Origin of the sequence: Salinisphaera orenii subsp. halophila YIM 95161 (assembly GCF_003732545.1) — a bacterium.
In the GTDB taxonomy this organism is placed as follows: Bacteria; Pseudomonadota; Gammaproteobacteria; order Nevskiales; family Salinisphaeraceae; genus Salinisphaera; species Salinisphaera orenii_A.
In genome coordinates, this window is sequence record NZ_AYKF01000064.1 from 1 (window position 1) to 55,918 (window position 55,918).

The 55,918-nt window shown below is 66.0% G+C and carries 54 protein-coding genes and 1 pseudogene (1 of these 55 cut by a window edge); 24 read left to right on the forward strand and 31 right to left on the reverse strand.

Going from position 1 to position 55,918, the window contains the following annotated elements:
- The 9 genes from SAHL_RS18500 to trpE form a co-directional block, all read right to left on the reverse strand.
- Positions 1–85 (reverse strand): adenylyltransferase/cytidyltransferase family protein (locus tag SAHL_RS18500; protein ID WP_148045481.1); only part of this gene is annotated, 85 nt, incomplete at its 3' end.
- A gap of 36 nt (positions 86–121) precedes the next feature.
- Entirely contained in the window at positions 122–1,414 is a 1,293-nt protein-coding gene (locus tag SAHL_RS04180; RefSeq protein WP_123590195.1) for a glutamate-5-semialdehyde dehydrogenase, read from the reverse strand.
- Positions 1,411–2,457, reverse strand: coding sequence for a DNA polymerase III subunit delta (gene holA, locus SAHL_RS04185; protein ID WP_123590148.1), 1,047 nt, complete (start codon positions 2,455–2,457; stop codon positions 1,411–1,413). Before holA ends, SAHL_RS04180 begins: the two co-directional genes overlap by 4 nt.
- A gap of 8 nt (positions 2,458–2,465) precedes the next feature.
- Positions 2,466–3,254: an adenosylmethionine decarboxylase gene (gene speD, locus SAHL_RS04190; RefSeq protein WP_416235842.1), complete on the reverse strand. Its 789-nt coding sequence runs from the start codon at positions 3,252–3,254 to the stop codon at positions 2,466–2,468.
- 46 nt (positions 3,255–3,300) lie between these two features.
- Positions 3,301–3,717, reverse strand: coding sequence for an OsmC family protein (locus SAHL_RS04195; protein ID WP_123590149.1), 417 nt, complete (start codon positions 3,715–3,717; stop codon positions 3,301–3,303).
- A 194-nt stretch (positions 3,718–3,911) separates the two neighbouring features.
- Positions 3,912–4,703 (reverse strand): indole-3-glycerol phosphate synthase TrpC, encoded by a 792-nt coding sequence (gene trpC, locus SAHL_RS04200; RefSeq protein WP_123590150.1) that lies wholly within the window; start codon positions 4,701–4,703, stop codon positions 3,912–3,914.
- A 2-nt stretch (positions 4,704–4,705) separates the two neighbouring features.
- Complete coding sequence (gene trpD, locus SAHL_RS04205) at positions 4,706–5,758, reverse strand: anthranilate phosphoribosyltransferase (protein ID WP_123590151.1); 1,053 nt, start codon at positions 5,756–5,758, stop codon at positions 4,706–4,708.
- A complete protein-coding gene (locus SAHL_RS04210; RefSeq protein WP_123590152.1) occupies positions 5,755–6,366 on the reverse strand; it encodes an anthranilate synthase component II in 612 nt (203 codons plus the stop codon). Before SAHL_RS04210 ends, trpD begins: the two co-directional genes overlap by 4 nt.
- A complete protein-coding gene (gene trpE, locus SAHL_RS04215) occupies positions 6,363–7,901 on the reverse strand; it encodes an anthranilate synthase component I (RefSeq protein WP_123590153.1) in 1,539 nt (512 codons plus the stop codon). The genes SAHL_RS04210 and trpE overlap by 4 nt, the downstream gene beginning before the upstream one ends.
- Here trpE and SAHL_RS17475 point away from each other — a divergent pair.
- The gene (locus SAHL_RS17475) at positions 7,900–8,100 is read left to right on the forward strand and encodes a hypothetical protein (RefSeq protein WP_148045479.1); all 201 of its coding nucleotides are present in this window, start codon (positions 7,900–7,902) and stop codon (positions 8,098–8,100) included. The genes trpE and SAHL_RS17475 overlap by 2 nt on opposite strands.
- 73 nt (positions 8,101–8,173) lie before the next feature.
- On the opposite strand, the gene SAHL_RS04220 is transcribed toward SAHL_RS17475, so the two are convergent.
- On the reverse strand, positions 8,174–8,752 hold the full coding sequence (locus SAHL_RS04220; protein ID WP_221177827.1) for a helix-turn-helix domain-containing protein: 579 nt from the start codon (positions 8,750–8,752) through the stop codon (positions 8,174–8,176).
- A 62-nt stretch (positions 8,753–8,814) separates the two neighbouring features.
- On the opposite strand from SAHL_RS04220, the gene SAHL_RS04225 reads away from it, so the two are divergent.
- Both SAHL_RS04225 and SAHL_RS04230 read left to right on the forward strand, forming a co-directional pair.
- On the forward strand, positions 8,815–9,489 hold the full coding sequence (locus tag SAHL_RS04225; RefSeq protein ID WP_123590154.1) for an AzlC family ABC transporter permease: 675 nt from the start codon (positions 8,815–8,817) through the stop codon (positions 9,487–9,489).
- Complete coding sequence (locus SAHL_RS04230; RefSeq protein ID WP_123590155.1) at positions 9,489–9,800, forward strand: AzlD domain-containing protein; 312 nt, start codon at positions 9,489–9,491, stop codon at positions 9,798–9,800. The genes SAHL_RS04225 and SAHL_RS04230 overlap by 1 nt, the downstream gene beginning before the upstream one ends.
- Before the next feature lie 24 nt (positions 9,801–9,824).
- Here the strand turns inward: SAHL_RS04230 and rpe are convergent, their stop codons facing one another.
- Positions 9,825–10,511: a ribulose-phosphate 3-epimerase gene (gene rpe, locus SAHL_RS04235; protein ID WP_123590156.1), complete on the reverse strand. Its 687-nt coding sequence runs from the start codon at positions 10,509–10,511 to the stop codon at positions 9,825–9,827.
- A 74-nt stretch (positions 10,512–10,585) separates the two neighbouring features.
- Between rpe and SAHL_RS04240 the strand changes: the two genes are divergently transcribed.
- The 3 genes from SAHL_RS04240 to SAHL_RS04250 are packed head-to-tail and all read left to right on the forward strand — an operon-like array spanning position 10,586 to position 12,675.
- Complete coding sequence (locus SAHL_RS04240; RefSeq protein WP_123590157.1) at positions 10,586–11,041, forward strand: CopD family protein; 456 nt, start codon at positions 10,586–10,588, stop codon at positions 11,039–11,041.
- 53 nt (positions 11,042–11,094) lie between these two features.
- Entirely contained in the window at positions 11,095–11,979 is an 885-nt protein-coding gene (locus SAHL_RS04245) for a phosphoribosylaminoimidazolesuccinocarboxamide synthase (protein WP_123590158.1), read from the forward strand.
- Between the two features lie 18 nt (positions 11,980–11,997).
- Complete coding sequence (locus SAHL_RS04250) at positions 11,998–12,675, forward strand: uracil-DNA glycosylase family protein (RefSeq protein WP_148045480.1); 678 nt, start codon at positions 11,998–12,000, stop codon at positions 12,673–12,675.
- Positions 12,676–12,800: 125 nt separating this feature from the next.
- On the opposite strand, the gene SAHL_RS04255 is transcribed toward SAHL_RS04250, so the two are convergent.
- The 4 genes from SAHL_RS04255 to SAHL_RS04270 all read right to left on the reverse strand — a co-directional run bounded on the left by SAHL_RS04255 (position 12,801) and on the right by SAHL_RS04270 (position 16,598).
- Positions 12,801–13,487 (reverse strand): ankyrin repeat domain-containing protein, encoded by a 687-nt coding sequence (locus SAHL_RS04255; protein WP_123590160.1) that lies wholly within the window; start codon positions 13,485–13,487, stop codon positions 12,801–12,803.
- Positions 13,488–13,520: 33 nt separating this feature from the next.
- Complete coding sequence (prpB, locus tag SAHL_RS04260; RefSeq protein ID WP_123590161.1) at positions 13,521–14,390, reverse strand: methylisocitrate lyase; 870 nt, start codon at positions 14,388–14,390, stop codon at positions 13,521–13,523.
- A gap of 91 nt (positions 14,391–14,481) precedes the next feature.
- A complete protein-coding gene (locus SAHL_RS04265) occupies positions 14,482–15,921 on the reverse strand; it encodes an aldehyde dehydrogenase family protein (protein ID WP_123590162.1) in 1,440 nt (479 codons plus the stop codon).
- Entirely contained in the window at positions 15,918–16,598 is a 681-nt protein-coding gene (locus SAHL_RS04270) for a TetR/AcrR family transcriptional regulator (RefSeq protein WP_184947344.1), read from the reverse strand. The genes SAHL_RS04265 and SAHL_RS04270 overlap by 4 nt, the downstream gene beginning before the upstream one ends.
- A 136-nt stretch (positions 16,599–16,734) precedes the next feature.
- Between SAHL_RS04270 and SAHL_RS04275 the strand changes: the two genes are divergently transcribed.
- Positions 16,735–17,901 (forward strand): alkane 1-monooxygenase, encoded by a 1,167-nt coding sequence (locus tag SAHL_RS04275; protein WP_123590163.1) that lies wholly within the window; start codon positions 16,735–16,737, stop codon positions 17,899–17,901.
- Positions 17,902–18,015: 114 nt separating this feature from the next.
- Positions 18,016–18,183, forward strand: a complete 168-nt coding sequence (locus SAHL_RS04280) for a rubredoxin (RefSeq protein ID WP_037335711.1) — start codon at positions 18,016–18,018, stop codon at positions 18,181–18,183.
- Here the strand turns inward: SAHL_RS04280 and SAHL_RS17750 are convergent.
- Positions 18,180–18,326 (reverse strand): hypothetical protein, encoded by a 147-nt coding sequence (locus SAHL_RS17750; RefSeq protein WP_184947347.1) that lies wholly within the window; start codon positions 18,324–18,326, stop codon positions 18,180–18,182. The two genes, SAHL_RS04280 and SAHL_RS17750, sit on opposite strands and share 4 nt — an antisense overlap.
- A gap of 432 nt (positions 18,327–18,758) precedes the next feature.
- Here SAHL_RS17750 and SAHL_RS04285 point away from each other — a divergent pair, with 432 nt between their 5' ends.
- Positions 18,759–19,913 (forward strand): NAD(P)/FAD-dependent oxidoreductase, encoded by a 1,155-nt coding sequence (locus tag SAHL_RS04285; protein ID WP_123590164.1) that lies wholly within the window; start codon positions 18,759–18,761, stop codon positions 19,911–19,913.
- Positions 19,914–20,448: 535 nt separating this feature from the next.
- Here the strand turns inward: SAHL_RS04285 and SAHL_RS04290 are convergent.
- Both SAHL_RS04290 and SAHL_RS04295 read right to left on the reverse strand, forming a co-directional pair.
- Positions 20,449–21,588, reverse strand: coding sequence for an FAD-dependent oxidoreductase (locus SAHL_RS04290; protein WP_123590165.1), 1,140 nt, complete (start codon positions 21,586–21,588; stop codon positions 20,449–20,451).
- Between the two features lie 19 nt (positions 21,589–21,607).
- Positions 21,608–22,117 (reverse strand): SixA phosphatase family protein, encoded by a 510-nt coding sequence (locus SAHL_RS04295; RefSeq protein WP_123590166.1) that lies wholly within the window; start codon positions 22,115–22,117, stop codon positions 21,608–21,610.
- 504 nt (positions 22,118–22,621) lie between these two features.
- Between SAHL_RS04295 and SAHL_RS04300 the strand changes: the two genes are divergently transcribed.
- From SAHL_RS04300 to SAHL_RS04310, 3 genes are all read left to right on the forward strand, one after another.
- Positions 22,622–25,672, forward strand: a complete 3,051-nt coding sequence (locus tag SAHL_RS04300; protein ID WP_416235843.1) for a ribonucleoside-diphosphate reductase subunit alpha — start codon at positions 22,622–22,624, stop codon at positions 25,670–25,672.
- 197 nt (positions 25,673–25,869) lie between these two features.
- Positions 25,870–27,069, forward strand: coding sequence for a ribonucleotide-diphosphate reductase subunit beta (locus SAHL_RS04305; protein ID WP_123590168.1), 1,200 nt, complete (start codon positions 25,870–25,872; stop codon positions 27,067–27,069).
- Between the two features lie 39 nt (positions 27,070–27,108).
- Positions 27,109–28,743, forward strand: coding sequence for a P-loop ATPase, Sll1717 family (locus SAHL_RS04310; protein ID WP_123590169.1), 1,635 nt, complete (start codon positions 27,109–27,111; stop codon positions 28,741–28,743).
- Positions 28,744–28,848: 105 nt separating this feature from the next.
- On the opposite strand, the pseudogene SAHL_RS18575 reads toward SAHL_RS04310, so the two are convergent.
- Positions 28,849–29,073 (reverse strand): annotated as a pseudogene (locus SAHL_RS18575) (transposase); the annotation flags it as partial.
- 248 nt (positions 29,074–29,321) lie between these two features.
- On the opposite strand from SAHL_RS18575, the gene SAHL_RS04315 reads away from it, so the two are divergent.
- The 4 genes from SAHL_RS04315 to SAHL_RS04330 all read left to right on the forward strand — a co-directional run bounded on the left by SAHL_RS04315 (position 29,322) and on the right by SAHL_RS04330 (position 33,107).
- A complete protein-coding gene (locus tag SAHL_RS04315) occupies positions 29,322–29,621 on the forward strand; it encodes a hypothetical protein (protein WP_245968383.1) in 300 nt (99 codons plus the stop codon).
- A gap of 203 nt (positions 29,622–29,824) precedes the next feature.
- On the forward strand, positions 29,825–30,733 hold the full coding sequence (locus SAHL_RS04320) for a nuclease-related domain-containing protein (RefSeq protein WP_123590170.1): 909 nt from the start codon (positions 29,825–29,827) through the stop codon (positions 30,731–30,733).
- A 285-nt stretch (positions 30,734–31,018) separates the two neighbouring features.
- Positions 31,019–32,170, forward strand: a complete 1,152-nt coding sequence (locus SAHL_RS04325; protein WP_123590171.1) for a CapA family protein — start codon at positions 31,019–31,021, stop codon at positions 32,168–32,170.
- A gap of 88 nt (positions 32,171–32,258) precedes the next feature.
- Entirely contained in the window at positions 32,259–33,107 is an 849-nt protein-coding gene (locus tag SAHL_RS04330; protein ID WP_123590172.1) for a transposase, read from the forward strand.
- Positions 33,108–33,177: 70 nt separating this feature from the next.
- Here the strand turns inward: SAHL_RS04330 and SAHL_RS04335 are convergent, their stop codons facing one another.
- The 4 genes from SAHL_RS04335 to SAHL_RS04350 form a co-directional block, all read right to left on the reverse strand.
- Positions 33,178–33,591 carry a putative toxin-antitoxin system toxin component, PIN family gene (locus tag SAHL_RS04335; RefSeq protein WP_123590173.1) on the reverse strand — a complete coding sequence of 138 codons (414 nt, stop codon included), beginning with the start codon at positions 33,589–33,591 and terminating at the stop codon, positions 33,178–33,180.
- Entirely contained in the window at positions 33,588–33,827 is a 240-nt protein-coding gene (locus SAHL_RS04340; protein ID WP_123590174.1) for a CopG family transcriptional regulator, read from the reverse strand. Before SAHL_RS04340 ends, SAHL_RS04335 begins: the two co-directional genes overlap by 4 nt.
- 341 nt (positions 33,828–34,168) lie before the next feature.
- Complete coding sequence (locus SAHL_RS04345) at positions 34,169–34,687, reverse strand: YgjV family protein (protein WP_123590200.1); 519 nt, start codon at positions 34,685–34,687, stop codon at positions 34,169–34,171.
- A 108-nt stretch (positions 34,688–34,795) separates the two neighbouring features.
- A complete protein-coding gene (locus tag SAHL_RS04350; protein ID WP_123590175.1) occupies positions 34,796–35,545 on the reverse strand; it encodes an HNH endonuclease in 750 nt (249 codons plus the stop codon).
- A gap of 303 nt (positions 35,546–35,848) precedes the next feature.
- Between SAHL_RS04350 and SAHL_RS04355 the strand changes: the two genes are divergently transcribed.
- Both SAHL_RS04355 and SAHL_RS04360 read left to right on the forward strand, forming a co-directional pair.
- Positions 35,849–37,402: an MmgE/PrpD family protein gene (locus tag SAHL_RS04355; RefSeq protein WP_184947349.1), complete on the forward strand. Its 1,554-nt coding sequence runs from the start codon at positions 35,849–35,851 to the stop codon at positions 37,400–37,402.
- Positions 37,403–37,549: 147 nt separating this feature from the next.
- Positions 37,550–38,971 (forward strand): NAD-dependent succinate-semialdehyde dehydrogenase, encoded by a 1,422-nt coding sequence (locus SAHL_RS04360; protein WP_123590177.1) that lies wholly within the window; start codon positions 37,550–37,552, stop codon positions 38,969–38,971.
- A 266-nt stretch (positions 38,972–39,237) separates the two neighbouring features.
- On the opposite strand, the gene SAHL_RS04365 is transcribed toward SAHL_RS04360, so the two are convergent.
- A complete protein-coding gene (locus SAHL_RS04365; RefSeq protein WP_123590178.1) occupies positions 39,238–40,509 on the reverse strand; it encodes an O-acetylhomoserine aminocarboxypropyltransferase/cysteine synthase family protein in 1,272 nt (423 codons plus the stop codon).
- Between the two features lie 294 nt (positions 40,510–40,803).
- On the opposite strand from SAHL_RS04365, the gene SAHL_RS04370 reads away from it, so the two are divergent.
- Together SAHL_RS04370 and SAHL_RS04375 are read left to right on the forward strand one after the other, a co-directional pair.
- Entirely contained in the window at positions 40,804–41,694 is an 891-nt protein-coding gene (locus SAHL_RS04370) for an alpha/beta fold hydrolase (protein ID WP_123590201.1), read from the forward strand.
- 194 nt (positions 41,695–41,888) lie between these two features.
- Positions 41,889–43,031 carry a glutathione S-transferase family protein gene (locus tag SAHL_RS04375; RefSeq protein WP_123590179.1) on the forward strand — a complete coding sequence of 381 codons (1,143 nt, stop codon included), beginning with the start codon at positions 41,889–41,891 and terminating at the stop codon, positions 43,029–43,031.
- Positions 43,032–43,236: 205 nt separating this feature from the next.
- Here SAHL_RS04375 and SAHL_RS04380 read toward each other — a convergent pair whose 3' ends face one another.
- Entirely contained in the window at positions 43,237–43,968 is a 732-nt protein-coding gene (locus SAHL_RS04380) for a PEP-CTERM sorting domain-containing protein (protein ID WP_123590180.1), read from the reverse strand.
- Positions 43,969–44,993: 1,025 nt separating this feature from the next.
- On the opposite strand from SAHL_RS04380, the gene SAHL_RS04385 reads away from it, so the two are divergent.
- Together SAHL_RS04385 and SAHL_RS04390 are read left to right on the forward strand one after the other, a co-directional pair.
- Positions 44,994–45,815, forward strand: coding sequence for a DUF1206 domain-containing protein (locus SAHL_RS04385; protein WP_123590181.1), 822 nt, complete (start codon positions 44,994–44,996; stop codon positions 45,813–45,815).
- Positions 45,816–46,230: 415 nt separating this feature from the next.
- Positions 46,231–46,806: a DUF421 domain-containing protein gene (locus SAHL_RS04390; protein ID WP_221177829.1), complete on the forward strand. Its 576-nt coding sequence runs from the start codon at positions 46,231–46,233 to the stop codon at positions 46,804–46,806.
- A 45-nt stretch (positions 46,807–46,851) separates the two neighbouring features.
- Here SAHL_RS04390 and SAHL_RS04395 read toward each other — a convergent pair whose 3' ends face one another.
- From SAHL_RS04395 to SAHL_RS04420, 6 genes are all read right to left on the reverse strand, one after another.
- Positions 46,852–47,607 (reverse strand): glutathione S-transferase family protein, encoded by a 756-nt coding sequence (locus SAHL_RS04395; RefSeq protein ID WP_123590182.1) that lies wholly within the window; start codon positions 47,605–47,607, stop codon positions 46,852–46,854.
- A 373-nt stretch (positions 47,608–47,980) separates the two neighbouring features.
- Positions 47,981–49,249 (reverse strand): TRAP transporter large permease, encoded by a 1,269-nt coding sequence (locus SAHL_RS04400; RefSeq protein ID WP_123590183.1) that lies wholly within the window; start codon positions 49,247–49,249, stop codon positions 47,981–47,983.
- Positions 49,246–49,779, reverse strand: coding sequence for a TRAP transporter small permease (locus tag SAHL_RS04405; RefSeq protein ID WP_123590184.1), 534 nt, complete (start codon positions 49,777–49,779; stop codon positions 49,246–49,248). The genes SAHL_RS04400 and SAHL_RS04405 overlap by 4 nt, the downstream gene beginning before the upstream one ends.
- A 19-nt stretch (positions 49,780–49,798) precedes the next feature.
- Positions 49,799–50,800 carry a TRAP transporter substrate-binding protein gene (locus SAHL_RS04410; protein WP_123590185.1) on the reverse strand — a complete coding sequence of 334 codons (1,002 nt, stop codon included), beginning with the start codon at positions 50,798–50,800 and terminating at the stop codon, positions 49,799–49,801.
- A gap of 62 nt (positions 50,801–50,862) precedes the next feature.
- Positions 50,863–52,587: a thiamine pyrophosphate-binding protein gene (locus tag SAHL_RS04415; RefSeq protein ID WP_123590186.1), complete on the reverse strand. Its 1,725-nt coding sequence runs from the start codon at positions 52,585–52,587 to the stop codon at positions 50,863–50,865.
- Positions 52,584–54,188 carry a class I adenylate-forming enzyme family protein gene (locus SAHL_RS04420; RefSeq protein WP_123590187.1) on the reverse strand — a complete coding sequence of 535 codons (1,605 nt, stop codon included), beginning with the start codon at positions 54,186–54,188 and terminating at the stop codon, positions 52,584–52,586. Before SAHL_RS04420 ends, SAHL_RS04415 begins: the two co-directional genes overlap by 4 nt.
- Positions 54,189–54,469: 281 nt before the next feature.
- Here SAHL_RS04420 and SAHL_RS04425 point away from each other — a divergent pair, with 281 nt between their 5' ends.
- Positions 54,470–55,171, forward strand: a complete 702-nt coding sequence (locus tag SAHL_RS04425) for a GntR family transcriptional regulator (protein ID WP_184947352.1) — start codon at positions 54,470–54,472, stop codon at positions 55,169–55,171.
- Positions 55,172–55,660: 489 nt separating this feature from the next.
- On the forward strand, positions 55,661–55,918 hold the 5' portion of the coding sequence (locus tag SAHL_RS04430) for a uracil-DNA glycosylase family protein (protein ID WP_123590189.1). The gene runs 435 nt beyond the window's last position; the window shows 258 of its 693 coding nt (coding positions 1–258); its start codon is at positions 55,661–55,663; the stop codon falls past the right edge of the window.

Below are 55,918 nucleotides of genomic sequence, written 5' to 3' on the forward strand. Positions count from 1 at the left end.
TGGCGATCTCCATCGCCAGCCGCAGATGGCCGTTGTGCACGGGATCGAAGGTGCCCCCGAGGACACCGACCGGATCGTGGCTCATGAACTCCCCTCGAAGATGGGCGGCACCGAGGCCGTCTCAGCGGACGTGACCGTCGCCGTAGACGACGTACTTCAGCGAGGTCAGCCCCTCCAGGCCGACCGGGCCGCGGGCGTGCAGCTTGTCCGTCGAGATGCCGATCTCGGCACCCAGACCGTATTCGAAACCGTCGGCGAAGCGGGTGGAGGCGTTGACCATCACCGAGGACGAATCCACGCCGCGCAGGAAGGCGCGTGCGGCGGTGACGTTCTCGGTGACGATGGCATCGGTGTGGCGCGAGCCCCAGGTCTCGATGTGCGCCATCGCTGCCGCCATGTCGTCGACCACCCGGATGGCCAGGATCGGCGCCAGATACTCGGCCGCCCAGTCGTCCTCGGTGGCCGGCTTGACCTCCTCGCCGACGAGCTGGCGGGTGCGCTCGCAGCCGCGCAGTTCGATGCCGGCCTGGCGCAGATTCTGCGCCAGCGGCCGCAGCACGCGCTCGGCGATGGGTTCGGCGACCAGCAGGGTCTCCATCGTGTTGCAGGTGCCGAAGCGGTGCGTCTTGGCGTTCATCGCGATCGCGATCGCCTTGTCCAGGTCCGCGGCCGCGTCGATGTAGACATGGCAGACGCCGTCGAGATGCTTGATCACCGGCATGCGCGCGTTTTTTGAGACGAACTCGATCAGCCCCTTGCCGCCGCGCGGCACGATCACGTCCACGTACTCGGGCATCGCCAGCATGGCGCCGACCGCGGCCCGGTCGGTGGTCTCGATGACCTGTACGGCATCGCCGGGCAGGCCGGCGTCGGTCAGCCCGCGGCGGATGCAGGCCGCGATCGCCTGATTGGACAGCGCGGCCTCCGAGCCGCCGCGAAGCAGTGCGGCGTTGCCCGATTTCAGGCACAGCGCGGCGGCGTCGGCGGTCACGTTCGGGCGCGACTCGTAGATGATGCCGATCACACCCAGCGGCACGCGCATGCGTCCGACCTGGATCCCCGAGGGTCGGTAGTTCAGGTCGGTGATGCTGCCGATCGGGTCGGCCAGGGCGGCGACCTGACGCAGGCCCTCGGCCATCTGCTCGATACGGGCACCGGTGAGCTCGAGGCGCTCGAGCAGCGCCGCGTCCAGATTGTCGCGGCCCTCGCGCAGATCCTTCGCGTTGGCGGCGAGGATGGTGTCGCGGCGATCGATCAGCGCCTCGGCGATGGCGAACAGCGCCGCGTTCTTGTCGCCCGGCTCGGCCGCGGCCATGGTGCGGGCCGCACTGCGCGCGCGCTCGCCCATGCGCCGGATCTGGCGCTGGATGCGGGAATCGTCGGGGGCCTGCGTGTCGCTGAGGTTGGCGCTCATCTCGGGTCGGGTCTGCGGTGGATCGATGGCGTGCGCGGCGGACGGCCGCACAGACCGAGCGTCAATGTTATCAGGTCGTCCCAGGCGCGGCCGGCGTGGGCGCCCTTGTTGACCGCGTCGAGGGCGGCGGCCTGCTGCAGAAGCCGGGCGAGACGCGCCGGGTCGGCCCGCTTCGCGGCCGCGCCGATCTGGCGCTTGCGTGCCGGCGGCATGAACACCTTGGACAGCATCGCGTCCAGACGATTCGAGCGGGCGGCCAGGGCCGCTTGATAGAGCAGACGGGTCTCGCGCGTCAGCGCCCAGGCGATCGGCACCGCGTCGACGCCCTCGGTGCGCAGGCGCGCCAGGGTCTTGAGCGCGCCGGCCGCATCGCCGGCCAGCGCCTTGGCGGGCAGATCGAAGATCGCGTAGCGTGCATGGTCGCTGGCGGCCGCGGCGACCTCCGCCGCGCCGATGCGCTGGCCCGGATGCAGCAGGGCCAGTCGGTCGACCTCCTGGGCGGCGGCGAGCAGGTTGCCCTCCGTCTGCGTTGCCAGCAGCGTGTTGGCCTCGGCGTCGAGGGTCACCCCACGCGCCTCGGCGCGCCGGCGCAGCCATTCGGCCATGCGGTTGCCGGGCAGGGGCCAGGCGTAGAGGGCGACGCCGGCCTTGGCCATCGCCTTGTACCAGGCGCTCTTGCGCGCGCTCGCGGCCATCGGCGTGGCGACCACGATGAGCAGCGTCGTGTCGGGGGCGTTCTTCGCATAGTCCACGATCGCCGCGCTGCCCGGTTTGCCCGGCCCCTTGTCCGGCAGATGCAGTTCCAGGATGCGTTTGTCCGAGAACAGCGACAGGCTCGCGCCCGCGGCCGCCAGTCGGCCCCAGTCGAAGCCGGGCTCGGCGTGCAGCACCTCACGCTCGTCGAAACCCTCGCGTCGGGCGCGGGCGCGCACCGCGTCGGCGGCCTCCAGCACCTGCAGCGGTTCGTCGCCGGCCAGCAGGTAGCAGCGGGCCAGCGGCTGGGCTTCGAGCTGGCGTGGCAGCTGGTCGGGCCGGACTTCCATGGTCGATGCTATTCGTCCGGAAAGTTGCGGCCGTAGAAGATCTCCATGACTTCGCCCTCGATGCGCTCGGTCAGCGTCTCGGCCTCGGCCTCGCTCAGGTCCGCGGCGCGTTCGGCGAACAGATAGTCGTCGAGCGAGAGTTCGGTCAGGCGCATCTTGGTGTGGAAGATGCGCTCGGCCAGGACGTTGACGTCGATCATCTGGTAGCGGTTGCCGATGTCGTCGGGGATATAGTCCTGGATGGAGTTGATCTCGTGGTCGATGAAGTGCTTGACGCCGTCGACGTCGCGCGTGAAACCGCGCACCCGGTAATCCATCGACACCACGTCCGACTCGAAGCTGCGGATGAGATGATCCAGCGCCCGCAGCGGCGAGATGCGGCCGCAGGTCGAGACGTCGATGTCGGCCCGGAAGGTGGAGATGCCGTCGTCCGGGTGGAACTCCGGATAGGTGTGGACCGTGATGTGGCTCTTGTCCAGATGCCCGACCACCGCATCCGGCACGGGGCCGTCGTAGGCGGCCTCCTCGGCGATGAGGATGGTCACGCTCGCGCCCTCCGGCTCGTAGTCCTGGCGCGCGATGTTGAGGATGTGCGCGCCGATGATCTCCGAGACCTCGGTGAGGATCTGGGTCAGGCGGTCGGCGTTGAAGACTTCGTCCAGATAGGCGACATAGGCCTTTTTCTGTTCGCGCGTGCGCGCGTAACAGATGTCGTAGATATTGAACGACAACGACTTCGTGAGGTTGTTGAAGCCGTGCAGGCGAAGTTTGTCCATGGCGAGCCAGCCGATCGGCATTTTCCGGGAGGGCGCAGTATCCGCGCCCATGGGTGTGCGTCAAGCGCTAGGCGGGCTCGACGACGTGCTCGTGGGTGATGTTCACGCTGGCCGCGAGCATGATCGACGCGGAGCAGTATTTCTCGGCCGAGAGTTGGACCGCCCGTGCCACGTGTTTTTCGCTGAGATCATGGCCGGAGACGATGAAACGCAGGTGGATGTCGGTGAACACCTTCGGCTCGGTCTCGGCGCGCTGGCCCTCCACCTCGATTCGGCAGTCGGTGACGTCCTGGCGCGATTTCTTGAGGATGTGCATCACGTCCATCGCGCTGCAGCCGCCGATCGACAGCAGCATCATCTCCATGGGGCGGAAACCGGCGTTCTCGCCGCCGATGTCCGGGGGGCCGTCGATGGTCACGACATGGCCGCTGTCGGCCGTGCCGCGAAACTGCAGCGCGTTCTGCCAGTCGATGGTCGCCTTCATTGAATCCGTCCGCTCAAGCGTTTTAAAGGATTATGTCAGCATCGGGACGGTCGGTGCCGGGATCAACCCGCACGGCGGTTACGGTGATCGAGTCAAAGCGCTCGGCGCGCTCGACGGCGTTTACTTGCGGATTGGGGCGGTCATGGGACGACGCGATCGAGCGCGGGCGTCGCGCGGTCGGCTGGCGAACCGGTTCAGCCGATGAGGTCGGCCAGTGCCCGGCCGGGGTCGGGGGCACGCATGAAGGATTCGCCGATCAAGAATGCAGCGAAATCATGTTCTGCAAGGCGGTTCAGGTCGTTTCGGACATGAATGCCGCTTTCACTCACGAGAAGTCGATCCGCAGGGATTCTTGCGCGCAGTGCGACGCTCGTCTCCAGGGTGGTGTCGAAGGTCTTGAGGTCGCGGTTGTTGATGCCGAGGATGGTGGCCTCGGGCAGGGCGAGGGCGCGTTCCAGCTCTGCGGCGTCGTGCACTTCGGCCAGCACGTCCATACCGAGCGCAAAGGCGCGGTCGGCGAGCGCGGCCATCCGATCGCCGGACAGGGCGGCGGCGATGAGCAGGATGCAGTCGGCGCCCAGCGCCCGTGACTGGTCGACCTGGATCGGGTCGACGATGAAGTCCTTGCGCAGCACCGGCAGATCGCAGGCCTCGCGGGCGACGGCAAGGAAGTCGTCGTCGCCCTGGAAATGGTCGCGATCGGTGAGTACCGACAGGCAGGCCGCGCCGCCCGCGGCGTAGCGCGCCGCCAGCCAGGCGACGTCGAAATCCTCGCGGATCAGTCCCTTGCTGGGTGAGGCCTTCTTGATTTCGGCGATGACGGCGCGCGGCGCGCGGGCCCGGAGCGCGGCGGCGAAGCCGCGCGGGGCGGGGGCCGCGGCCACGGCCGCGGCGAGCGCCTCGGCCGAGGTGGCCGCCCTGAAGGTCTCGATCTCCTCGCGCTTGCGGTCGAGGATGCGGTCGAGGATGGTGCCGGTGGCCTGCATGCTCACGGCGCGACCACGCCGCTGCGCCCGGTCATCTGCTGGGTGAGTTCGGCCAATGCGGCCATGCGTTCGCCGGCCGCGCCACTGGCCAGAACCTCGCTCGCGCGCGTCACTCCGGCCCGCAGGTCGGGCGCATGTCCGGCGACGTACAGGGCCGCGCCGGCGTTGAAGGCGACCATGTCGGCGGCGATGCCCGGCTTGCCGGCCAGCACGTCGCGCACGATGGCGAAGCTCTCGGCGGCGGATTCCACGCGCAGCGCGTCCAGGGAGCCGCGCTCGAGGCCGACGTCCTCGGGCGCGAGCTTGTAGCTCTCGATACGGCCGTCCCGGAGCTCGGCCACGCGCGTCGGCGCGTTGATCGAGAGTTCGTCGAGCCCGTCCTCGCCGTGCACGACCATCACATGGCGGCTGCCGAGCTTGGACAGCACCTCGGCCAGCGGTTCGCAGAGATGGCCGTTGAACACGCCCATGACCTGATTGGCGGCCCCGGCCGGATTGGTCAGCGGGCCGATGATGTTGAAGATGGTGCGCACGCCCAGCTCCCGGCGCGGGCCGATGGCGTATTTCATCGCGCCGTGGTGGGCCGGCGCGAACATGAAGCCCACGCCCAGCCGGCGGATGCACTCGGCCACCTGCTCCGGGGTGGTGTCGATGGCGATGCCGGCGACGTCCAGCAGATCCGCGCTGCCGGATTTCCCCGAGACCGAGCGGTTGCCGTGCTTGGCGACGTGGCCGCCGGCCGCGGCCACGGCGAAGGCCGCCGCGGTCGAGACGTTGAACAGCTCGGCCGCGTCGCCGCCGGTGCCGCAGGTATCGACGAGCTGTTCCGCCAGGTCGGCGTCGACCGGCACGTCGGTGGCCAGTTCGCGCATGACCGCGGTGGCGGCCGCGATCTCGGGCACGGTCTCGCCCTTCATGCGCATGGCCACGAGAAAGCCGCCGATCTGGGCCTCGGTCGCCTGGCCGGTCATGATCGCCCGCATCGCCGCGTGCATGCGCTCGGGCGACAGGTCGCGCCCGGCGACGATGTGGTTCATCAGCTCGCGGTCGATCATCGAACGGCTCCTTCGCCGACGGGCTCGCCGCAGCGGGCGAGGAAGGTGCGCAGCATGGCGTGGCCGTGCTCGGAGAGGATGGATTCGGGGTGGAACTGCACGCCCTCGGCGCCGGTGGGCGTGTGGATCAGGCCCATGATCTCGTCCATCTCGCCGTCGTCGGTCTCCGTCCAGGCGGTGATCTCGAAATCGCGCGGCAGCGCCTCGCGGGCCACGATCAGCGAATGATAGCGGGTGGCGGTCAGCGGGTTGGCCAGCCGCTCGAACACACCGCGCCCGCCGTGGTGGATGACCGAGGTCTTGCCGTGCATCACCTGCCGCGCGCGCGTGACCGTGCCGCCAAAGGCCTGGCCCAGGGCCTGATGGCCGAGACAGACGCCGAGAATCGGCAGGCGATGCGCCATGCGCTGGATCAGTTCCACCGAGACCCCGGCCTCGTCGGGGCTGCAGGGCCCGGGCGAGACCACCACACCGGCCGGGCCCAGCGCTTCGATCTCGGCGACCGAGATCTGGTCGTTGCGGACCACGTGCACCTCGGCCTCGAGCTCGCCGAGATACTGCACGAGGTTGTAGGTGAACGAGTCGTAGTTGTCGAGCATGAGGATCATGCCGCACCCCCCGGTGTGTCGCGGCCGTCGTGTACGGTCGGCCGGCGGGTGGTCAGCCCGCGCTCTGCGATCGCCGCGGCCTTCATCACCGCCTTCGCCTTGTTCATGGTCTCCTCCCACTCGGTGGTCGGCTCCGAGTCCGCGACGATGCCGCCGCCGGCCTGCACGTGGATCTCGCCCTTCGCGAGCACCGCGGTCCGGATGGCGATCGCCAGGTCCATACTGCCATTGCCGGCCAGATAACCCACCGCACCGCCGTAGACGCCGCGCCGGACCGGCTCGATCTCGTCGATGATCTCCATCGCGCGGATCTTGGGCGCGCCGGAGAGCGTGCCGGCCGGAAACGCGGCGCGCAGCGCGTCCATCGGTGTCAGGCCGTCCTTGAGCCGGCCGGTGACGTTGGACACGATGTGCATGACGTGGGAATAGCGCTCGATGGCCATGCGCTCGGTCAGCTTCACGCTGCCCGGGCGGCTGACCCGGCCCACGTCGTTGCGCCCGAGATCGATGAGCATCAGGTGCTCGGCGATCTCTTTCGGGTCGGCCAGCAGGTCGTCGGCGAGGGCCTGGTCCTCGTTCTCGGTGGCGCCGCGTTTGCGCGTACCCGCGATCGGGCGGACCGTGACCTCGCCGTCCATCGCCCGCACCAGAATCTCCGGCGACGCGCCCACCACGTGATGATCGCCGAAGTTGAAGTAGTACATGTACGGCGACGGGTTCAGGCTGCGCAGGGCCCGGTACAGCGACATCGGTTCCGCATTGAACGGCGCAGACAGGCGCTGGCTGGGCACCACCTGCATCACGTCGCCGGCCTGGGTGTAGTCGCGGATACGGCGCACCGCATCCTCGTAGCCGGCCTGGGTCAGCCCGGAGACGAAGGCGTCGTCGTCCAGCGCGGGCTCGCCGGCACCCGGCGCGCGGGTGCTGCCGCGGGCCGCGCTTTCGCTGAGCGGGCGTTCGAGGGCATCGAGCAGGGTGTCCAGGCGCGCGGCCACGCGCTCGCGGTCGGCGGTGTCGCCCTCCACGTAGTGGGCCACGCAGTAGAGCTTGCCCGAGAGGTTGTCGAAGATGACCAGCTCCTCGGCGACGAGCAGCAGGATGTCGGGCAGATCGAGCGGGTCGTCCTTGTCGTCGGCGCCGCCGGCCAGTCGGGGTTCGATATAGCGGATGGTGTCGTAGCCGAAATAGCCGACCAGCCCGCCGGTCAGGCGCGGCAGCTCGGGCAGACGCGGCAGCGGGCGGGCGTCGTTGAAGGCCTGGATCCAGGCGAGCGGATCGTCGGTGTCGACGGTCTCGAGAATCTCGTCGTCGCGTTCGTGCACCAGCGTGCGCCCGCGTACGCGGATGCGCTCGGCGCAGGGCAGGCCGATGATGGAATACCGGCCCCAGCGTTCGCCGCCCTGGACCGATTCCAGCAGGAAGGAATAGGGCGCGTCGGCGAGCTTGAGATAGGTCGACAGCGGCGTGTCGAGATCGGCGAGCGCTTCGACGACGAGCGGTACGCGCGGGGCATGGGGATCAGCGGGATGGGTCATGGCGGAACTCGATCGGACAACGGTCAACGGGCGGCGCGTGCACGCGCCGCGGCGACGCGCGGCGGTCTTTCAGCCGCGCCAGTCGTTGGCCTGCCATCGCCAGGCCGCATCAAACGCGCGGCTGACGGCGTTTTTGGATCGATTCGATGCCATGGGATATCGCGTTGTACCGGCGCCTCTCGGCGCACTATTAGCGTAATGCTGACGTATCGCGCCGGCCTTGCCAAGTAGCTGCCGGGCGCTTGCGTCTACGGCGTGCTCGCGGGCTGCAATCACGGGTAGGCCATGACGAGCACCGCATGGGCCGGCTCGGTGACGGCAGTGTAGACATGGGCGATATCGCCGGGGAAGCGCATGTAATCGCCGGTAGCGAGATCGACCGGTGCATCCGCCGGGCCCGCGTTCATCCGGCCCGCCGTCACCGTCAGATGCTCGACCGTGCCGGGAATGTGGGGAGCCGAATGGCGGCTGGCGCCGGCGCCCAGCGTGAGCCGGTAGAGGCTATGGCGCGGTCCGGGCGGGCAGCTCGCCAGTAGCGTGGCGGCGAAGTCGGTTTGTTCGGCCCGTGTGGTCGGCCCTTCGCCGGCGCGAACGATCTGCGTGACCGGCGCAGGTTCGGCGATCAGCTGTGCGAACGGCACGCCCAGCGCCACCGCGAGTGCCCATAGCGTCTCTACGCCCGGGTTGCCCTGCCCGGCTTCCAGCTGCGTGAGCGTGGACTTGGCGAGACCGGCGCGGCGTGCCAGTTCGGAGGCCGACAGCTGTGCGCGTTCGCGCTCGCGGCGCAACCGGTCGGCGATGCCAGTGATCAGGGCGGCGGCGGTGGCGGCGTGTTCGGCGTCGTCGTTCACGATCGGCTCCTCTGCGGGGCGGCGTTTGACTGGTTCGGGTCGAATCGTTTTATATATCGATCATGAGTATTACAAAAAATACGAAAAGCGTATCCCTGACGCGAACGTTGTTGCCGGTCATGTTCGCCTACGCGCTCGTTGGTCTGTCATTCGGCACACTCGCGATCTCGGCGGGGCTGCCGCCCGCGGTACCGATTCTACTGTCGCTACTGGTGTTCGCGGGCAGCGCCCAGTTCGCGGCCCTCGGCGTGGTGCTGGGGGGTGGCGGCGCGCTGGCGGCGGTGGCGGTCGGGCTGGTCATCAACGCCCGCCTGATCGCCTACAGTTTCGCGGTGCGCGACGCGCTCGGGGCGGGGAGCGCCACACGGCTGGCCGGCGCGCACCTCATCACTGACGTCAACACCGCGTTGGTGCTGGGCGCCCGCGATCCCGAGCGTCCGCAGGCGTTGTTCTGGCGAGCCGGTATTGCCGTCTTTGCGGTGTGGAATATCGCGGTCGCGGCGGGCGTGGCGTTCGGCGGCCGAATCGCCGATACGCAGGCGCTGGGTTTGGACGCGGTGCTGCCGGCGATCCTCTTCGGCCTGATCCGGCCGGCGCTAAACGACGGTCCGACCGCCCGGGCCTGTCTGGCCGGCGCTTCGCTCGCGGTGCTGACGCTGCCGTGGCTGCCTGCGGGCGCACCGGTGCTGCTGTCGCTCGCTGGTCTGGCGGTGGGTCTGCCGCCGGCGCAGCGTTGATGTGGATTCCGATCGTGGTCGGATTGACGGTCGGCACGCTGGCCTTCCGGCTGGCGGGGCCGCTCATCGGAGGCGTCTGGCGGCCCGGCCGGCGGCTTGAGTCGGGGCTGGCGATGGCGGCGACGGTCATGCTGGCTGCGCTCGTGGCCACGTCGACCGTGGACGCCGGGGCCGATACGGGCCCGAGCGCTGCCCGCATTGCCGGTGTGGTACTTGCCTGTGCCGCGGCCTGGCGTGGCCTGTCACTGCCGTGGCTGGTGATCGCGGCAGCGGCGGTTACCGCGGGACTACGTGTGCTGGGCGTGCCCTGAGGCGCAGACGCCCCGGCCGCCAGATCAGCCGATCCGGGCGCGCATGTCGCGGATGACGCCGGCGTAGTCGGGCTGGCCGAAGATCGCCGAGCCGGCCACGAAGGTGTCGGCGCCGGCGGCGGCCACCCGGGCGATGTTGTCGGTCTTGATGCCGCCGTCGACCTCCAGGCGAATCTCGCGCCCGCTGGCGTCGATGATCTCGCGCGCCTCGGCGATCTTGCCGATCGATTCCTCGATGAACGCCTGGCCGCCGAAGCCCGGGTTGACCGACATGATCAGCACGATGTCGATCTTGTCGAGCACGTACTTGAGGTATTCCAGCGGCGTGGCCGGGTTGAATACGAGCCCGGTCTTGCAGCCGGCATCGCGCGCCAGCTGCAGGCTGCGGTCGATATGCTCGCTGGCCTCCGGGTGGAAGGTGATCGAATCCGCGTCGGCGTCGGCGAACGCCGAGATCAGCGCGTCCACCGGCTTGACCATCAGGTGGACGTCGATCGGCGTGTCCGGGTGGCTGGCCTTCAGGCGCCTGGCGAGGGCGGCGCAGACCGGCGGGCCGAAGGTGAGGTTGGGCACGTAATGATTGTCCATCACATCGAAATGGATCCAGTCCGCGCCGGCAGCGATCACGGCTTCGCATTCGTCGCCGAGCGCGGCGAGATCGGCGGCGAGAATCGAGGGCGCGATGAGTGGCGTGCGGGACGTGGCGGGCATGCGAGAAATCCGTGGATCGGTGGCACGGCGTAGTTTACGCTCTGCGCCATCCGATTCGACACCGAGCGTTGTCCATGGCCTATCTCGTCGCGCTGCACACCCTCGCTGCCGTGATCTGGGTCGGCGGGCTGTTCTTCATGGTCTGCATCCTGCGGCCCGCCGCCGCGGCGATGCCGCTGGCCGAGCGACTGCCGCTGCTCTCGAACGCGATGGGGCGCTTCTTCCTGTGCGTGTGGATCGCCATCATCGTGCTCCTGGTCACCGGCAACACCGTGGTGTTCATGACCGGGGGTATGGCCGCCGCGCCGGTCTACGTGCACGTGATGCAGGGCCTCGGCTGGGTGATGTTCGCGCTGTTCGCACACATGTTCTTCGCGCCCTGGCGGCGGATGCGCGTGGCCCTGGCCGCGGGGACGCTGGCCGACGCCGGCCGGGCGATGAACCAGCTGCGGGTGCTGGCCGGCGTCAATCTGGCGCTGGGGCTGATCGTGGTCGTCGTCGGCAGCGGTGGCCGCTACGGGCTGATCTGAGCGCCGCCGACGGCTGCTAGACTGAGACCGCGACAACGCAGCCGCCGTCCCCGATGCCCGATACGCTCTACGAATCCGACCTGCACAGCGTGCCGCTGCTCATGCGCGGCAAGGTGCGCGACATCTACGCGGTCGGCGACGACCATCTGTTGATCGTCGCCACCGACCGGCTGTCGGCCTTCGACGTGATCCTGCCCGATCCGATTCCGGGCAAGGGGGCGGTCCTCACCGCGGTGTCGAACTTCTGGTTCGACCGGTTCGCCGACGATATTCCCAACCATCGCGCGGATCTCGCGCTGGCGGATGTGCTCACCGCCGACGAGATCGCCCAGGTCGAGACCCGCGCCATGCTCGTGCGGCGGCTGGCCGCGCTGCCGGTCGAGGCCGTCGCCCGCGGCTACATCATCGGTTCCGGCTGGAAGGACTATCAGACCACCGGCGCCGTCTCCGGCATCGAGCTGCCCGCCGGTCTGCGCCAGGCCGAGCAGTTGCCGCAGCCGATCTTCACGCCCTCGACCAAGGCCGAGGCCGGCGACCACGACGAGGCCATCGACTTCGATCGCGTGGTCGCGCTGGTGGGCGAGGACCGGGCCACGCGCATCCGCCATGCGACGCTGTCGATCTACAAGCGAGCCGCCGCCTATGCGCGCGAACGCGGCATCATCATCGCCGACACCAAGTTCGAGTTCGGCGTCGACGGTAACGGCGATCTGGTGCTCATCGACGAGGTCCTCACGCCGGATTCCTCGCGCTTCTGGCCGGTGTCCGAGTACGCGACAGGCATGAGCCCGCCCAGCTTCGACAAGCAGTACGTGCGCGATTATCTGGAAACGCTGGACTGGGACAAGACCGCCCCGGGGCCGCGGCTGCCGGCCGACGTTATCGCCAACACCGCCGCCAAGTACCGCGAAGCCGCCGAGCGAATCACGGGACGCTGATATCGAGCATTGGGCATCATGAAGAGCACCTCATCGCTCATGCAAAGACTCGTAGAGCTGATTCCTGCCGAGCTAGAACATACATCTGGAAGCGTTTTTTACTCAGGGACCGAGGCTTTTTCATCTTCTAGCCCACTTTACGTTCTTGGGTTAAATCCCGGAGGAGATCCAATAGCTCAGTCTGAAGAAACAATTCGATGGCATACAAACAGGGTGCTCAAAGAATATCCTCGCAATTGGTCCGCGTATCGAGACGAATCCTGGAGGGGTAAAAAGCCCGGCTCGTACGGAATGGCCCCACGGATATTGCATCTATTTGATAAATTGAGCTTAGATTCTGGCCAGGTTCCGTGTAGCAACCTTATTTTTAAACGCACCCGTAGAGAGCAGGATATAAAACAACATAAGCAATTGCTCGCTGATCAGTGTTGGCCATTTCACGCTCATGTCATTGAAAATCAGGAGCCCTCGCTCATTCTGTGTTTTGGTGCCACCGTTGGGAAATATGTTTGCGGCAAATTAGACGCTACTGAATTGGCGGGTGAGTTCGTAGAACGCAATAACCGGCGCTGGAAAAGCAGAGCGTTCAAAAATACCTCCTCGCAAACGGTTGTTGTCGCTACTCATCCCAGTATCGCGAATTGGACGGCACCGAATACTGATCCATCAGCTTTAGTTGCTGAGGCACTGGAATGATTGTCAACAAGTCGCTGCAGTTGACCGCCCAAAGCGCTGCCGCGCTAAGGATTCCCTCCGTGTTCCTGGGCCACTCCGGTGGCAACTGAGCTTGGGCGATGGGTATGTATCCGGCCCGATGCCGGCTATGAACCGTCGTTTGTCAATCCGCCGGTCGCACTCTGCTCGGTCAGCGCCGAGTCGAGGATGCCGATCACTTCGTTGCGGTCGATGCGGGTGTCGTCGAAGGCGAGGTTGTAGGCGTAGCCGAGCGGTTTGAGCCGTTCGCCGTCGGCGTTTGCGACCCCCGCGCGTTTGTTTAGATCAGCACCATGATCGAGCATGAAGCGCAGCATCTTCGGGTCGTTGCGCTTGATGGCGAAGAACAGCGGCGTCAGCGGCTCGGTATCCTCGCGCGTGTCGACGGCATCGACGTCGAGGCCGCGCTCCAGATAGTAGTCCGCGCAGCCGTAGGGGTCGTCGAGCGCGGCCTCGCGTTCGAAGATGTAGACGAGGCCGCCGGCGGCCCGCAGGGCCTCGACGTCCGCCGACCGCGCCTCGGTGGCGTCGAAGTCGCGTTCGCAGAAGCCGGCCTCGACCGGTTCGGCGTCGGCCTGGGTCTCGTCCGGCGGCTGCTCGGCGTCGGACGACTCTTCGGCCGGGGCGTCGGCCGACGCCGTGTCGGGCTTCGAGGCCGTCTCCCCGTCCGATGTGGCGGTGCCGGTCGCCGGATCGGGCCCGCCCGTGGGGGCGGGCGGCTGCGTGACCCAGTAGACGCCGACCACGACCATGGCCAGGACGATCATCAGGGCGAGCACGGTGTTCCGGTTCATGCGCGTTGTCCTCGCCGGGGCGCCGTCGCGGCGCTAGCGTCCCTTGCCGTCGCCGAACAGGGCGTCGAGCTTGTCCTCGTAGGCGTGATAACCCAGATGCTCGTAGAGCTCGCTGCGGGTCTGCATGCGGTCGACGACCTGCTTCTGCGTGCCGTCGCGGCGGATGGCGGCATAGACGTCGAGCGCCGCGTTGGCCATCGCGCGCGAGGCCGACAGCGGATACAGCACCATCGCCACGCCCTGGCCGGCCAGTTCCTCGGTGGTGTAGAGATCGGTGGTGCCGAATTCGGTGATGTTGGCCAGCACCGGCACGCCGAGGTCGGTGAAGCGCTTGTACATCGCCAGATCGGTCATCGCCTCGGCGAAGATGAAGTCCGCGCCGGCCTCGATGCAGGCCGCCGCGCGTTCGACCGCCGAGTCCAGACCCTCGACGGCGAGCGCGTCGGTGCGGGCCATGATCAGCATGTCGTCGCGGGCGTCGGCCGCCGCGGTCACGCGCTCGACCATCTCGTCCTGGCTGATGATCTCCTTGCCCGGCCGGTGGCCGCAGCGCTTGGCCGCGACCTGGTCCTCGATGTGCACGCAGGCCGCGCCGGCGCCCTCGAACAGCTTGATCGTGCGCGCGATGTTGAAGGCGCTGCCCCAGCCGGTGTCGATGTCGACCAGCAGCGGCACGTCGGTGGCGTAGGTGATCCGGCGCACGTCCTCGAGGACGTCGTTCATCGTGGTCATGCCCAGATCGGGCAGGCCGTAGGACCAGTTGGCCACGCCGCCGCCGGACAGATAGATCGCCCTGAAGCCGCTGTGCTCGGCGAGCATGGCGGAATAGGCGTTGATCGCACCGGCGATCTGGAGCGGCTGTTCGGCGGCGAGCGCCTCCTTGAAGCGTTGGGCTGCGGTCATCGGCGGATCCTGTCGTGTCGAACGGGTGGACGGGGCGCGGGTTCCGGCGCGACCGGCGCCCGCGGACGATTCGGGCTCATACCATACCCGATCAGTTCATGTACTTGACCGCCAGCCGGATCACCCAGCGCGTGAAGCGCGTGTAGGGCGGCAGGAACAGAAAGGCCAGCGAGAAGCGCTCGCGCAGCACCGCGCGCTCGTGCGAGAACGCCCGGAAGCCGTAATGGCCGTGCGAATTGCCGAGGCCCGAGTTGTTGACGCCGCCGAACGGCAGGTGGGTGTGCAGGAAGTGCACCACCGACTGATTGATGCAGGTGCCGCCCGCGCTGGTCGCCCCGATCACGCGTTCGATGAAGGCGTCGTCGCGCGCGAAGACGTACAGCGCCAGCGGCTTCGGCGCCGCGTTGATGCGTGCGATCGGCTGGTCGACGTCGGTGAAGGTCAGCACCGGCAGCAGCGGGCCGAAGATCTCCTCGTCGAGCACGCGCGACTCGGGGTCGATGTCGGTGAGCAGCGTCGGCGCGATGTAGTTGTCGCCCCCGGCCGCGGTATCGCCCAGCGGCGTGTGCGCGCCGCGCTCGGTGGCGTCGTCGGCCAGGCCGCGCACGCGGTCGTGGTGGCGCTCGTTGACGATGCGGCAGTAGTCGGGGTTGTCGGGAATGTCCCGGCGTTCGCCGTAGAACTTCGTCACCGCCTTGCGCATCGCTTCGACGAAGGCATCGGCCACGTCGGCGTGGACGTGGACATGGTCCGGCGCGATGCAGGTCTGGCCGCTGTTGGCGAACTTGCCCCAGGCCACGTTCTGCGCGGTCTTGGCGATGTCCGCGGTCTTGTCGACGATCACCGGCGACTTGCCGCCGAGTTCGAGCGTGACCGAGGTCAGATGCTGGGCGGCCGCGGCCATCACGATCCGCCCGACCGCCGGCGAGCCGGTGAAGAAGATGTGGTCGAAGGGCAGTTCGAGCAGGTGCTGCGAGGTCTCGACCGCGCCCTGCACGGTCGTGATCTCGTCCTCGTCGAAGAGTTCGCCGAGCATGTCCTGCATGAGTGCCGCGCAGTGCGGCGTCATTTCCGAGGGCTTGAGGATCACGGTGTTGCCGGCCGCGATCGCCGAGACCAGCGGCCCGAAGGACAGATTGATCGGATAGTTCCAGGGCGAGATGATCAGACAGCGCCCGCGCGGCTCGAAGCGCACCTCGGCCCGGGTGCCGAACATGAGCAGCGTCGGGCGCTTGCGTTCGGGCTTCATCCAGCGCTTCAGATGCCGGATGGCGTGGTTGGCTTCGGCCACCACCGGCAGGATCTCGCTGATGTCGACCTCCGCGGCCGGCTTGGCGAAGTCGGCGTGGCAGGCGGCGCGGATATCGTCCCAGCGCGCGTACATCAGCCGGCGCAGCCGCTTGAGCTTGTCGATGCGCTCGGCGGCGGTGGACGTGCGCAGCGCCAGCGCGCGCGGACGCTGGGCCTCGAACAGCCGGCGGATGGTGTCCGCATCGGTCTCGTCGGCGAGGTCGGGGGCGGCACGATTCATGAGCGGTCCTCGCTGGGCTCGGCGGGGGCGGCCGCCGGGGCACCGAGCCCCCGGGCCGCGCGTTCGGCCAGCCCGGGCGTGCGGGCGTGGGCCTGGAAGAAGGTACGGGCGAGCACGGCCACCACGCGGCGATGTTCGGGCGCGCCGCGGTTGCCCATCGGCAGCACGATGGCCTCCATGATCGCGATGAAGGCGCGCGCGAAGTCCTCGGCCGAGCCCTCGATCTGCAGGGCGTCGGCGGCGCGGGCCTCCTCGAGCACGGCCTCGATCGCGGCGCTGGCGCCGGCCTCGAACTCCGCCTGCACCGCGCGTGCGGCGCTCACGTCCGCGCTGGCGGGCCGGAGCCAGTAGCCGGCCACGCCGTCGACCACGCGCTCGTCGTCGACGAGCTGCTGCAGCCCCGCGAACAGCGCGAAGATGCGCTCGACCGGGTCCGGCTCGGCCGCCGCCGCCTCGAACACGCGTTCCTCGAACAGGCCCACGAGCTGGCGCATGCAGGCCGCGTAGAGGTCGGCCTTGTTCTCGTAGTGCCAGTAGAGCGCGGCCTTGGTCACGCCCGCGCCGCGGGCCACCGCCAGCATGGACACGCCGTCGTAGCCGAAGCGGCCGAACAGACGGAATGCGGTGGCGCGCACGCGCTCGCGGGTGCTGCTGCGCTCGGCGGCCGGCTGCGCCATGGCAAGGGGCATGAAAAGCGTTGTCGCGAAGGCTAGCACAGCAAATTGACTTACCGGTCGGTCGGGTTCTAGTCTTTGACATTGAGTAATGTAACAAAGCGCGGTGGCCGGTGGCAGGCCGCGCGGGAGACGCGTTATGGACACGGCGGACTTCACCCTCGCCCAGGCCCGGGCCCACGATCGCAAGCGCTGGCTGTGGCCGATGGGCTTCGGCATCATCCTGATCGTCGCTGCGGTCGCGCTCACCGGCTGGCTGACCGGGCTCACGCCGCTGATGTTCGCGGGGCCGATCACGGTCTACTTACTGGTGCCGCTGCTGGATCTGGCCATTGGCAAGGACAGCACGAACCCGCCGGAGCGGGTGCTCGACATCCTCGAGGACGATCCCTTCTATCGTTACTCGACCTACATCTACGTGCTCGTGCAGATGGCGCTGTTCATCGGCGTCTGTACGATTGTCGGCACCCAGGATCTCACCGGTTGGCAGTGGCTCGGTTTCGTGAGCACGATCGGCATGCTCTCGGGCATCTCCATCAATACCGCCCACGAGCTCGGCCACAAGAACACCGTCGTGGAGAGCTGGCTGGCCAAGATCGCGCTCGCGCCGGTGGCCTACGGCCATTTCTACGTCGAGCACAATTACGGCCATCACCGGCGCGTGGCCACGCCGGAGGATCCGGCGAGCGCGCGCATGGGCGAGTCCTTCTGGGCGTTTCTGCCGCGCACGGTCGTGGGCAGCGTGCGTTCGGCCTGGCACATCGAGGCCCGCCGGCTGGCGCGCCGGGGCCGGCCCGTGTGGTCGCTCCACAACGAGGTGCTGCAGGCCTGGGCGATGACGGCGCTGCTCTGGGGCACGCTCATGCTCGTGTTCGGCCTCGCACTGCTGCCGTTTCTGATCGTGCAGGCGATGCTGGGCGCCTCGCTGCTGGAGGCGGTGAACTATGCCGAGCACTACGGCCTGCTGCGCGCCCGGCGTGCGAACGGCCGCTACGGGCGCTGCCGGCCGGAGCATTCCTGGAACAACGATCACATCGTGACCAACATCTTCCTGTTCCACCTGCAGCGCCATTCCGATCACCACGCGCATCCGACCCGGCGCTACCAGTCCCTGCGCCACTTCGACGAGGCCCCGGAACTGCCCACCGGCTACGCCGGCATGATCGTGCTCGCCTATTTCCCGCCGCTCTGGTACCGGGTCATGGATCCGCGCGTGCTCGCCCACTACCAGGGCGATCTGCGCCGCGCCAATCTGCAGCCCGGCGCCCGTGCCCGCCTGCTGTCCGAATACCCGCCGCCGGCGTGACGCCCGGCGCGTCATATCGCCGCCGGCCGGGGCTTTTGGTAGCCTTGGCGGCCACGACGGGGCGCTGCCGAGGCAGCGCCCGTTTTTTGGCACGGACAACACGAAGGGACACCGATGAAGAAGTGGCAATGCATCGTCTGCGGCTTCGAGTACGACGAGGCCGAGGGCATGCCCGACGAAGGCATCGAGCCGGGCACCAAGTGGGAGGACATTCCCGACGACTGGACCTGCCCCGACTGCGGCGCGCCCAAGGACGACTTCGAGATGATGGAGGTCGACTAGCGCCGGTCGACCACGTCGACGGCCGCCGCGTCGATGGCCGCCCAAGCCGCGGCGAGCGGCCGCAGCGTCCAGCCGTCGCGGGCGATGAAACCGGCGTTGAGCGGCGGCCTCGCGCGGAGGCGCATCGCGCCGGGTCGGGCCATTGCGGGCGTCGCTCGCGGCACCGCTCGCCGGGCCGGGGCGGAAAGGTGCGCACGCTACGGCGCCGCGGGCGCGCAATCGTGCCGGCTCGCGATCGTCGCCCGCGTGCAAGCGCGCTCGACGGCGCCGCCGGCGCTTTCCCACGGGCCTTAGACTGGCGGTGCGCGTCCGGATGTCCGGACAGGCGGCGCGGCGCCCGCACACCCGCTGATGTCGGTCGCAGCGAGGCGGGGCCGGCGTGGCGACCGGCCGGTGTCGACGGGATCAATGGTCGGCCCGCGATCGCCGGCCGCCTCGCCCCGCCGCGCGCTGTCGTATGCTGACGGCAGACCGTTCGACGGCCCGGCGGCGCGACGGGCCGGCCCGCGACAGGGGCGCCCCTGGCGGCGCCGCCGAGCCCTCATTCAATCAGGCGATTTCACCAGGACAGCTGCATGGATCCGATCATCATTCTCGGTACGGGACTGGCCGGTTACGGCACCGCGCGTGAACTACGCAAGCACGACAGCGAGACGCCGCTCGTGCTCATCACCCGCGACGACGGCGCCAGCTACTACAAGCCGGATCTGTCCGAGGCCCACGCCAAGGACGCCGCGCCGGAGGATCTGGTCAAGCGCGACGCCGAGGCCATGGCCGCCGACCTGGACGCCGAGATCATGACCCACCGCCAGGTGGAGGCCATCGATCCGGCCGCGCACACGGTCAGCCTCAACGGCGAGAGGCGGACCTATCGCAAGCTGGTGCTGGCCAACGGCGCCGAGCCGATCGTGCTCAACCTCGGCGGCGACGCCGTGCAGTCCATCCACAAGGTCAACACGCTGGCCGACTATCGTGTCTTCCGCGGCAACCTCGTCGAAGGCGGCCACGTGGCGATCATCGGCGCCGGCCTGATCGGCTGCGAGTTCGCCAACGACCTGATCGGCGCCGGCTACGACGTCTCGGTGATCGACCCGGCCGGCTGGCCCTTGTCGCAGCTGCTGCCCAAGGACTGCGGTCGTGCGGTCAAGCAGGCGCTGGGGCGCGCCGGGGTGAGCTGGTATCTGGGCCGGGCCGCGGTCGGCGTGCACGATGCCAGCGGCCAGCGCCAGGTCGTGCTCGACGACGACGACAGCGTGCACGCCGACGTGGTGCTTTCGGCCGTCGGCCTGCGCGCCGACACCGAGCTCGCCGAGGCCGCCGGCCTGGCGGTCGACCGCGGCGTCCTGGTCGACCGCACGCTGGTCACCAGCGATCCGGACATCTACGCGCTCGGCGACTGCGCCGAGGTCGACGGCCACTGGCGGCCCTACGTCGGGCCCCTCATGCAGTGCGCCCGCACGCTGGGCAAGACCCTGGCCGCGGCCGAGGGCGACACCGCCGGCCAGGTTAAGTATCCGACCCTGCCGATCATCGTGAAGACCCATGTCTGCCCGGTGATCGTCTACCCGCCGGTCGACCGGCACGGCGAATGGGCCGTCGAGGGCAGCGGCACCGATCTCGAGGCGCGTTTCGTCGACGAGGAGGGCGCGCTGCAGGGCTTCGCCCTGACCGGCGAGGCGACGAACAAGCGCCGCGACTATCTCAAGGAAGCGCCGCCGTTGATGGACTGACGCCCGACGCGGCCGGTGTTGCCCCCTCGCTGCCGATCACGATCGCCGTCGGCGTGTCTGCTTTCGGCCGGAACGGAAGGTTGCGTTGGCGCGCCAGGGAGGGGCCGGCGTCGTGCTTGCAGACGCCCGGGGTACGGACGCGAGCCAGGATCCGCCAGCCTCGTCGAGGCGCGTCGCACGTCCGTAAGCGGAGTCGCCGGCTCGGGCGGTGTCGCCGATGCGCGCCGTGGCCCGCGGGTCACGCGCTGCGGCCGGGGCCGCGCCGCCGGCCGATCGATGCAGCGTTTGTTTCCAGTCGGTTTTTCCAGCTGGGCTCGGGGCGGTGACGATCGTCGGGTGAACGGCGCGCGGCGTCTGCGCCGACGCTCCATGCGAGCGGAAGGGGCGCTGCGATGGGCCCGGGCACAGGGCCGCTGCGACGACCGGGCGCGATGCCGGCGCCTTGCCCGGACGGCCGCCGCGTCTCGCGTTTTCGATAGGCGGGCCGCCGCGCCGCGGTGACACGCAAGTATTCAGGATTCAGGCACGGGCCGTGTCAGGCGCGCCGCGCCAGCGGCCCGTCTTCGGCGGCGGCGATCGCGGCGAGCCGTGGCCCGGCCAGCCGGGCGCCGCGAATATTGCCCGCCATCGGCCCGAGCTGAAGGCTGGCCGGCCGGCCGACGACGTGCAGCCCGGGCGCGGCCTCGAGCGTGTCGTCGAGATGCAGATGGCCGGTGGCGTCGCTCGACAGCCCCAGACGCGCGATCGTCGCCCCCGGGAGACTGTTGGCACGCGGCCGCGGCTCGAAGCCGGTGGCCAGGATCACGCGGTCGGCGTCGATGCGGCGGCCGTCGGCCAGACGCAGGCCGGCGTCGTCCTGCGCGGTGACTTCGCCGCGGCGCCAGGCGATCTCGCCGGCGGCGAGGGCCGCGGTGATGCGGGCCATGACGTCCGGGGGCAGGGTGCCCGGCAGCCGGGCCGCGGCGAGCGCGGCGCTGCGGTCGGCGATCGGCAGTCGTGCGAACGGGGCCAGGCACTTGGCGCCGGCATAGCAGGGGTCGCTGTCGAAATCCGCGGCCCGCGGCGCGCTGCGCGTCACCCAGCAGACGTCGCGGCCGGTCGCGGCCAGCGACAGGGCGAGCTGGGCGCCGGTGATGCCGCCGCCGACCACGGCCACGCGCGCCCCGGCCGGGCCGGTATCGGCCCGGAAGCCGGCATCGAAGACGTGCTCGGCCGCGCCGCCCCAGGCCGGTCGGTCGGGCGCATTCGGGCCCAGGGCCAGGACCACGCGTCGGGCGCGCAGCGGCGGCTCGTCGGCGGCGGCGATGCGCCAGTGGCCGGCCGCGGGTTCGATCGCCTGCGCACGTGTGGCGATATGGTCCAGGCCGGCGGTGGCCTGTTCGGCGTGGGCTTCGAACAGCGCGCGCGACGGGCGCCGGTAGTAGCCCAGATGATGGCTGTCGTCGAAGCCGTGGTCCGCGGCGAAGCGGCGCAGCGCGTCCGCGCGCCGGCCCAGATGGTGCGCCCCGGAGGACCGCAGAAAGCGCATGCCGCAGGCATCGGCCCGCCGGCGCCAGGCCGCGAGTGCGGGCCGATCGTCGAGCACCGCGATCGCGGCCGCGGGGGCCGCGCGGCGCAGGCAGGCGCCGACATGGCGCCCCTGCGGGCCGCCGCCGACAATCAGCCAGTCGAGCATCGACGAATCCGCTGCCGCCTCAACCGAGCGCCCGCAGCTGGCCGGCGGTGAGCAGCCAGCGCAGCGTGCCTGTGCCGCCCTCCGGCGAGCCCGGGAACTCCAGCAGGGCGGCGCCGGCCTTCTTGAAGGCCATGAGCCGGTCGCGGCGACGGGTCAGGCTCCAGGACACCCAGGTCGCCAGATCCGGCTCGTGGCCGACGAGCACCAGGCGGCGGTCGCCGAAATGGCTGTGCAGGAAGGTGTCGAGCGCGGCCATGTCCACGGGCGGGGCGAGGGCATCGGTCTCGTCCACGGGCGGATCGCCCAGCCCGCCGGCCAGCAGTTCCGCGGTTTCGCGGGCGCGCAGCAGCGGGCTGGTGATGAGCGCGTCGATCGGCGTACTGCCGAGGACCGCGTACAGCCCCGCCGCGGCCGCCCGCGTGCGCCGCTGGCCCTTGGCGGTGAGCGGTCGCTCGGCGTCGGACAGCCCCATGGCGTGTGCTTCGTCGCCGTCCAGCGCGATGCCGTGGCGAATGACGATGATTTCCATGCCGTGATTGTCGCCCGGATGGTCGCCGCGCCGCCAGCCTGGAATCGCGGGATGACACTATTGCGACCGCGCCGACGCTCAAAAATAACAATGACGCCCGCCGTCACGCCGGCGGTGCTGGGCAAGTATCTGAAAACGCGGGGCGAACGCGAGCCGGCCGGGGCGTGATCGCGGCCGGCGGCCGCTCGCTTCGCCCGCGTGTCCGCAGCCCACGCGAAACGAGATCGCACCGCCGGCGGCGAAACGTTCACCAACGGCGGGAGGCCTTGTCGGGCCTGCGCTGGCGCGCGTTCGCACCCAGGTTATCCACAGCCTTGTGCCCGCCTTGTCCACCGGCCCGGCACAACATATAGTGACTGAAGGGGCCAAAACCGCGACTTGACCACAGTATCTAGTGGGGTAGAGTTTCATGCAACGGTCGCCGTGCGCCAGACGCCGCGGCCCGGGCACAGCCAGTTTTCCAGCGGCGCGCGATCAGGCGCGCGCCGCCACCAGCGCGGAGTCATCATGGAGCAGACAGAGGTTTCCGAGCGCCCGACGGCGCACACGCAGCAGCCGGCGGCGTCGGACGGGGCGAGCATCGAGGCGACTGCGCCGGGCGGCCACAAGGTCATCCGGCGCAACGGCAAGGTCACGCCGTTCGACGCCTCCAAGATCGAGCTCGCCGTCACCAAGGCGTTCATCGACGTCGAGGGCCGGCAGGGCGCGGCCTCCAGCCGCATCCGCCAGACCGTCAAGGACATCACCGAGCAGGTCGTCTCGGGTGTGACCCGCAGCCTGCCCGGCGGCGGCGCGGTCCACATCGAGGACATCCAGGACTACGTCGAGCTGGCGCTGATGCGCTTCGGAGAGCACAAGGTCGCCCGCTCCTACGTGCTCTATCGCGAGGAGCGCGCCCGCGAGCGCGCGGCCAAGCAGGCCGAGACCGGCGCCGGCGAGGCCGTGTCCAACGAGATCAACGTCTCCTTCAACGACGGCACCGTCACGCCGCTGGACCGCGACCGGCTGACGCGCGTCATCGACGAGGCCTGTGCGGACGTGGCCGGCGTCTCCGACGAGAAGGTGCTGGCCGACACACTCAAGAACGCCTACGACGGCATCACCGAGGACGAGCTGTCGACCGCGCTCATCCTGTCCGCGCGCCAGCGCCTCGAGGCCGAGCCCAACTACGGCACGGTGGCCGCGCGCCTGCTCATGGACAAGCTGCGCCACGAGGCGCTGACCTTCCTCGCCGACGACGCGGTGGAGTACGCCACCCACGCCGAGATGCGCGAGCGCTATCCCGAGTACTTCAAGGACTTCATCGCCCGCGGCGTGAAGCACGAACTGCTCGACCCGCGCCTGGGCGAGTACGATCTGGACCGGCTCGGCCGCGCGCTGATCGCCGACCGCGATCTGGGCTTCACCTATCTCGGCCTGCAGACGCTCTACGACCGCTATTTCATCCACTACGAATCGCGCCGCTTCGAGCTGCCGCAGGCGTTTTTCATGCGCGTGGCCATGGGCCTGGCGATCAACGAGATCGAGCGCGAGGAAAAGGCGATCGAGTTCTACAAGCTGCTGTCGAGCTTCGACTTCATGTCCTCGACGCCGACGCTGTTCAACTCCGGCACGCTGCGCCCGCAGCTCTCGTCCTGCTATCTGACCAGCGTCGCCGACGACCTGCACGGCATCTACGAGGCGGTGCAGGACAACGCCCTGCTATCCAAGTTCGCCGGCGGCCTGGGCAACGACTGGACCAACGTCCGCGCCATGGGCGCCCACATCAAGGGCACCAACGGCAAGTCGCAGGGCGTGGTGCCGTTCCTCAAGGTCGTCAACGACACCGCCGTGGCGGTCAACCAGGGCGGCAAGCGCAAGGGCGCGGTGTGCGCGTATCTCGAGACCTGGCACAAGGACATCGAGGAGTTCCTCGACCTGCGCAAGAACACCGGTGACGACCGGCGCCGGACGCACGACATGAACACCGCGAACTGGATCCCGGATCTGTTCGTCAAGCGCGTGCTCAATGACGAGGAATGGACGCTGTTCTCGCCCAACGACGTGCCCGACCTGCACGATCTGACCGGCGCGGCCTTCGAGGCGGCCTATGCGGGCTACGAGGCCAAGGCCGCCCGCGGCGAGATCACCAACTTCAAGAAGATCTCCGCGGTCAATCTGTGGCGCAAGATGCTGAGCCTGCTGTTCGAAACGGGCCATCCGTGGTTCACCTTCAAGGACCCGTGTAACCTGCGCAGCCCCCAGCAGCACCGCGGCGTGGTGCACAGCTCCAACCTGTGCACGGAGATCACGCTCAACACCTCGCCGGGCAAGGAGATCGCGGTCTGCAACCTGGGCTCGGTTAACCTGCCGCAGCACATCGACAACGGCGTGCTGGACGTCGACAAGCTCGAGCGCACCATCAACACCGCGATGCGCATGCTCGACAACGTCATCGAGTACAACTACTACAGCGTCAAGACCGCGCGCGACTCCAACCTGCGGCATCGCCCGGTGGGCATGGGCCTGATGGGCTTCCAGGACGCGCTGTACAAGCTCAAGCTGCCCTACGAGTCGGAACAGGCCGTCGAGTTCGCCGATCGCTCCATGGAGCAGATCAGCTACTTCGCGATCAAGGCCTCGACCAACCTGGCCGAGGAGCGCGGCGCCTACAGCTCCTTCAAGGGCAGCCTCTGGGACCAGGGCATCCTGCCGATCGACTCCATCCGCCTGCTGCGCGAGAACCGGGGTGAAGCCCCGAGCGGAGAACCATATCTGGAGCAGGACGACAGCGCGACGCTGGACTGGGAGGCCCTGCGCAGCCGCATCGGACAGGTCGGCATGCGCAACTCCAACACCATGGCCATCGCCCCGACCGCGACGATCGCCAACATCACCGGCGTGTCGCAGTCCATCGAGCCGACGTACCAGAACCTGTACGTCAAATCGAACCTGTCGGGCGAGTTCACTGTGGCCAACCCGTACCTGGTCGAGGACCTCAAGGCCCTCGAGCTGTGGGACGAGGTCATGGCCAACGACCTGAAGTACTACGACGGTTCCGTACAGGCCATCGACCGCATCCCGGACGAGCTCAAGGTGCTCTACAAATGCGCCTTCGAGATCGACCCGCGCTGGCTGGTCGAGTCCGGCTCGCGCCGGCAGAAGTGGATCGACCAGGCCCAGAGCCTGAACCTCTACATGGCCGAACCATCGGGCCGCAAGCTCGACGAGCTCTACAAGCTGGCCTGGAAAAAGGGCCTGAAGACCACCTACTACCTGCGCACCATGGGCGCGACCCACGTGGAGAAATCCACGGTCACCGACCATCGCCTGAACGCCGTCAACCACGGCGGCCACGGCAGCGGCGGGGCGCCCGCCGCGGGCGGCGGCTCGGCCTCGGGTGCCGGCGGCGGCGAGTGGCCCACGGCCTCGGCGACCGGTCAGGGCGGGAGCAACGGCTCGGCCAGCAACGGCGTGCAGCACGCGCCGGCCGGGGCCACCGCCGCCCCGGCAGCCCAGCCGACCGCGCCCATGGCCTGCGCCATCGACGACCCGGACTGCGAGGCCTGCCAGTAGGCGGGCGCGGGCAGCGGACCGGCCGATCGCCATGACACGCGGACACCACATGACGACGGCCGGGCCGCGCCGCCCATCGACGAGGGGCATCGGCTGCGCCGACACGCGGCCGATGGCCCCGGCTCCGGACAGATCACGGCGCGCCCGGGCGCGCCTCACGCACAGCGAACCGCCAGTTACACGCAAGGGATAACGCCATGCTCGACTTCGAAGACACCCCGCGCCAGGGCACGCCGGCCCCGCGCCCCGGCACGTCCACCCACCCCAATCCGGCCGGGGAATCGCCCGACCCGTTCGCGCTCGACAAGACCGCCGAGGCGGCGCCGGAAGACGAGACCGGCGAGTCCGTCACCGGGCTGGAACAGGTCGAGCTCGGCGGCGACCGCGTCTCCGTCGACGAAAAGCAGATCATCAACTGCCGCGCCGACGTCAACCAGCTCGTGCCCTTCAAGTACACCTGGGCCTGGGAGAAGTACCTCAACGCCTGCGCCAACCACTGGATGCCGCAGGAAGTGAACATGGCCGCGGACATCGCCACCTGGCAGGACCCGAATGGCCTGACCGACGACGAGCGCATGATCCTCAAGCGCGGCTTCGGCTTCTTCTCGTCCTCCGAATCGCTGGTGGCCAACAACCTGGTGCTGGGCATCTACAAGCACCTCACCAACCCCGAATGCCGCCAGTACCTGCTGCGCCAGGCGTTCGAGGAAGCCGTGCACGGCCACTGCTTCCAGTACATCGTGGAGAGCCTCAACCTCGACGAGGGCGAGATCTTCAACATGTACCGCGAGCTGCCCAGCGTGCACAACAAGGCCGCCTGGGCCATGCAGTTCACCCAGAGCCTGAACGACCCGGACTTCACCACCGGCACACCCGAGAACGACCAGAAGTTCCTGCGCGACCTCATCGCCTTCTACGTCATCTTCGAAGGCATCTGGTTCTACGCCGGCTTCGTCCAGTTCCTGTCGTTCGGCCGTCGCAACAAGATGACCGGCACCGCCGAGCAGATCCAGTACATCATGCGCGACGAGTCCATGCACCTGAACTTCGGCATCGACGTCATCAACCAGATCAAGATCGAGAACCCGCACCTCTGGACCGAGAGCTTCCAGGAGGAAATGCGGGCCAAGATCGACGAGGCCATGCACCTCGAGATCGAATCCGCCCACGACACCATGCCCCGCGGCGTGCTCGGCCTGAACGCCTCCATGTTCGACGAGTACATGAAGTTCATCGCCAACCGTCGCTGCTCGCAGATCGGCCTCGCCGAGCTGTATCCCGGTGCGGAGAACCCGTTCCCGTGGATGAGCGAAATGATGGACCTCAATAAGGAGAAGAACTTCTTTGAGACTCGGGTTATTGAGTATCAAAGTGGTGGGGCTTTGAGCTGGGATTAACCCATCAAATTAGGAGCGGGCTTCTAGCCCGCTTTTTTTATGGCAAGAAAACAAGAGCAATTCGCAATTCGTAAAAACCTCAAAGCTGGGGAGTTAGATGCTGAAGCTGATGAACAGCTCATGCAGGCTTGCTTTTACGATAAGGGGGATATCGATCTTCTAGCCGACGTCGAAGATCCCAAGGCCGTTATAGCTGGACGAACCGGGAGCGGCAAAACCGCTCTGCTGCTCCGACTCCAGCGTCAAGCCGAACATGCATCGATGCTCGATCCACACGATGTTTCGGTAAGGTTTCTGGAGAATTCAAATATAATCCAGTTTTTGAACGAACTCGGAATCAAGCTTGATTTATTTTACCGCGTGCTTTGGCGACATGTTCTGACTGTTGAGCTTGTCAAATTAAGGTATGAACTAAAGAGTGAAAGCGATAGTCGTGGGTTCTGGAATTCTATAAAAGCCTGGGCGGGCAAAGATCAGGCAAAGAAAAAAGCTTTGGATTATTTTTCTGAGTGGGGTGATCGCTTCTGGATAAATACAGATGAGCATCTAAAAGAGTTGACTAAAAAGTTCTCAAAGGATGTTCAAGCCAATTTAAAGGCGAATGGCGAAGCGTTAGATCTCTCCGCAAACGGCGCGCGCCGTTTATCAGAAGAAACTAGGACTGAGCTGAAACAGAGAGCTTCAGAAGCTGTAAATAAAATTCAAATTCAGAAGCTTGATCAAGTTGTGCAGTTACTTGGCGACTATGCCTTCCGCGATCGGCAAAAACGTTACTACATTCTAATCGACAAACTGGATGAAGATTGGGCCGATACGCAGACGCGTCTTCAATTTATACGAGCGCTCATTGAAGAAATAAAATATTTCCGCAATATTGGTCAGATAAAGATCATAATTGCTTTGCGTGTTGATCTTTTGCAGATTATTTTCGATAAGACCAGGGGATCGGGCTTTCAGCAAGAAAAGTATGAGTCTTTGATTTGCTCGTTGCGTTGGGGCGAAGGCGAAATTAAGGCATTGATAGAAAAGCGTCTGAATAAAATTTTCGAAGATCAATACACTGGTCGTTCCCTAAGTTTTTCAGATATTTTCCCTAGCCCTAAGAAAGGTGGCGGGCAGAAGCCCGAAGATTATATTATCGAGCGCACCTTGTTCAGGCCGAGAGACGCTCTTCAATACGTCAATGAGTGTTTTGAGTTAGCCGCTGATAGAGGGGGGATTTCTTGGCGCGTTATCCGTGGCGCAGAAGCCGTATATTCCCGCAAGCGCATGAACTCTCTCAAAGAAGAGTGGGAAGAAATATATCCAAATCTTATCGATACGCTCGAAGTGTTGCGCGGTCTAAAGTCGAGTTTTACCCGTTCCGATTTGAATGAGGATCGTATTGAGTCGGTTGCAGAAGTGGTATGTGGATCAGGAAGCTCGGATCCCTGTGTTGCGTGCATGGATAGATTCTATTCGCCTGATTCTAAAATAAAACAATTTGACCTAGTCTACGAGTTAATCGCTTGTTTCTACAGAATAGGCGCGATCGGAATTAAGGTTAGCTCTTTAGATACGTTCTCTTGGTCCCATATAGACCAGCCATACATCGGAAAGTCTGAAGTTAAAAGATCGAACCAGCTAAAAATACATAAAATGCTTCATAGAGAGCTGGAAATAAAAGATTCCTGATTCTTGTCGCATGCGTCATTGCGTAATAGGGGACAGACTGAGCTGGTCCGGTTGTCACGGTTGGGTAAATTAAGCGTCGGATTCGGACGCTTCCTCAAGGTGGATTCACGTTCCAATCGCAACGCGGCCATTCTGCGTGAGCACTTCGTGGGGCGTTCGATAGCTGAGCCGTTTTCTAGGTCGATGATTGAGTAATTCGACGGCTTTGTCGAGTTCAGATTGATGAACCGGGTCGAGCGAGCGACGTTTCGGAAAGAATTGTCGTAAAAGACCATTTGCGTTCTCGTTACAACCGCGCTGCCAAGGCGAATGAGGCCGTGCGAAGAAGACCCGGAAACCGGAACCAGCAATGGGGTCAGATCTTGCACTGCCAGAGCAATGGGGTCAGATCTTGCACTGCCACATCACCAAAATCGAAGTAAGTTAAGTAGGGTGGTAGATCGTTCCGGTCGGTGACGTGGCTCGTGAACCGAGAAGCGATAGACGGAGTCGCCGGCTTTGCGTTCGTCCTGGTTGCCCACGTAATCCGCGAGCGTCAAGATGATGAGATTATTCGCGTCATCTCAGTGCTACACGCCATGAGCGAAAATAATACCAACAAGCCTGATTCCGCGGACCGAGAGCTAGGTCGGTTGGCCGCCATGTCGGGCGACGATATCGATACGTCGGATATTCCTGAGGTGAGGAATTGGAGCCGTGCCGAGCGCGGCAAATTCTATCGGCCCGGAACGTCGGACAATGTGCCGCTATATCTCGACCTGGAGGTTACGGTGTTTCTCAGGGCGCGCGCGGCGGCGCTAGGCATTCCGTTGCGTGACTTGGCTAACGAGATGCTTAGGAAGGATATTGAGTTGGTGCGGTCTGTTGAGCCTAAGTAAGCTGGTGCTTCGGCACCGTGCAAGGCCTGATTCCGGCTTTCAAGTTCAAGAAAACAGCGAGGCGAACCATGAGGGAGCAATGGGTTCAGGTCTTGCGTTGCCACATCGGTAGAATCGACCAGAGCAATGGGGTCAGGTCTTGTGTTTTGCATTCTCTTGCGTTGCGCGCTAGCGTTGAGAGGTGGCCGTAGCGCGAGTGACAAATGACTCAATATCTTTACCTCGTCGGATTTGCGCCGTTGCTTCCGATGTTGCCGCTGGTTGTGGCGTTATGGCTCCGAGAGCGCTGGAACTATCGGGAGATTAAACGGCTTCAGCGGCGTCATCCACTTACCCAAGGTCTTTTACGCCCGCCTGGTTATACGCTTGGGCAAGAGGTGGCGCGGCTTCAGATCGATGGCGCTTACCTTCTCTTCGAAGTGGTTATCTTTGGCGTCGGCATTTTAGTTATTGGTCTTGTGGCGCTCGCCACTCTCGGTTTGTCGTTCGGCGTTTCGTTGGTCGTTAGCCTGATTGCGCTAGGCGCTTATTCCCTATACCAGACAGTTCGTTGGCTTCGCCTGCTAGGCGAGTTGCGACGTAAGCGACTTGGCTGGGAGGGGGAGCTCGCGACCGGCGAAGAACTCAACCACCTTATGCGCCGCGGCTACGCCGTTTTCCACGATCTGGAAGGCGAGAAGTTTAATATTGACCATGTTGCTGTTGGTCCAGGTGGAGTCTATGCGATAGAAACGAAGGCGCGGATGAAGCAGCGTCGTGAGGGCGTTGAAGATATGTGGCGGGCGACGTACAACGGCGAGCAAATTGATTTTGCGGGATATTCAACGGATGCGCCTATTGAGCAGGCGCGGCGAAACGCCGCTTGGTTGTCTAAATGGCTTGCGTCTGCGGTCGGCGAGCGAGTTACCACAAAGGCAGTCGTAGCGTTACCCGGCTGGTACGTTACGCGCACCGGCAAGTCTGACGTCAATGTGGTCAGTGCTCGCGAGGTCGAGGGCATGGTTCCCAAAACTCCAAGCGCACCTCTAACCGAAAAGTTGATTCAGCAAATCGCGCATCAATTGGATGCGCGGTGTAGGGACGTTGCCAAAAATCGGACCCCGCTTCGCTAGGTGTGAAGACGCGCTCGGGGTCAGGTCTTGCATTGTGCATTTATCAAAATGGCGTATAGTCAAGTCTTGTCGCTAGCGCCGCAGCCAACGGTCTGCAGATCAAGAGAGCTGGTTTGTTCATACGCGTCGTCGAGCGCAAAAGAGCGAGGCCAAATGAGGCCGCACATCCATCTCTGCCGGAAGACATTCGCGTAGCGATTTGGCAATACACACGGTTATCGCGACGTGTGAGCTTGGCTGCAACGCGTTGCGCCATATCCCTAGTGCGGAGAGGACTCGGTACCGATGCCCGATATCTTTGTTTGTGGTGACGTCGTCCATACCGAATACAGGGGCGGTGCGTTGTGCGGTGCGTCGTTGGTGCGCGAGATCCAGGCGGCCGATCTATCCGTCTGCAATTTCGAGGCGCCTATCCAGGGTCATGGTCGGCCGATCATCAAGGCGGGACCGCATCTGAGCCAGCCCAGGGAAGTGATCTCGCAGCTTCGCGAGGAAGGTTTCGATCTGCTGCTGCTCGCCAATAATCACATCATGGATTACGGCGAGGCGGCGCTTGGCGCGACCCTGGAAGCGGTCGGTGAGCAGGGTTTGGGCGCTATCGGTGCGGGCGAGGACGCCGACGCCGCGTATCGTCCCGTCGTGCAGGAGATCGACGGCGTCCGGATCGGTATGGTGAACGCGTGCGAGGCGCAGTTCGGTGTGCTCGACCTGAATGCGCCCAAAGGCGCAGCCGGCTATGGGTGGATCAATCATCCCCGGCTTGATCGCACGGTGCTGGAGTTGAAGCGCGATTGCGATTTCGTGTTGGTTTTCAGCCATGCCGGGCTGGAGAAATGGCCCATTCCGCAGAAGGAATGGCGGGAACGGTATCGCCATCTCTGCGCGCTGGGTGCGGACGCGGTCCTGGGTTGTCACCCACACGTGCCCCAGGGGTGGGAATGGTGGGGCGACTCGCTGATCGTTTACAGCCTGGGCAATTTCCAGTTCAACAGGAAACGACCGGCGACGGGCCAGAGTCACCACAGCTATGCCGTGAAGCTGCGCTTGCAGCGCGATCGACCGATGACGTTCGAGCCCGTGTTTCACCACACCGAAAACGGCGTCGTGGAGCTCTCGTCAGCTTCGGAGCGTATCGATCTCGATGCGTTGAACCGCAAGCTCGAGCCCGGGGAATACGAAGCGCGTCACGAAGCGATGAGTTTGAAAACCTATCACGGCCGTATGGCTCAGCGTCTGGCGCGCTGCTCGTCGAAGTTTCCTACCGACGGCACTGTGACAGGTACCTTGCGGGAGCTTGCCGCGACAGCACTGGGCCGCCGCAGGGGCAGAGTCGATCGTAATATTCTGATGTTGCACACACTCCGTAATGAAGCGTTCTACTATGCGGTGCGACATGCGCTGGAGATCATTCGCCGTGACGGCAATCAGCGGCTGTAGCGCCGTGGCGCGCTTGCATGCATTGCCGCGTAGCGCCGACTGGGCCATTAGGCGGCGCCCGGAATCGGGCAGAGGCCTTTAACCCGATATGGCTAGACCCTTACGCCTCGAATTCGCCGGTGCGCTCTACCACGTCACCGCCCGCGGCGATCGACGCGAGCCGATCTACGAGGACGACGAGGACCGCCAGGCGTTTCTCGATGTGCTCGCCGACGTGGCCGGCCGCTTCAACTGGTTGGTGCACGCCTATTGCGAGATGACCAACCACTACCACCTGCTCATCGAGACGCCGGACGGCAATCTGTCGAAGGGCATGCGGCAGTTGAACGGTGTGTATACCCAGTACAGCAACCGCCGGCACGGCCGGGTCGGGCATCTGCTCCAGGGGCGCTACAAGGCGATCCTCGTGCAGAAGGAGGCGTATTTGCTGGAGGTGGCGCGCTATATCGTGCTCAACCCGGTACGCGCGGACATGACGCGTAGCGCCGGCGACTGGCCCTGGAGCAGCTACCGCGCGACGGCGGGGCGCGCGGGCGTGCCGCGTTTTCTGACGACCGAGTGGATTCTGTCGGCCTTCGGCGAGCGGCTGAAGGAATCGCAGCTCGCGTATCGACGCTTCGTGAGCGAAGGCCGCGGCCAGCCGGCGCCGTGGGCCGCGTTGGTCAATCAGGTGCTGCTGGGCGACGACGCGTTCGTGGATCGCATGCGGTCGAAGCTCGAGCAGTCCAATCGTTCGCTTGCCGAAGTGCCGCGCGCACAACGCGCCGGTCGCGCCCGGTCGCTGGCCGAGTACGCCGCCCGGAGCAATACGCGCAACGAAGCCATCGCGGCGGCCTATGCGTCCGGCGGTTACAGCATGGCCGAGATCGGCACGCATTTCGGTGTGCACTACTCGACCGTCAGCCGAGTCGTGCGGGCCGCCGAACGCGTTTCGTAGACGCCCGTCGCAACGCCCAATTCCCGTGCAACGGCGTCAAAAGCGTACAAAGTCGAAAGTGTTCTGAAGATTAGTGAGGGTCGGGATCGTAATCTTGAACTCGAACGACTCGGGCTTCGAACGGCGGTGTATCGAGTAGGCGCAGATCGCCTGTGACAAGCGTGGCAGCGGGCTCTGCGTACAACATATCCCAGAGGTGATTGTCGCCCTTATCGGGCGCACTGGAGCCGCTGGCCGCCGGTTCGCGCCACATCGCATGGTGGACGATGCGGGCCAGTAGCTCGTCGATCTGAGCTTCGCCGAGACCGTGGAGTTTGCGTATCTTCGGCCGCAACAGCGCGGCGCGATATTCGTCGAGTAGCGCGGCAGACAATAAAGGTCGCACCTGACCACTCACTACGGCATCCAGCAATCGGGCAGTCGGCGCTGCCGGGTTGTGGGTGATAAGGCCCGCCACGATGACGTTCGTGTCGACGATGATCATTTCCTACGGCGGGCGTCGTCGGTTTCTTCTATAGCCAGTGCCAGTGCCCGGTCTTCGTCCAAACCGGCGCGTTGACGCGCCTGGGCGAGTAAGTCCTCTGCTCGCGCACGGGTTTTAATGCCGTACGCGTCGAGGCTTTCATCGATCAACTGAGTGATGGTCTTGCCGCTGCTCGCGGCAGCTTCCTTTAGTGCGGTCCGACGCTCGTCCGAGAGTGTGATGGTGAGTCGGGGCATGATTCGCAGCGTTGGTGATTTAACACACATACATCATAGCACCACCTAGGCATCGGCAATTTGAAGTACCTGGCGGCCATCGCCGTCTTTCTCCCATCTCGAAGATCCGGGCAGAGAAGCGCCGCGCACGATATGCCGGTTGCGTAAGCCATTGGCCACCTTCGGCGTGCGTTACTCGACCGTCAGCCGAGTTGTTCGCACATGAAAACCGGCAGCGATCGATCGTGGGGCTGGGCAGAGGCGATCACGATGACTGTCTGGAATCATGATCAAGGGCGATTAGCGCTTGGCCATGCTCTTGCGGGCTAAAGCTGGATGATCCGGGTGTTGGGCCGGTCGTCTTAGATCGCCCGCGATGCGTGATACAGGCGCGCGATCGTGACGAGATTGGTCACGAGAATGAGTAATTCGGCTAGGGTGCCACCGAGCGAGCCCACCAGTAGATTGCTCACCACCCAGCAGAAAGCGGCGACGGCGAGCAGCCAGCGCATGGGAATGCCGGCGAGCATGAACATGCCATAGGTGCCGATCAGCCCGGCGGCGAGCGCCCAGGCATCGCGCGGCGCGCTCCAGGTCAGCGCCGCTGCGACGAGCGTGGCCGCACACATGGCGAGCATCACTGCGGCGTGGCCCTTGTAGCGGCGAACCAGGTGAATACGCAGCACGATCAGCGCGGCAATCGCCGCAGCCGTCCAGCTGCGAAACATGACAAACTGCAGCGCGAACGCCACATTGGCGAACAGCAGGAGGAAGAAGAGCCGGTCGTCGCGCTTGCTGGCGAACCCGGCCACGCACAAGGCCAGCGCGATCAGGCCGAAGAGCTGTCCGGCCAGCCCGCGCGCCGAAATGTCGTCGAGCACTACCTTGTCCAAACGCCGGGAAACGGATGGCTACGCTGCGGCAAGGTCGTTCGTCGATCAAGCGTTTTCGAAGACGATGATAGGCGGGAATGCTGTTGCGACGCCGCGCTATTGGCGGAATATCTCGGCGCGATGGTGGGCGAGAAACGCCGGGTCCGGTTGGAAGCGGTCGGGCAACGAGATTTCGCGGCCTTCGTAGTCGGCAACCGTTTGACGCCAGAAGTCGCCGGCCGTGTCGTCGACGGCGGACGATACGGCGATGGTCCAGTCCGCGCGGACCGTGATCAGGCCGATATCGAAGGCCCGATCATGCAGCGCGGAGAGACACAGGCCGTTGGCGGGGTTCAGCCGCTGGCTCGGGTCTTCGCGCCACGGCACGATGTGGCTGGCCACCAGGAGGCAGGGGGCCGCCAGGCCGGTAACGCAGCAGCGAGCGTGATACGCATTCAACACCGCGTCTCGAAACAGACGCTGGCCGATGCGCTGGGCGCGCGTCACCTGATGCTCGTGCCCGGTGTAGTCGGCGTCTTCGCTGTCGTTCGCGTCGTAACCCAGTGCCTCGGTTGCTCGTTTCGACGCCAGCGCGAATGCGGGCCAATCGGATTGCATCTCTTGCCATATGGAACGATCCGCTGCGGACGCGCCTTGCAATCCGGATCGTCCGGACTCGGTGATGACCGGATCGAGACTGGCGAGATTGCACAGCTTCATGGCGACGGCGGACGGCGTGCGGCCGATCGTCTCGGCGAACCGGATCACATCCGGGTTGCGGTGATCAAATCGGCCGAAGGGCAGGCGACAGTAGAGCCGGCCCGCGGCAAGCAGTTCGGTTCGGGTCCAGGCGCGGCGCGTGGGCATCGGGCGGAAAGCGTTGGCATGGCGACGTAAGCCCAGGGTGCCACGGTCTGGTCGCGTTCAGCGGGGCAGCGGTCGCCGTCTCGCAGGCGCCGTGGTTGGGTGTGCGTTACCAACCGCGGTGCCGCTTATCTGTCGAGCGGCGGTTGGGTCGCCCCACGTAAGCGATACGCGCCGGTTCTCACGTTGTTCGGTGTCAGAGGTGCGAGGGCTTGAATCGGCCAGTGCGCCAAATCGTTTAAAATCCCGGCCTCAACAAATAACCGCCCCTGGCGGGTCGCCCGTTCGAGAAGAGGAATGTGTTGTATGTCCGCTACGATCCACACCGTTGCCGCCGAGAAAGCCAGCGGCGAGCTTGCCCGCGATCAGCAACTGGCCTGGAAGCTGGCCGAGCTGGCGACCCGCGCGAAGGAGGCGCCGCAGGATGACGACGCGGTGGCGATGGCCAAGAACCGGATCATCGACAACGCCGCGATTGCCCTGGGTGCCGCGAACGAATCGGCGGTGAAAGTGGCGCGCTCCGATGCGATGGGCTCGAAGGGCACGGGCAAGGCGACCATCTGGGGGCTCGAGGACACGTTCGCGCCCGTTCAGGCCGCGTTCGCCAACGCGGTGGCCGTGCGTTTTCTGGACAACGACGACTGCTATCTGGCCGCCGAGTATTCGCACCCGGACGACAACATCTCGCCGATCATCGCCGTCGGCCAGCATCTAGGCGTGAGCGGCGCGGACATCCTGCGCGGTATTGTCGTCGCGTACGAGGTGCACGTGGCACTCGTGGGCACGGGCGACGGCACCGGCATCTGCCTGCACAAGCACAAGGTCGACCACATGACCCATATCGCCGCGGGCACGGCGGCGGGCATTTCCTCCATGCTGGGGCTGAGCACCGAGCAGACGTATCACGCGATCAACTTCGCGGTGCACAACGCGATCTCCTCGCGCCAGTCGCGCAAGGGCGATATCGGCGCGCAGAAGGAATTCGTGCCGGGCTTTTCGGCGGAGATTTCCATCAAGGCCGTCAATCACGCCCTGCACGGGCTCAAGGGGCCGAACCCGGTGTATGAAGGCGTGGACTCCATCATCCGCCGTTTCCTCAACGGCCGCGACGACGAAAACGCCGTCTACAAGGTGGAGCTGGCCGAGCCGGGCGTTGACGCGCTGCGCAACATCATGAAGACCTATCCGAAGCAGTACGCCTTCGAGTATCAGGGCCAGGCGATCATCGACCTGGCGCTGCAGCTGCGCGCGCAGCTGCCGAAGAAGGGTGACAGCGTCGATCTCGACCAGATCGACAAGATCGTGCTGGAAACCAGCCATCACACGCACCACGTGATCGGCACCGACGCCCAGGACCCGCAGAAGATCGACCCGGATTCGCCGCGCGGCACGCTGGATCACAGCATCATGTTCGCCATCGCCCGCTGCATCCAGACCGGCGAGTTCCACAAGGATCGCGCCTACCAGATGACGCCGGCCGAGAAGGACGAACTGCGCGCGCTGATGGCCCGGATCGAAACCCAGTTCGATCAGCGCTGGGAAGACCTCTACCACGACCAGGATCCGAACGTGCAGGCCTACGGCGGCCGCATGATCGTGACCCTGGCCGACGGCGCAGAGGTGGCCGACGAGAAGACCCGCGCCAACGCCCACCCCGGCGGTGACACGCCCTGGCAGCGCCCGGACTATGAGGCCAAGCTGGCCGACTACACCAAGGAACTGGTCTCGGACGCCGAACGCGCCCGCTTCATCCAGGCGGTGGATGGCATGGACACGATCGCCGGCGACGAGCTCGCCACGATCAATCTGATCGCGGATGCCGGCAATCTGGAGGCGCCGGACACACGGGGCATCTACTAGCCGCGCGATGGGCCCGGCGCCCGGCTGCGTCGGTGCCGTTCGTATGTCCGAGTGCCGGGGCCGCTTTCGAGCGGCCCTGCACGTATCCGATCAAGCCGTGAGGGGCGCGCTCGCCCGGGGCGGCGACCCGATGTTCTGGAGTAGACGATGTTCATCAATGGCGAATGGGTGACCGGCCGGCCGACGTTCGCGGTCACCAATCCGGCGACCGGCGAGACGATCGATACGGTGCCCGACTGCAACGCCGCCGATATCGATACCGCGATCGGCGCGGCGCACACGGCGTTCGCCGAGTGGCGTGCGACCACTGCCTATCACCGCGCCCGGCTGCTCTATCGCGCCTGGGAGCTGATGAGCCAGCGCAAGCGCGAGCTGGCCGAGTTGATGACCCGTGAACAGGGCAAGCCGCTCAGGGCCTCGCTCGCCGAGGTGGGCTACGGGGCGGATTTTCTGCTCTGGTTCGCAGAGGAAGCCAAGCGGGTCTATGGCCAGATGGTGCCGTCGGCGCGTGAGAATCAGCGCTTCATGGTGCGTCGTGACCCGGTCGGCGTGGTGGGCGCGATCACGCCCTGGAACTATCCGATCTCCATGATCACGCGCAAGCTGGGGCCGGCGCTGGCGGCCGGCTGCACGGTGGTGCTCAAGCCGGCAGAGAGCACGCCGCTGTGCGCCCGTGCCATGTGCGAAATTTTCGAGGCGGCCGGCTTTCCCAAGGGCGTGGTCAACCTGCTGACCGTCTCCGACCCGACCGCCACCGGCCGGGCGTTCTGTAGCGATGCGCGCGTGCGCAAGCTCACGTTCACCGGCTCCACTGCGGTCGGGCGCAAGCTCAACGCCGAGGCCGCACTTCACCTCAAGCGCGTCTCTATGGAGCTGGGCGGCCATGCGCCGGCCCTGGTGTTTCCCGACGCCGACCCGGTCTACGCGGCCAAGGGGCTGTCGCTGGTCAAGTTTCTCAACATGGGCCAGGCCTGTATCAGCCCCAACCGGATCTATGTGCACGAAGACCATATTGATACGTTTCTGGGCGAGCTCACCCGACGCGTGGCCCGTCTGCAGGTCGGCAACGGCATTGACGAGGGCATCGGGATCGGCCCGCTGATCAACGAAGCAGCCATCGACAAGATCGATGCCCAGGTCCAGGACGCCGTCGCCCAGGGCGCGCAGCTGCACCACGGCGGCGAGCGCCTGCGCGAAGGCGCGCTGGCGGCCGGGCATTTCTATGCGCCCACGATTCTGTCGGGCGTCACCCCCGAGATGAAGATCTATCGCGAGGAAACCTTCGGCCCGGTCGCGCCGGTGATCAGCTATCGCGACGAGGACGATCTGATCGCGCTGGCCAACGATACCGAGTACGGCCTGGCGGCCTATGTCTACAGCGACAATCTCTCGACCACAATGCGTGCCTTTGAGGGCCTGGATTTCGGCATCATCGGGATCAACGATATCAACCCGACGAGCGCGGCCGCGCCCTTCGGCGGCATGAAGGACAGCGGCATGGGCCGCGAGGGCGCCCAGGAAGGAATCGCCGAATATCTGGAGACCAAGACCGCCGGCATGATCGTCTGACGCAAGCGAGGCCGGCCGGCTCGCGGTCAAGCCGCAGCATGTCAGGCGATACTGCGCGATCCCTGCGTTCGAATTCGTCGGGGCGCGCTATCACGATCACGTGACGGCGCCCGGCGGCTCGGGTCGACGAGTATAAGGGGCGTCGATGATCCCCGTTTCAGCGCCTTGCTTTCGGGAGCGGCGCATCACGGTCTGCTCGTGGATTCAAAGGAGCCCGCCAAGGTTGGCGGGCTCCGTGATCGGTTGGTCGCGTTCCGTTCAACGCGTCAGCCTGCCACCGCGAGTGCCTGCTCCAGATCGGCGATCAGATCGTCGACGTGCTCGATGCCGACGGACAGCCGCACCATATCCGCCGTGACGCCGGCGCTTTCCAGTTCGGCTTCGTTGAGCTGGCTGTGGGTGGTGGCCGCCGGCATCGCCGCACAGCTTTTTGCATCGCCGATGTTGACCAGCCGGATGAACAGCTCGAGCGCGTTGTAGAAGCGCACCCCGGCGTCCAGCCCGCCCTCGATGCCGAAGGACAGGATCCCCGAGGCCCGCCCGTTCATGTAGCGCCGTGCCAGGTGGTTGTCGCGGTGGCGGGCCAGCCCGGCGTAGTTGACCCAGGTGACGCGCGGGTGGGCTTCCAGATACTCGGCGATGCGCTGGGTGTTGTCGCAGACGCGCTCCATGCGTAGGGCCAGCGTTTCCAGCCCCTGCAGGAACATCCAGGCGTTGAAGGGGCTCATCGCGCCGCCCATGTTGCGCAGCGGCACCACCCGCGCACGGGTGATGAAAGCGGCTTCGCCGGCGTCATTTGCATAGTTGATGCCGTGGTAGGACGGGTCCGGCTCGGTGAGCAGCGGGAAGCGCTCGGCGTTTTTCAGCCAGGGAAAGCGGCCGGAATCGACGAGAATCCCGCCGATGGTCGTGCCGTGGCCGCCGATGTACTTGGTGGCCGAATGCACGACGATATCCGCGCCGTGCTCGATCGGGCGCAGCAGCGTGGGCGAGGGCACGGTGTTGTCCACGATCAGGGGCACGCCGTGGGCGTGGGCGATCTCGGCCAAACGGGCGACGTCTGCGATATTGCCGGAGGGGTTGCCGATCGACTCGCAGTAGAGGGCCTTGGTGCGCTGGTCGATGAGCGCGGCCATGGCGTCCAGATCGTCCTTGTCGGCAAAGCGCACACTCATGCCCTGGCGTGGCAGCGTGTGCGCGAACAGGTTGTAGGTGCCGCCGTAGAGCTCGCTGATCGAGACGATGTTGTCGCCGGCCTCGGCGATCGTCTGGATCGCCGCGGTGATCGCGGCCATGCCCGACGCCATGGCCAGCGCCCCGACGCCGCCTTCGAGCGCGTTGACGCGCTGTTCGAGCACGCCGCAGGTCGGGTTCATGATCCGGCTGTAGATGTTGCCGGGGACTTTCAGGTCGAACAGGTCGGCGGCGTGCTGGGCGTCGTCGAATGCATACGACGTGGTCTGATGCAGCGGCACGGCCACGGCGTGTTGTTCGTCCGGCGTGTAGCCGCCGTGCAAGGCGATGGTTTCGGGTTTCATGCGTCGGTCCTGGCCTTTGTGAATCGCGGTGCTCGGCGTGTTGTGTGTTCTTTTGAACGGTGCCGCCGATCCGATCGAGTCTAAACAACCGCGCGTGAGCGCGGGGCTGGAGCGTCCATTTTTAGGAACGCTCGATTCGGCACCGAGGATCTGTGCGCCGCCGGGCCCGCGGGCATCAGACTCTCGGCGCGAGGGCATCGCGGCCTGGCCGGCGCCGGTTTCGGTATTGGTGGGAACGGCCGAGCCCGGGTAACGTGAATCGACGACCGACCTGCGCCACGGATTGCGATGCCGCTGCAACATGTCGAAGCCGGGGACCTGGTGGTCGCCTACGAAGCCTTCGGTCCGCCCGGGGCGCCCGCCGCCGTGCTGCTGCATGGCTTTCCCTACGATGTCGCGGCGGTGCGCGCGGCGGCCGAGCGGCTGGCCGCGCGCGGTCTGCACGTGGTGGCGCCGTATCTGCGCGGTTTCGGGCCGACGCGTTTCATCGACGCGGCCACGCGGCGTTCCGGACAGCAGGCCGCGCTGGGGCACGATCTGCGCGCGTTCATCGATGCGTTGGCTCTGGTGCGGCCGGTGGTCGCCGGTTTCGACTGGGGCGGTCGGGCGGCCTGCATCGTGGCCGCACTCTGGCCGGAGCGCGTCGCGGGGCTGGTGAGCTGCGGCGGCTATAACATCCAGGACATTCCCTCGGCGCAGACGCCGCTCTCGCCGGCGATGGAAGCCCGCCTGTGGTACCAGTTCTATTTCCACGGCGAGCGCGGGCGCGCCGGACTCACCGCGAACCGGCGCGAGCTGGCCTGGTTGCTCTGGCGGCAGTGGTCGCCGACGTGGCCGGTCTCGCGCGAGACGTTCGCGGCCTCGGCGCCTGCCTTCGACAACCCGGATTTCGTGGATGTGGTGATCCACTCCTATCGCCACCGCTACGCTCGCGTGGCCGGTGACCCGCGCTTCGAGGCGACCGAGGCGCGGCTGGTCGCGCAACCGGCGATCGCGGTGCCGAGCATCGTGCTCGAGGGCGCCGACAGCGGCCTGTTCGCGGCCGCCGGCACGTCGGCTCTGCGGCGTCGGTTTCCGCGCCTGGTTGCGCATCGCGTGCTCGCCGAGGTGGGGCACAATCCGCCCCAGGAAGCGCCGGAGACGTTCGCCGACGCGGTCGTCGAGGTCGCCGGCCGGCGGGGCTAGCCTGACTGTCCACCGGGCGATGCCAGGCGCGATCGGATCGCGCCGATCGGCGCCGTGCGCGACCGTCGGGGCGTGAGGCGCGCCCGGCCTGCTGCCCTGGCCGAGCGGGCCGGTGCGTTCGGCCGCAGCCGGGAAGACGGGAACCGGTGCCGGCGTGGCAGAGTGGCGCGCTGGCGCAATCGCAAGGAAGACCGATGCCCGAGGAATCAAGCCCGCCCGTGCTCTACGGGGTGCCCCATTCGCTCTACACCGGCAAGGCCCGCAGCTATCTGCGCAACCAGGGCATTGCGTATATCGAGCGTCCGCCGTCGCACCCGGAGTTCGCCACCCATATCGCGCCCCGTCTGGGGCGCAGCATCATCCCCGTGCTGCAGACGCCCGACGGCGCGATCGTGCAGGACACGATCGACATCATCGATCATTTCGAGCACCGCGGCGTGCCTTATCCGGCGTATCCGGCCACGCCGCTGCAGCGCGTGCTCGCCGTCATCATCGAATACTTCGGCTGTCAGGCCATGCGCAAGCATGCGATGCATTATCGCTGGTCCTATCTGGAGCGCCAGCGGCCCTTCATGTGGCATGCGTTCGCCAGCGGCGCGGGGCCGGCGGTCGCCGAGAAGGTGATGGGCCGCATGAACGCTTATCTGCCGATGCTCGGCGTGAACGACGAGACCGTGCCGCACATCGAGCGCTCCTTCGAGACCCTGCTCGATACGCTCGACGCGCATTTCGCGGTCATGCCATATCTGCTGGGCGGCCGGCCGTCGATCGCGGATTACGGCCTCATCGCGCCGCTGTTCGCGCATCTGGGCCGGGACCCGGTGCCGGCCGCGATCATGAAGACGCGGGCGCCGCGGGTTCATCGCTGGGTCGAACGCATGAACGCGCCGGGGCTGGACGTGGTGGAATATCCGGACAGCACGCCGGCTTTCGTGGCCGACGATGCGATCCCGGCGTCACTCGAGCCGTTTCTGGCCTACATGGCCGAGGACATGTTTCCCGAGCTTGCCGACAAGCTCGCCTTCTTCGACGAGTGGGTCGCAGCGCAGGAGCCTGCCGACGGCACGCCGGTGGCCGACAAACCCCATCGCCGCCAGCTCGGCGCCGTGCACACGGCCTACCGCGGCGTGCCGATCGAGGTGGGGGCGGAGCCGTATCTGCTCTATGTGCTGCAGCGGGCGGTGGATACACTCGATGCGCTCAGCGACGCCGAGGCGCAGCGGGTGCGTGGCGAGCTTCGCCGGCGGGGGCTCGAGCGCGCGGTGCCCACGGGTCGTGACTATCGTGTCGGTCGCTCGGACAACATCGAGGTCTGGCGCCGCGACAGGGCGTCGTAAAGCGGGCCGACGGGCTCGGCGCGGGCGGGACCGGGACCGAGACAGCGGCGTACCCTGGCCTGGCCGCTAAGGGCCTGGGAAAACTCGTCGATCCGACGGTGATCTCGGCCTGTGGTGCGACCAAAAAAAGGCGGCCCCGAATATTGGGGCCGCCTCTCGACGGTCGAGCCGGACCGCGAGGGCCCGGCGGGTGATGCCGTCGTGCTTAGACGTCCGAGCCGTTCTGACGGCGACGGAAGCCCATGGCGCCGACCACCAGCGCGAGGCCGGCCGCGAAGATGCCGAGCTCGGAGGGTTCCGGGACGCTCTGCGTGGGCCGGGCCGTGACGTCGGCGTTCTGCAGGTTATCGCTGCTGAAGCCGCCTTCGCCGTCGAAGCTGGCGCTGCCCAGCGCGATCACGGTGTTCGTGAAGTCGAAGCTGGTGTCTTCGGAGATGCCGAAGTAGCTGGCCAGATCATCGTTGAAGTCGTCGGTGCCGGACAGCTGGGCGGACAGGCTGTCCTCGCCGTCGCCGGTCACCAGCTGCGCGGCTTCGTCCGGACGGCCGTCGAACGTACCGCTGAACAGCGTGCCGTCGGCGACCGTCTCGCCCTGGCCGTCCTGCGCTTCGCCACTCAGCGTCAGGTTGCCGCCGCCGCCGAAGCTCCAGACGTTCGGGCCTTCCTCGACGTTGCCACCGGTCTCGAAGTCGATCGAGCAGGAGACGCAGGCCAGCTGACTGTCGTTGCCCGCCGGCGCGTCGCCGCCGTTGAGGCTGATCTGGTCGAAGGAAATGCCGGAACCGGTGAGCGCGCCGCCGTTGCCGTCATAGCTCACGCTGCCTTCCGGCGCCTGCGCGTTGGCCTGATCGAAATTGACCACGGCGGCGGAGGCGGAAAAGCTCACGCCGAAGGCGATGGCGGCAGCCGAAGTCACGGCGATATGTTTGAACTGCATCAATACTCCTGGAATGTTGTTGACCGAGCCGGCCGCACCGTTGCGATACCGACCTGCCCGACGAGGGAGCAACTACCGTTCCAAGCGGAGAGCGTTTCGAGTATTTTTATATAAATATTTGTTTTTAAATATAACAATTTGAAGTAACGTTTTCGTCAAGGAATGCCCGAACCGTGACATGTAAGCTTTCTCGACGCGGCTGGCCGGCTCGACGGACGCCGTCGCCCCGGAGGCGTTAAACCACCCGACACGAGGCTGACGATGGCCCGCGTGACTTGCAGAGCCCGGGTGCCAAGGCCCGTACTGCGCCGTGTGTTTCCTGCTCCTCATCGAGGTCCGATCGCGTCGATCGCTCCGGGCCGGCGGCGTGAGGATGTCGCGCCGCGGTGGCATCGGCGGTGACCCGAGCGGCCATTGGCGTCACCCGCTCGTCTCGGCGCGATCGGGGCTGGCGTTGTCGAACTGGCGAGGCGCATGGATCATGAGGCCGGCGTCCGAGTGAGGCGTGACTTGGCCGCTGGGGGGCGGACGGCGGCAACGATTCGGGTGCTCGTCGGCCTCGTGTTGACTGCGATATCAGTCGCGGGCACGAGCGGGCACCGCGCGGGCTGTTCACGGCCCGCACGCGGCCTCCGGTGTGATCACCCGGCATGCGCCCCGGAGATCGCTTTTGGGCGCGGGTTGAACTCTGCTCATTGAGGGTACCGTTGTCATCCCAAAGGGTAACGGTGGGACACGAGTCCGGAAGCGGAAAAATTAAAAATAATAATTTTAACGAGTACTCGAAAAGTGCGGGCTCAGCGAGTAAAGCCTTTCCGAGTGGTTGTAGCGCAAGCCCGCTGCGGTTCAGTGACTTGTCTTGATTGCCGGGCGGCACGGGGTTGCCGTTCGACCTTGCTCGCAAAAAAACGTCATTGAAGGTTTACGATCGAGCGTGGAAGCGTCAAGGTATCTGCTCATTAGGCCCGACGGGCCGTAATAATCGAAAAATTTTCAAAATTTCTAGTCACTTTTACGGATACGATATGAATGATAAGACGCGGGAAGCTGCCGATGCGGCGGGCAAGGGCGTGGAATGGCTGGCCCGGTTCGGCTACGCCGCAAAGGGCGTCGTCTACGCGATCGTCGGCGTGCTGGCAGCCATGGTGGCCTTCGGCATGGGCGGTCAGACCACGGGCACGAAAGGCGCGGTCAGCCAGATCGGCAGTGAGACCCACGGTCAGGCGATGCTGCTGGCGGTTGCAGTCGGCCTGTTCGGCTACGTCGTGTGGCGCTTCACGCAGGCGATCAAGGACCCGGAGCGCGAGGGCACCGATTTCAAGGGCCTGATCAAGCGTGCTTCGTTCTTCATCAGCGGTCTCATCTACGGGTCGTTGGCGATCTATACGATCAGCCTGCTCCTGGGATCCGGCGGCGGTGGCGGCGGTAATTCCAAGGACAGCATGACCGCCCGCCTGATGTCCTATGAAGGCGGCGTCTGGGCCGTGGGCGTCATCGGCGCGATCATCGTGCTGATGGGCGTGATGCAGTTCGTGCGCGCCTACAAGGAGAAATACAAGAAGAAATGGTCGCTCGCCCAGATGGGCGCCACCCAGACCCGCTGGGCCTCGCGCATCGCGAAGTGGGGGCTCTCGGCGCGCGGGCTGGTGTTCTTCATCATCGGCGGCTTTCTGATCGTGGCCGCGTTGCAGACCGATCCGAGCAAGGCCACCGGCCTGAACGGGGCGCTGGACACCCTCGCGCAGCAGAGCTATGGGCTGGTGCTGCTGGGCGTCGTCGGCCTCGGTCTGCTGTGCTACGGCATCTATTGCTGGGTCAACGCCCTCTACCGGCGTATCAACCCTTAGGCCTCGGCGCCGCGCACTCGCCGTCACCCCGATGCCCGGTCGTCGTCGCAGCATCGCGCATCAACCGAGATCGGGTGTTGCGACGGCGGCGCGTGGTTTCCGGGCGCTAACGCCGGCACGAACCTCGCGGGCCGAATCCGGCTCGCAGCGCGTCGGACGACGGTGTCGAGGCACCACGCGACGGCCGGCCCGGCGCGTCCCGACGAGCGCACGGGCCGGCTCCGGCATCGAGCGCTGTGTGCGTCGACCGCCGTGCGCCGGGGAAGGCATGGCATCGTGTTGACCTGGCCAAGGCAGCCGCGATGGGCCGTGTCGTCGATTGCCGGCCCATCAGAGCGTCGCGCGGGAGCTGCGCCCGTCCGACGAATCGGTTGGGCGTCATCGAATGTTTCGCAAGTCGGACGGCGCGGGTACCGTGGCCGCCATTCCAGCAGAGGACGGATTTTTCATGTGGGCAGATTGGTTTCTCGCGTCGCCGCAGGCGTTGCTCGCGGTCGTGGCGAGTACGGCGGCCATGTATGCGGCGGTGCTGATTTTCGCGCGGTCCGCGGGCGTACGCAGTTTCGCCGAGATGTCGGCGTTCGACATCGCGGTCACGATCGGCATCGGCTCGACCATGGCGACGACGATCGCCGCCAAGACGCCGGCGCTGCTGCAGGGCGTGTTGGCGGTTCTGATGCTGTATGCCCTACAGCTCGGCGTGTCGCGCTGGCGTTCTCGTTCGAGGGCGGCGGAAACGGCCGTCGACAACACGCCGATCCTGCTGATGACCCACGGCGGGCGCATGTTGCCCGAGAACATGCGGGTCGCGCGGGTCACCGAGGACGATCTGCGCTGTCAGCTGCGGAATGCGAACGTGCTCGATCACCGCAATGTCCAGGCCGTCGTCATGGAGGGAACGGGGCGTATCAACGTCCTGCACAGCCATGCTGAACCGACGGCCGATGACATCTGGGTCCTGCAGAACGTGCGCGATTATTCGGCGGGCTGAATCGGCCGCGCGCCGGTCGCCCGGGGGCGTCGGCGACGACCACGGTCAGGTGAAGGCCTGCTCCAGTTCCAGATAGCCACCGCTTTCGTCGTGGATGATCCGTCCCTGATCTCGGATTTCGGCAGAGATGTCCCGGAAATGCGGGCGGGCGGCCAGCGTGTCCAGCCAGCTTGCCACCCGCGGATAGCGGTTAAAGCGATAGCCCACGGCGACGATCTGGTACAGCTCGCAAGCGATCGTGAGATCGGCCAGGGTGGGCTGTTCGTGGCCGCAGAGCATGGCCGGCGCCTCCTGACCCGTCGGCCGCGCGAGATGCGCCTCGAGCTGTGCCAGGCCGGCGTTCAGGCCGGCCTGAAGCGGGCGCAGCAGGGTGTCCTGGATTTCGTACTTGAGCATCGGCAGCGTCCGATGCAGGTTCATGATGTGGTGGAACATGTCGTGGCGCCGCACGTTGTTGTGATGCCAGGCCATCCACTGATCGATGCGCGCAGCCCGCGCCGCGTCGTCTCGATCCGGGTACCAGTGCGGTGCCGCTTCCGAGGCCGCGGTTCGGCACAGATAGCGTATGATCGCGTGGCTCTCGGCGAGCATGAACGCCCCTGATGCGCCGGCCGCGTCCGAAACCGCGAGTGCCGGCACCGTCTGCATCGGATTGATCTCACGAGCGAACCACGGCTGGCGGGTCTCGCCGCCGGCGAAATCGATCTCCTGCCAGTCATAGTCGACGCCGAGTTCGCGCAACAGGATCTCGACCGCACGGCAGGGCTGCGACAGGCGGTGGGCGTAAAGAGTCAGCGGCATGGTGTGACTTACCGGGTTTGTGCGGCGCAGGGGCCGTGTCGAAACGACACCACTCTATCGGTGTATTCCCGGGATGCCATGGGCGATGTTCCGGATGGATAACCGCCTGTGATGCGCCGCGATGGATGTCGGCGAGTGTCGATCGCATGCGCTCGGGGCGCCTGGCGCAGATACTGTGACGATGGCAGGCGATCGTGGCCGTGGCCCGCCTTGCCGAGGTCTCGTGGCGAGGCCGAAGCAGGGCGTTTCGCCGCCAGTGCAACGAGAGTTCCAGGTTGCGCTGGTCTGGTGTCTTGCGTCCGGGTACTGACCGTACACGCGAAGCGATGCGGCGTCCGGCCGGGTGGGTGCCGGCCGGTCCACGGGAGGATCGTTAGGTCAGGTATCGATACCATAGTGAAAGCTGCGGGATGTAGGTGGTCAGCAGCAAACAGATCAGGCCCGCGGCGAGAAACCACAGCACTTCCTTGAGCAACGGCATCAACGGCAGCCGGTTGGTCAGGGCGGCGACATACAGATTGGCGGCCAGTGGCGGGGTCAGCAGGCCGATCTCGATGTTGACCACCACGATGATGCCGAAGTGGACCGGGTCGATACCGTATTCGGCGGCCGCCGGCGCCAGCAGCGGGCCGAGTAGCAAGGTCGCCGCGCTCGTTTCCATGAACATGCCGACCAGCAGCAGCGTCAGGTTCACCAGCAATAGAAACAGCAGCGTACTGTCGGTCAGCGACAGGGCGTATGCGGCGATCTGCTGCGGGATCTGTTCCAGAGTCAACGCTTGGTTGAAGATCGCGGTGAAGCCGATGACGAACATGATCGCCGCGGCGCTGGCCGCCGCCTGAGTGAAACCGGTCAGCGCGTCGGCGAACCTGGCCACCCGGCCGAGCAGCAGATAGACGAACGCGTATATCGCGGCGACGGACGCGGCCTCGGTGGGTGTGAAGATGCCGGAGTAGATGCCGCCGAGCACGAGCAATGGCATCAGCAGTGCCGGTAGCGAGCTGGCTGCGCCGGCCAGCGAAATGCCGGTATGTGACTGATGGTCGGCCGCTGCTTCGCGGCCGTCCGTGATGACGGTGGCTGAACGCAGCGCGTGTACGCTCATGAACACGACGATGAACACGAAGCCCGGTACCAGCGTCGCCAGAAACAGTTGCGTGATCGAAACGCCGACGGCGGAGCCGTAGAGAATGAGCGGGATCGACGGCGGTAGAAGGACCCCGAGCAGCCCCGCGGAGGCGTTGAGCGCACCGACATAGCCCGGACGATACCCGGCCTCGAGCATGTCCGGGCCCATCGCGCGACCGATGGCGGCGACAGTGGCCACGGACGAGCCGGTGATCGCCCCCATGAGCGCGCTGGAGCCAATCATGATATGGCCGAGCGGAGCGCTGCTCCAGCCGAATATGCGCCGGCTGATACGTATCAGCCGCCGGGTGAGGCCGCCGCGATTCATCAGCTCGCCGCTGAGTATGAACAGCGGGATCGCCAGCAGCGGATAGTTCAGTAGCGTGTCGAGCGTCGTCTGGGCGACGTAGTCGAGATTGATGAACCAGTCGTCGGCTTCCAGCAGTATCGCCAGTGAAAAGGCGATGCCGATGGGCGCGCCGAGTAGGAGCAGAACGGCGAGCAGAACGATCATGGGTTGCGGGTCCGGTCGGGTACCGCCGCTTCGCCTGCCAGCATGGCGAGCACGCGCATGACGGCATGAAACATCATCAGCGCCGTGCCCAGGGGAAAGCACAGTGCCAGCATCCAGAGCGGTGTGCCGAGGTCGAGCAGCTTGTCGCCGCTGGCGAGAAAATCCTCGACGAGATGAATGCCGCTTCGCATATACAGGTAGGCGAAGATCGTGGTCGCGATCGCGACGGCCACCTCGGCGAGCGTTCGCACGGCTCGCCATGGTGCGTGGCGGACGAGGTCAATGGTCACGTGCGAACCAAGGCAGGTGCACAGGGCGCCCCCGACCAGAGTCAGGGGCACCATCGCGGCCAGCCCGAGTTCGCCGACGTTCGGCAGCGGTAGATCGAGATTGCGCACGGCGACCGTGACGGCGATCGAGATCGCCATCACGGCCAGCGACAACCCGCACACGATCTTTTCCACGGCACAGATACCGCTCTCGATCTGCCGGAGTCCGCGAAGCCAGGGGGTCTGACTGAGAATGGCCATGGCCTGGGACCGTCGCCGATCAGTCCGCCGTCATGACGTCGCGCAGCGCGTCGACGCGGTCCTGTCCGTAAACCGAGGTCAGCTCGCTCCAGACCTCGTCGGCCACCGCCCGGAAGCCTTCCTGCGCCTCGGCCGACGGCTCGATGACCTCCAGGCCGGCATCCTTGATCGCCTTGAGGGCTTTTTCGGCGTTCTCGCGATTGCGCTCGATCTGCCAGTCGCTGACCTCTTCGGCAATGTCGGTGAGCAGCTCGCGGTCCTTCTCGTCGAGACCTTCGAACGCGCGCTGGCTGGCTGTGATCGTCGACATGACGTAGGAATGATGAGTCAGAGTCACGTACTTCTGGGCCTCGAAGAAGCGCGCCTGCTCGATGAGAATGACGCCGTTCTCCTGCCCGTCGACCGTGCCCTGCTGCAATGCGGTGAACAGCTCCGGGAAAGGCATGATCACGACCTGACTACCGGCCTTGTCGAAGAACAGCTTGAGCGACTGCGAAGGCACGACGCGCAGCTTCAGACCGTCGAGATCGTCGACCGTGCGAACGGGACGCTGCGAATTCGAGATGTCACGGAAGCCGTTCTCGAAATACGCCAGCGTTTTCATGTCGTGCTTTTCCAGCGTGCTGTCGAGCGTCTCGTGGATGATGTTGCGCTCACCGTAGAAGATGCGATCGACCGCTTCGTAGTCCGTCGCGATGTAGGGCAGGATGTGGAAATCGAACAGCGGATCGATCCCGACCAGCGAGTTCGGGTTCAGGAAAGCGAGCTGGATCGTGCCGCGGGACAGCCCACGGCCGATCGCTTCGTCACCGCCGAGCTGGCCGGCGGGATAGACCTTGACGTCGATCCGGCCGTCCGAACGCTCGGCCGCGAGTTCGGCGAACATGTCAGCGGCTTCGCCCACCGAGCTCTGCTCGGGAAAGACGTGGGCCAGCCGCAGCCGGACGTCCTGGGCCATGCCTTGGATCGGCACGAGCATTAGGGCGGCCGCAGCCGCGATGATGGCAAGTTTGGTCTTCATGGTGTCTCCTCCATTTCTATTTCTTGGATCACCGGCTGAGGTTCAGCCTACTCATCGGGGCGTCATGACAGCCCCAACCAGTTTCTTTCCGCCGCATCCCAGGCCTCCAGCGCCTGGTGATCGGGTACCCACGCCAGCCCCGACTTGCTGTCGGAGGACGGTGGCTCGGGCGAGGTGACGGCGTCGATGAGCACCGGCTCGCCGTCGGCCAGGGCCGCAAAGGCTTCGTCGAGTGCCGGTGCGATCTCCGCCGCCGTCTCCAGGCGCCAGGCCTTCATGCCGAAGGCGCGCGCCATCGCCGCATAATCGGCGTATTGCAGCTGCGTGCCCACCGCTCGGCCGAACCGGTCCATCTGGTCGCGCACCTCGATGGCCCACGATCCGTTGTTGCTGACGACGATCATGCAGGCTGCCTTGTGCCGGACCGCGGTATCCAGCTCCATGGCGGTAAAGCCGAACGAGCCGTCTCCGGTGACGGCAACGACTTGCCGGCCGGGCGCCGCCTTGGCCGCGCCGATGGCGAAGGCGGGGCCGATACCGATGCAGCCCAGAGGCCCTGGGTCGAGATAGGTGCGGCCGTTGAGCGCCACGCGGGCGAAGCTCAGCGAATCGCCGCCGTCGGCAATGATCACGGCCTGGGGGTCGAGGCGTTTCTTCAATTCGGCGAGCAATCGATTCGGCGCCATGCGGCCCGCCGCGTCCGAAGGCGCGGACTCGAGCGTCTCGAGCAGGCCGGCGACGCGTTCGGCGTGCTTGCCGCGCAGCCCGGCCAGCCAGGCCTCGTCGCTCGGGTGGGGCTGCGCGTCGAGGCGCCGCGCCAGCTCGGCCAGTGTGAGTCCGAGGTCGCCGAGCAGCGACACGTCGCCGAGCCGGTTATCCGACAACTCGGCGGCGGTATCGGCGATACGCAGCAAGCTGGCCTGTCCGAAAACGGCGGGCGATCCGTAGGCGAGCTGGAAATCGAGCCGGCGGCCGACGGTGATGATCAGATCCGCCTGCTGCATGGCCGCGCCGCGCACCGCACCGATGTGGGCCGCATGGCTTTCGGGGACGATTCCCTTCGTCTCTCCGGTGTCCAGATAGCCGGCCCGGGCGGCGGTCAGAAAGGCGGCCAGTTCCCGGGGCGCCGTGTTGGCCCCGCGACCGCTGATGACCACGGGACGTTGGGCCTGGGCGATCAGCTTGACCGCCGCTGCGAGGTCGTCGTCGCCCGGGCGCGTCTTCGGGCGAGCGACGCCGGCGACGTGTTCGGTCGCGCACAGCGCCGCGGGTACCGTCTCGCGCTGGATGTCGACCGGCAGATCGATGAAGGCCGGGCCGGGCTCGTCGCCATGGCCGAGGGCGGCGGCGATGGCCGCGTCAAGTTCCCGGGCCACGGCATGGGCGTGACCGATGGTGTGCGCGTAGCGGGTGATCGAGCGCACTAGATCGATATGCGACATGTCCTGCAGTGCGCCGCGATTCTCCTGGGTGCGCGGGGGCAGCCCCGAAAGGATGAGCACCGGGATGCGCGACTTGTGCGCGTTCGCGATCCCCGTCATCGCATTGGTCACCCCGGGGCCCGCGGTGACGAGCGCGACGCCGAGCCCGCCGCTCACGGCCGCCGACGCATGGGCCATGTAGACGGCCGAGCGTTCGTCGCGCACGTCGATGATCTCGATGCCGGCGTTCACGAGGGCCATCCATATCGGCATGATGTGGCCGCCGCACAGCGCGTAGACGCGCGTCGTGCCGCGGGCCTTGAGGCTCTTCGCGATCAGTGTTGCAGCGGTCAGCGCCTCGCTCATGACGTACCTCCCGGCCCGGAGCCGTCGGTGACGGTGGTTTGTGCCTCGGCGATGCGCTCCTTGAGGACGCGGTGCAGCAGCTTGCCGGTGGCGGTTCGGGGCATTTCGTCATCCGTCAGAAAGGTCACCGCCCGGGGGCGTTTGTAGCCGGCGAGCCGGCCGCGACAGGCTTCGATGAGCGTCTGGCTGTCCAGCGTCTGCCCGCGCTGCGGCACGACCACGGCGTGTACGCGCTCGCCCCATTTGGCGTCGGGTACGCCGACTACAGCGACGTCCTTGACCCCGGGCAGGGCGCCGACGACGGCCTCCACTTCCGAGGGATAGATGTTCTCGCCCCCCGAGATGATCATGTTCTTCTTCCGGTCCACCAGCTGGATGAATCCGTTCTCGTCGCGTACGCCCATGTCGCCCACCGAGCAATGATCGCCGTCGAAGGCCTCGCGCGTGAGCTCCGGCTGATTCCAGTAGCCGTCGAAGGTGTAGGGCGTCAGCGAGTACAGTTCCCCCGGCGTGCCGTCCGGTACTTCGTCGCCATGCTCATCGAGTAGGCGGATCGGACCGGAACCCACACACTCTCGACCGACCGTGCCGAGATGGCTGAACTGCTCGGCGGGGTGGAGCATCGTGACCCAGCCGGCCTCGCTCGACCCATACAGCTCGAACAGCCCCGAATTGGGAAACATCTCCATGATCTCTCGCTTGGTGTCGGCCCGCGCGGGGGCCGACGAAATCATCATCTTCTCCATGCGTCCCAGATCGCCGCCGGCGGGGCGCTCGGCCTGGGGCAGAGATAGCAGCATGATGAACTGGGTGGGCACGAGTGAGGTGAAGCTGCAGGGCAGGGCCTGCATGGTCTTCAACACGTGCGCGGGGTCGAAGCTACGGCGCGAGTAGATCGTGATCGCGCCGCCGCAGTAGACGAAGGCGCAGAAGAAGTTCAGGGAATTGGCGTGCGACATCGGCATGACCAGCAGGGCCTCGTCGCTGTCGTTCACGCTTAGTTCGATATCGGTGACGAGTGCGAGCATCGCCATGCCGTGGTGGCTGCGGATGACCCCCTTGGGATTTCCGGTCGTGCCCGAGGTGAACATGAGCGTCCACGGATCATCCGGCAGTACGACCACCGACGGGCGCGTTGCCCGTGCCGAGGCGATGATGGTCTCGTAGCCCGTCCAGCCACTCGGCGGTGCGTCGCTGCCGAACAGTATGAAGCGCGCCACGGGGATGTCGAGATCGGCGCGGATGGCCTCGACGTCTTCGTGCAACCCGTTCTGGACGATCAGCATCGTCGCCCCGGCACTCTCGATGATGTATTGCATCTCCGTCGGTGCGAGACGGAAGTTGATCGGCACTACGATCACACCGCACTTTGCCGCAGCGATATAGATCTCGGCCCACTCGATGCAGTTGTACGCCAGTACCGCGATGCGGTCGCCCTTGACGGCATCGAGGGCGCCGAGCGCATTCGCCAGACGGTTGGCCCGTACGTCCCATTCCCGGAACGTCAGGGCGCGATCGAGGTCCCGGACGGCCCGCTTGCCCGGATTCATGCGTGCCTGGCCTTCGACGATCTGCGCGAGATTCTGGATCGCTTGCCGCATGTGGACTCCTGACTTATGCTTTTCATGCACTCTGAATTCAGAGTTCGGAAGCGTCAAGTACGACCATCGTCGTGGTGTTGCTGCATCATGTAGCCGCGAAGCCGGGCCCTGACGACGCGTTGCCGTGTCGAATGAAGTCGAGTGGACGATCGATTTCGGGCCGGTGATCACTGCGGCGTGCGCCGTGACACGACCGTTCGTGCAGCGCCACGTCGGTTCGTGAGCGGTGAGGTCGAAGCGGGATGAAGGCTTATGAAGGAAGGATTCGGAGTAGCAAACTGATGCGCAAAGTGGCCAACGTGACGCGGCGGGTCGAGCAGGCCTACGAGATCATTCGCGACAGTATCTGCGACTGTACGCTCGAGCCGGGTACCCATCTCGTGCAGGAGGACCTCGCCGCGGACATCGGCGTCTCGCGCCAGCCCATCCAGCAGGCCATGCTGCTGCTCAAGGCCGATGGCCTCGTCATCGAAACCGGTGGTCGCGGGCTCTATGTCGCCCCCATGGACCCGGACAGCATCGTCTTCCATTATCAGATCCGAACCCAGATGGATCGTCTGGCAGCCTGTCTCGTGGCCCACCGGTCGGCCCACGCGGATGCATCGGCCTTCCGGCGCGATCTGGAGATCAACGGCCAGCGCCTGATCGATCAGGGGCGTCGAGCCAACCGTGAGGCAGGGGCGGCGGCTGCGGTCGCGCTCGATATGCAGTTTCACACGCTCATCTACGAGTATTCCGGTAACCCGCTGATCTCCACGGCGGCGGAGCCGCACTGGAATTTCCTGCGCCGCGTGATGATCAGTGTGCTGCTGCACGCCGGCCGCGGCGATACGGTCTGGGACGAGCACGAGCGGATTCTCCAGCAGTTGCTGGCCGGGCAGGCGTCGGTGGCCGATACCGTCGAGGCCCATATCCTTGGCGCGCAGCGGGCACTGCTGGATATCCTGAACGGCGATGACCGGCTGACGACCCGTTCCAGTTGAGCGTTGTTGGCGAGCCGCGCGGGACGATGCGGTCGCTCGCCAACCCGTCGCTGTGAACGGCGACACCGGGACTCAGTTCAGGCCGAAGCCATGTAGCGTCGATGGCGTGGCCGACGTTGCGAAACATGGGAGCGCGAGTAGGGGCGATGCACCGGGAGGGCGCCGATACCCATGGGCCGGTCTCACCCCGGTTACCCGCCGGCGAGGCTACGACATCCGCCGTGACTCTGGTGTCCCGCCCGCGCATGGTACGAGCGGTCGGGCTGGAATCGACGATCGATTCGGCGCGGTCCGCTGAGGTGTCGATGACACGCGCGGGCCGTCGCCGTGACCGCGAGACGCGAAACTCGTGATCGCCAGCTCTATTGCGTCGATCGAAGGGCAACGTGGATCGGTCCCTGCGGTGCCGCGGGCTCTGCGTGCGGCGGCGTGCCGCATGCGTGCTGAAGGCGTACCCTTTCGCGTCCCCCATACAAGTTCGTGTCGCCGATGCCGCTGAATACCCGACAGCACGAAGCCTTTCGCGAGCTCGCCGCAGATACGGCGGGCATCGATGTCGAGACCTACGCCCGTTACGACAAGGATCCGCTGGAGCCGATCATCGGTCTCGGCCGCGCGAATGCCCGCGTCGGCTTTTTCGGCCGCGACCCGGGGCGCGAGGAGGTGCGATACGACGAGCCGTTCATCGGTGCCGGCGGTCAGCTGGTGCGCAAGGCGCTGTACCGGCATCTGCACGGCGAGGAAATG

Bases quoted from the DNA above. Each gene is read 5' to 3' on its own strand.
- SAHL_RS04255 (WP_123590160.1), bottom strand. From the start codon at position 13,487: ATGAACCGGAACACCGTGCTCGCCCTGATGATCGTCCTGGCCATGGTC.
- SAHL_RS04245 (WP_123590158.1), top strand. From the start codon at position 11,095: ATGCCCGATACGCTCTACGAATCCGACCTGCACAGCGTGCCGCTGCTC.
- SAHL_RS04375 (WP_123590179.1), top strand. From the start codon at position 41,889: ATGCCCGAGGAATCAAGCCCGCCCGTGCTCTACGGGGTGCCCCATTCG.
- prpB (WP_123590161.1), bottom strand. From the start codon at position 14,390: ATGACCGCAGCCCAACGCTTCAAGGAGGCGCTCGCCGCCGAACAGCCG.
- rpe (WP_123590156.1), bottom strand. From the start codon at position 10,511: ATGCCCGCCACGTCCCGCACGCCACTCATCGCGCCCTCGATTCTCGCC.
- SAHL_RS04320 (WP_123590170.1), top strand. From the start codon at position 29,825: ATGACTCAATATCTTTACCTCGTCGGATTTGCGCCGTTGCTTCCGATG.
- trpE (WP_123590153.1), bottom strand. From the start codon at position 7,901: ATGACCCATCCCGCTGATCCCCATGCCCCGCGCGTACCGCTCGTCGTC.
- SAHL_RS04290 (WP_123590165.1), bottom strand. From the start codon at position 21,588: ATGCTCGACTGGCTGATTGTCGGCGGCGGCCCGCAGGGGCGCCATGTC.
- SAHL_RS04365 (WP_123590178.1), bottom strand. From the start codon at position 40,509: ATGAAACCCGAAACCATCGCCTTGCACGGCGGCTACACGCCGGACGAA.
- SAHL_RS04335 (WP_123590173.1), bottom strand. From the start codon at position 33,591: ATGATCATCGTCGACACGAACGTCATCGTGGCGGGCCTTATCACCCAC.
- SAHL_RS04380 (WP_123590180.1), bottom strand. From the start codon at position 43,968: ATGCAGTTCAAACATATCGCCGTGACTTCGGCTGCCGCCATCGCCTTC.
- SAHL_RS04180 (WP_123590195.1), bottom strand. From the start codon at position 1,414: ATGAGCGCCAACCTCAGCGACACGCAGGCCCCCGACGATTCCCGCATC.
- SAHL_RS17750 (WP_184947347.1), bottom strand. From the start codon at position 18,326: ATGGCCCGACCCGGCGCGATGCGCCTCCGCGCGAGGCCGCCGCTCAAC.
- SAHL_RS04405 (WP_123590184.1), bottom strand. From the start codon at position 49,779: ATGGCCATTCTCAGTCAGACCCCCTGGCTTCGCGGACTCCGGCAGATC.
- SAHL_RS04240 (WP_123590157.1), top strand. From the start codon at position 10,586: ATGGCCTATCTCGTCGCGCTGCACACCCTCGCTGCCGTGATCTGGGTC.
- SAHL_RS04395 (WP_123590182.1), bottom strand. From the start codon at position 47,607: ATGCCGCTGACTCTTTACGCCCACCGCCTGTCGCAGCCCTGCCGTGCG.
- SAHL_RS04285 (WP_123590164.1), top strand. From the start codon at position 18,759: ATGGATCCGATCATCATTCTCGGTACGGGACTGGCCGGTTACGGCACC.
- SAHL_RS04280 (WP_037335711.1), top strand. From the start codon at position 18,016: ATGAAGAAGTGGCAATGCATCGTCTGCGGCTTCGAGTACGACGAGGCC.
- SAHL_RS04230 (WP_123590155.1), top strand. From the start codon at position 9,489: ATGTGGATTCCGATCGTGGTCGGATTGACGGTCGGCACGCTGGCCTTC.
- SAHL_RS04355 (WP_184947349.1), top strand. From the start codon at position 35,849: ATGTCCGCTACGATCCACACCGTTGCCGCCGAGAAAGCCAGCGGCGAG.
- SAHL_RS04225 (WP_123590154.1), top strand. From the start codon at position 8,815: ATGAGTATTACAAAAAATACGAAAAGCGTATCCCTGACGCGAACGTTG.
- SAHL_RS04340 (WP_123590174.1), bottom strand. From the start codon at position 33,827: ATGCCCCGACTCACCATCACACTCTCGGACGAGCGTCGGACCGCACTA.
- SAHL_RS17475 (WP_148045479.1), top strand. From the start codon at position 7,900: ATGGCGGAACTCGATCGGACAACGGTCAACGGGCGGCGCGTGCACGCG.
- speD (WP_416235842.1), bottom strand. From the start codon at position 3,254: ATGCCGATCGGCTGGCTCGCCATGGACAAACTTCGCCTGCACGGCTTC.
- SAHL_RS04315 (WP_245968383.1), top strand. From the start codon at position 29,322: ATGAGCGAAAATAATACCAACAAGCCTGATTCCGCGGACCGAGAGCTA.
- SAHL_RS04310 (WP_123590169.1), top strand. From the start codon at position 27,109: ATGGCAAGAAAACAAGAGCAATTCGCAATTCGTAAAAACCTCAAAGCT.
- SAHL_RS04295 (WP_123590166.1), bottom strand. From the start codon at position 22,117: ATGGAAATCATCGTCATTCGCCACGGCATCGCGCTGGACGGCGACGAA.
- SAHL_RS04360 (WP_123590177.1), top strand. From the start codon at position 37,550: ATGTTCATCAATGGCGAATGGGTGACCGGCCGGCCGACGTTCGCGGTC.
- holA (WP_123590148.1), bottom strand. From the start codon at position 2,457: ATGGAAGTCCGGCCCGACCAGCTGCCACGCCAGCTCGAAGCCCAGCCG.
- trpD (WP_123590151.1), bottom strand. From the start codon at position 5,758: ATGATCGACCGCGAGCTGATGAACCACATCGTCGCCGGGCGCGACCTG.
- SAHL_RS04270 (WP_184947344.1), bottom strand. From the start codon at position 16,598: ATGGCGCAGCCGGCCGCCGAGCGCAGCAGCACCCGCGAGCGCGTGCGC.
- SAHL_RS04425 (WP_184947352.1), top strand. From the start codon at position 54,470: ATGCGCAAAGTGGCCAACGTGACGCGGCGGGTCGAGCAGGCCTACGAG.
- SAHL_RS04400 (WP_123590183.1), bottom strand. From the start codon at position 49,249: ATGATCGTTCTGCTCGCCGTTCTGCTCCTACTCGGCGCGCCCATCGGC.
- SAHL_RS04305 (WP_123590168.1), top strand. From the start codon at position 25,870: ATGCTCGACTTCGAAGACACCCCGCGCCAGGGCACGCCGGCCCCGCGC.
- trpC (WP_123590150.1), bottom strand. From the start codon at position 4,703: ATGCAGGCCACCGGCACCATCCTCGACCGCATCCTCGACCGCAAGCGC.
- SAHL_RS04210 (WP_123590152.1), bottom strand. From the start codon at position 6,366: ATGATCCTCATGCTCGACAACTACGACTCGTTCACCTACAACCTCGTG.
- SAHL_RS04385 (WP_123590181.1), top strand. From the start codon at position 44,994: ATGAATGATAAGACGCGGGAAGCTGCCGATGCGGCGGGCAAGGGCGTG.
- SAHL_RS04410 (WP_123590185.1), bottom strand. From the start codon at position 50,800: ATGAAGACCAAACTTGCCATCATCGCGGCTGCGGCCGCCCTAATGCTC.
- SAHL_RS04325 (WP_123590171.1), top strand. From the start codon at position 31,019: ATGCCCGATATCTTTGTTTGTGGTGACGTCGTCCATACCGAATACAGG.
- SAHL_RS04250 (WP_148045480.1), top strand. From the start codon at position 11,998: ATGAAGAGCACCTCATCGCTCATGCAAAGACTCGTAGAGCTGATTCCT.
- SAHL_RS04350 (WP_123590175.1), bottom strand. From the start codon at position 35,545: ATGCCCACGCGCCGCGCCTGGACCCGAACCGAACTGCTTGCCGCGGGC.
- SAHL_RS04275 (WP_123590163.1), top strand. From the start codon at position 16,735: ATGGACACGGCGGACTTCACCCTCGCCCAGGCCCGGGCCCACGATCGC.
- SAHL_RS04195 (WP_123590149.1), bottom strand. From the start codon at position 3,717: ATGAAGGCGACCATCGACTGGCAGAACGCGCTGCAGTTTCGCGGCACG.
- SAHL_RS04330 (WP_123590172.1), top strand. From the start codon at position 32,259: ATGGCTAGACCCTTACGCCTCGAATTCGCCGGTGCGCTCTACCACGTC.
- SAHL_RS04415 (WP_123590186.1), bottom strand. From the start codon at position 52,587: ATGAGCGAGGCGCTGACCGCTGCAACACTGATCGCGAAGAGCCTCAAG.
- SAHL_RS04265 (WP_123590162.1), bottom strand. From the start codon at position 15,921: ATGAATCGTGCCGCCCCCGACCTCGCCGACGAGACCGATGCGGACACC.
- SAHL_RS04420 (WP_123590187.1), bottom strand. From the start codon at position 54,188: ATGCGGCAAGCGATCCAGAATCTCGCGCAGATCGTCGAAGGCCAGGCA.